The sequence below is a fragment of the Mesorhizobium sp. M0029 genome (assembly GCF_040323735.1).
Taxonomy (GTDB): domain Bacteria; phylum Pseudomonadota; class Alphaproteobacteria; order Rhizobiales; family Rhizobiaceae; genus Mesorhizobium.
In genome coordinates this window covers 332328-386891 of record NZ_JAMYVF010000002.1, presented here as the reverse complement: position 1 = coordinate 386891, position 54564 = coordinate 332328, and the positions used below count along the sequence as shown (strand labels likewise).

62 protein-coding genes, 1 tRNA gene and 2 pseudogenes (2 of these 65 running past the window's edge) are annotated in these 54564 nt (G+C 60.7%); 34 read left to right on the top strand and 31 right to left on the bottom strand.

Annotation, left to right across the window (positions count from 1 at the left end):
• Positions 1-216, top strand: partial view of a heme o synthase gene (locus tag NKJ76_RS05165; RefSeq protein WP_352536913.1) — the 3' portion only. 717 nt of this gene lie to the left of the window's left edge; the window shows 216 of its 933 coding nt (coding positions 718-933); its start codon lies beyond the left edge, outside the window; it ends in the stop codon at positions 214-216.
• Between the two features lie 179 nt (positions 217-395).
• Positions 396-1217, top strand: a complete 822-nt coding sequence (locus NKJ76_RS05160) for a DUF2189 domain-containing protein (protein ID WP_023705989.1) — start codon at positions 396-398, stop codon at positions 1215-1217.
• Between the two features lie 63 nt (positions 1218-1280).
• Here NKJ76_RS05160 and NKJ76_RS05155 read toward each other — a convergent pair whose 3' ends face one another.
• From NKJ76_RS05155 to NKJ76_RS05125, 7 genes are all read right to left on the bottom strand, one after another.
• Positions 1281-1679 carry a cytochrome C oxidase subunit IV family protein gene (locus NKJ76_RS05155; RefSeq protein ID WP_023667665.1) on the bottom strand — a complete coding sequence of 133 codons (399 nt, stop codon included), beginning with the start codon at positions 1677-1679 and terminating at the stop codon, positions 1281-1283.
• 9 nt (positions 1680-1688) lie between these two features.
• Positions 1689-2411: a heme-copper oxidase subunit III family protein gene (locus NKJ76_RS05150; RefSeq protein ID WP_023667664.1), complete on the bottom strand. Its 723-nt coding sequence runs from the start codon at positions 2409-2411 to the stop codon at positions 1689-1691.
• Between the two features lie 13 nt (positions 2412-2424).
• Positions 2425-3129, bottom strand: coding sequence for a cytochrome c oxidase subunit 3 (locus tag NKJ76_RS05145; RefSeq protein WP_023681632.1), 705 nt, complete (start codon positions 3127-3129; stop codon positions 2425-2427).
• Entirely contained in the window at positions 3126-4895 is a 1770-nt protein-coding gene (gene ctaD, locus NKJ76_RS05140; RefSeq protein WP_023681631.1) for a cytochrome c oxidase subunit I, read from the bottom strand. The genes NKJ76_RS05145 and ctaD overlap by 4 nt, the downstream gene beginning before the upstream one ends.
• Before the next feature lie 22 nt (positions 4896-4917).
• Positions 4918-5802, bottom strand: coding sequence for a cytochrome c oxidase subunit II (locus tag NKJ76_RS05135; protein ID WP_352536912.1), 885 nt, complete (start codon positions 5800-5802; stop codon positions 4918-4920).
• A gap of 228 nt (positions 5803-6030) precedes the next feature.
• Entirely contained in the window at positions 6031-6957 is a 927-nt protein-coding gene (locus tag NKJ76_RS05130) for a DMT family transporter (RefSeq protein WP_352536911.1), read from the bottom strand.
• 132 nt (positions 6958-7089) lie between these two features.
• Positions 7090-7731, bottom strand: a complete 642-nt coding sequence (locus NKJ76_RS05125) for a glutathione S-transferase family protein (RefSeq protein ID WP_031203521.1) — start codon at positions 7729-7731, stop codon at positions 7090-7092.
• A gap of 158 nt (positions 7732-7889) precedes the next feature.
• On the opposite strand from NKJ76_RS05125, the gene NKJ76_RS05120 reads away from it, so the two are divergent.
• Positions 7890-8804, top strand: a complete 915-nt coding sequence (locus NKJ76_RS05120) for a LysR family transcriptional regulator (protein WP_352536910.1) — start codon at positions 7890-7892, stop codon at positions 8802-8804.
• Positions 8805-8829: 25 nt separating this feature from the next.
• On the opposite strand, the gene NKJ76_RS05115 is transcribed toward NKJ76_RS05120, so the two are convergent.
• The 4 genes from NKJ76_RS05115 to map all read right to left on the bottom strand — a co-directional run bounded on the left by NKJ76_RS05115 (position 8830) and on the right by map (position 11933).
• Positions 8830-9450, bottom strand: coding sequence for an isochorismatase family protein (locus tag NKJ76_RS05115; RefSeq protein WP_352536909.1), 621 nt, complete (start codon positions 9448-9450; stop codon positions 8830-8832).
• A gap of 172 nt (positions 9451-9622) precedes the next feature.
• On the bottom strand, positions 9623-10021 hold the full coding sequence (locus NKJ76_RS05110; protein ID WP_352536908.1) for a RidA family protein: 399 nt from the start codon (positions 10019-10021) through the stop codon (positions 9623-9625).
• A gap of 197 nt (positions 10022-10218) precedes the next feature.
• Entirely contained in the window at positions 10219-10986 is a 768-nt protein-coding gene (radC, locus tag NKJ76_RS05105; RefSeq protein WP_352536907.1) for a RadC family protein, read from the bottom strand.
• A gap of 113 nt (positions 10987-11099) precedes the next feature.
• Entirely contained in the window at positions 11100-11933 is an 834-nt protein-coding gene (map, locus tag NKJ76_RS05100; protein ID WP_352536906.1) for a type I methionyl aminopeptidase, read from the bottom strand.
• Between the two features lie 279 nt (positions 11934-12212).
• On the opposite strand from map, the gene NKJ76_RS05095 reads away from it, so the two are divergent.
• From NKJ76_RS05095 to NKJ76_RS05025, 15 genes are all read left to right on the top strand, one after another.
• Positions 12213-12509 (top strand): DUF982 domain-containing protein, encoded by a 297-nt coding sequence (locus NKJ76_RS05095; RefSeq protein WP_023688240.1) that lies wholly within the window; start codon positions 12213-12215, stop codon positions 12507-12509.
• A 146-nt stretch (positions 12510-12655) separates the two neighbouring features.
• Positions 12656-12931, top strand: a complete 276-nt coding sequence (locus tag NKJ76_RS05090) for a DUF6074 family protein (RefSeq protein WP_023725693.1) — start codon at positions 12656-12658, stop codon at positions 12929-12931.
• Between the two features lie 258 nt (positions 12932-13189).
• Positions 13190-13858: a DUF2161 domain-containing phosphodiesterase gene (locus NKJ76_RS05085; RefSeq protein ID WP_023667651.1), complete on the top strand. Its 669-nt coding sequence runs from the start codon at positions 13190-13192 to the stop codon at positions 13856-13858.
• Positions 13859-14196: 338 nt separating this feature from the next.
• Positions 14197-15576: a site-specific integrase gene (locus tag NKJ76_RS05080; protein ID WP_352497786.1), complete on the top strand. Its 1380-nt coding sequence runs from the start codon at positions 14197-14199 to the stop codon at positions 15574-15576.
• A 225-nt stretch (positions 15577-15801) separates the two neighbouring features.
• Positions 15802-16068: a hypothetical protein gene (locus tag NKJ76_RS05075; RefSeq protein WP_352497785.1), complete on the top strand. Its 267-nt coding sequence runs from the start codon at positions 15802-15804 to the stop codon at positions 16066-16068.
• Complete coding sequence (locus NKJ76_RS05070) at positions 16069-16269, top strand: hypothetical protein (protein WP_352497784.1); 201 nt, start codon at positions 16069-16071, stop codon at positions 16267-16269.
• Positions 16253-17428 carry a bifunctional DNA primase/polymerase gene (locus tag NKJ76_RS05065; RefSeq protein ID WP_352536905.1) on the top strand — a complete coding sequence of 392 codons (1176 nt, stop codon included), beginning with the start codon at positions 16253-16255 and terminating at the stop codon, positions 17426-17428. The genes NKJ76_RS05070 and NKJ76_RS05065 overlap by 17 nt, the downstream gene beginning before the upstream one ends.
• Positions 17425-17625: a hypothetical protein gene (locus NKJ76_RS05060; protein ID WP_352536904.1), complete on the top strand. Its 201-nt coding sequence runs from the start codon at positions 17425-17427 to the stop codon at positions 17623-17625. Before NKJ76_RS05065 ends, NKJ76_RS05060 begins: the two co-directional genes overlap by 4 nt.
• A 64-nt stretch (positions 17626-17689) precedes the next feature.
• On the top strand, positions 17690-18400 hold the full coding sequence (locus NKJ76_RS05055) for a hypothetical protein (RefSeq protein ID WP_352536903.1): 711 nt from the start codon (positions 17690-17692) through the stop codon (positions 18398-18400).
• The gene (locus tag NKJ76_RS05050; RefSeq protein WP_352536902.1) at positions 18397-18603 is read left to right on the top strand and encodes a hypothetical protein; all 207 of its coding nucleotides are present in this window, start codon (positions 18397-18399) and stop codon (positions 18601-18603) included. Before NKJ76_RS05055 ends, NKJ76_RS05050 begins: the two co-directional genes overlap by 4 nt.
• A gap of 209 nt (positions 18604-18812) precedes the next feature.
• Entirely contained in the window at positions 18813-19133 is a 321-nt protein-coding gene (locus NKJ76_RS05045; protein WP_352536901.1) for a hypothetical protein, read from the top strand.
• Between the two features lie 155 nt (positions 19134-19288).
• Positions 19289-19426, top strand: coding sequence for a YHYH domain-containing protein (locus tag NKJ76_RS05040; RefSeq protein ID WP_198023167.1), 138 nt, complete (start codon positions 19289-19291; stop codon positions 19424-19426).
• Positions 19427-19499: 73 nt separating this feature from the next.
• Positions 19500-19799, top strand: a complete 300-nt coding sequence (locus tag NKJ76_RS05035) for a hypothetical protein (protein WP_348528045.1) — start codon at positions 19500-19502, stop codon at positions 19797-19799.
• 580 nt (positions 19800-20379) lie between these two features.
• Entirely contained in the window at positions 20380-20541 is a 162-nt protein-coding gene (locus tag NKJ76_RS05030; RefSeq protein WP_352536900.1) for a hypothetical protein, read from the top strand.
• A 222-nt stretch (positions 20542-20763) separates the two neighbouring features.
• Complete coding sequence (locus NKJ76_RS05025) at positions 20764-20973, top strand: hypothetical protein (protein WP_352536899.1); 210 nt, start codon at positions 20764-20766, stop codon at positions 20971-20973.
• Here the strand turns inward: NKJ76_RS05025 and NKJ76_RS05020 are convergent.
• From NKJ76_RS05020 to NKJ76_RS05010, 3 genes are all read right to left on the bottom strand, one after another.
• Positions 20970-21131 (bottom strand): hypothetical protein, encoded by a 162-nt coding sequence (locus NKJ76_RS05020; protein WP_352536898.1) that lies wholly within the window; start codon positions 21129-21131, stop codon positions 20970-20972. The two genes, NKJ76_RS05025 and NKJ76_RS05020, sit on opposite strands and share 4 nt — an antisense overlap.
• A 461-nt stretch (positions 21132-21592) precedes the next feature.
• Positions 21593-21784, bottom strand: coding sequence for a hypothetical protein (locus NKJ76_RS05015; RefSeq protein WP_352536897.1), 192 nt, complete (start codon positions 21782-21784; stop codon positions 21593-21595).
• Between the two features lie 405 nt (positions 21785-22189).
• Positions 22190-22945, bottom strand: coding sequence for a hypothetical protein (locus NKJ76_RS05010; protein ID WP_352536896.1), 756 nt, complete (start codon positions 22943-22945; stop codon positions 22190-22192).
• A gap of 755 nt (positions 22946-23700) precedes the next feature.
• On the opposite strand from NKJ76_RS05010, the gene NKJ76_RS05005 reads away from it, so the two are divergent.
• Positions 23701-23925 (top strand): hypothetical protein, encoded by a 225-nt coding sequence (locus NKJ76_RS05005; RefSeq protein WP_352536895.1) that lies wholly within the window; start codon positions 23701-23703, stop codon positions 23923-23925.
• 1691 nt (positions 23926-25616) lie between these two features.
• Positions 25617-25829: a hypothetical protein gene (locus NKJ76_RS05000; protein WP_352536894.1), complete on the top strand. Its 213-nt coding sequence runs from the start codon at positions 25617-25619 to the stop codon at positions 25827-25829.
• Between the two features lie 658 nt (positions 25830-26487).
• Here the strand turns inward: NKJ76_RS05000 and NKJ76_RS04995 are convergent.
• The 3 genes from NKJ76_RS04995 to NKJ76_RS04985 are packed head-to-tail and all read right to left on the bottom strand — an operon-like array spanning position 26488 to position 28260.
• Positions 26488-26931, bottom strand: coding sequence for a hypothetical protein (locus NKJ76_RS04995; protein ID WP_352536893.1), 444 nt, complete (start codon positions 26929-26931; stop codon positions 26488-26490).
• A complete protein-coding gene (locus NKJ76_RS04990) occupies positions 26918-27526 on the bottom strand; it encodes a hypothetical protein (protein ID WP_352536892.1) in 609 nt (202 codons plus the stop codon). The genes NKJ76_RS04995 and NKJ76_RS04990 overlap by 14 nt, the downstream gene beginning before the upstream one ends.
• Positions 27523-28260: a TIGR04255 family protein gene (locus tag NKJ76_RS04985; protein ID WP_352536891.1), complete on the bottom strand. Its 738-nt coding sequence runs from the start codon at positions 28258-28260 to the stop codon at positions 27523-27525. Before NKJ76_RS04985 ends, NKJ76_RS04990 begins: the two co-directional genes overlap by 4 nt.
• Positions 28261-28417: 157 nt before the next feature.
• On the opposite strand from NKJ76_RS04985, the gene NKJ76_RS04980 reads away from it, so the two are divergent.
• Positions 28418-28936 (top strand): hypothetical protein, encoded by a 519-nt coding sequence (locus tag NKJ76_RS04980; RefSeq protein ID WP_352536890.1) that lies wholly within the window; start codon positions 28418-28420, stop codon positions 28934-28936.
• Positions 28937-28949: 13 nt separating this feature from the next.
• On the opposite strand, the gene NKJ76_RS04975 is transcribed toward NKJ76_RS04980, so the two are convergent.
• The 4 genes from NKJ76_RS04975 to phaC all read right to left on the bottom strand — a co-directional run bounded on the left by NKJ76_RS04975 (position 28950) and on the right by phaC (position 33278).
• Positions 28950-29414, bottom strand: coding sequence for a hypothetical protein (locus NKJ76_RS04975; RefSeq protein ID WP_352536889.1), 465 nt, complete (start codon positions 29412-29414; stop codon positions 28950-28952).
• A 140-nt stretch (positions 29415-29554) separates the two neighbouring features.
• A tRNA-Glu gene (locus NKJ76_RS04970) sits at positions 29555-29629 on the bottom strand.
• Between the two features lie 331 nt (positions 29630-29960).
• Positions 29961-31082, bottom strand: coding sequence for a D-Ala-D-Ala carboxypeptidase family metallohydrolase (locus NKJ76_RS04965; protein WP_245259993.1), 1122 nt, complete (start codon positions 31080-31082; stop codon positions 29961-29963).
• Between the two features lie 360 nt (positions 31083-31442).
• A complete protein-coding gene (phaC, locus tag NKJ76_RS04960; RefSeq protein ID WP_352536888.1) occupies positions 31443-33278 on the bottom strand; it encodes a class I poly(R)-hydroxyalkanoic acid synthase in 1836 nt (611 codons plus the stop codon).
• 97 nt (positions 33279-33375) lie between these two features.
• On the opposite strand from phaC, the gene NKJ76_RS04955 reads away from it, so the two are divergent.
• The 4 genes from NKJ76_RS04955 to recJ all read left to right on the top strand — a co-directional run bounded on the left by NKJ76_RS04955 (position 33376) and on the right by recJ (position 38493).
• A complete protein-coding gene (locus NKJ76_RS04955) occupies positions 33376-33786 on the top strand; it encodes a hypothetical protein (RefSeq protein WP_023691128.1) in 411 nt (136 codons plus the stop codon).
• A 90-nt stretch (positions 33787-33876) separates the two neighbouring features.
• Positions 33877-35094 carry an LL-diaminopimelate aminotransferase gene (locus NKJ76_RS04950; RefSeq protein WP_023681615.1) on the top strand — a complete coding sequence of 406 codons (1218 nt, stop codon included), beginning with the start codon at positions 33877-33879 and terminating at the stop codon, positions 35092-35094.
• Between the two features lie 50 nt (positions 35095-35144).
• Positions 35145-36458: a homoserine dehydrogenase gene (locus NKJ76_RS04945; RefSeq protein ID WP_023815393.1), complete on the top strand. Its 1314-nt coding sequence runs from the start codon at positions 35145-35147 to the stop codon at positions 36456-36458.
• A 250-nt stretch (positions 36459-36708) separates the two neighbouring features.
• Positions 36709-38493 carry a single-stranded-DNA-specific exonuclease RecJ gene (gene recJ / locus NKJ76_RS04940; protein WP_023815392.1) on the top strand — a complete coding sequence of 595 codons (1785 nt, stop codon included), beginning with the start codon at positions 36709-36711 and terminating at the stop codon, positions 38491-38493.
• Positions 38494-38508: 15 nt separating this feature from the next.
• On the opposite strand, the gene NKJ76_RS04935 is transcribed toward recJ, so the two are convergent.
• The 3 genes from NKJ76_RS04935 to folE all read right to left on the bottom strand — a co-directional run bounded on the left by NKJ76_RS04935 (position 38509) and on the right by folE (position 40694).
• Positions 38509-39480 (bottom strand): patatin family protein, encoded by a 972-nt coding sequence (locus tag NKJ76_RS04935; RefSeq protein ID WP_023667624.1) that lies wholly within the window; start codon positions 39478-39480, stop codon positions 38509-38511.
• A gap of 84 nt (positions 39481-39564) precedes the next feature.
• Positions 39565-40023 carry a phosphoribosyl-AMP cyclohydrolase gene (hisI, locus tag NKJ76_RS04930; protein ID WP_023729882.1) on the bottom strand — a complete coding sequence of 153 codons (459 nt, stop codon included), beginning with the start codon at positions 40021-40023 and terminating at the stop codon, positions 39565-39567.
• Positions 40024-40058: 35 nt separating this feature from the next.
• Positions 40059-40694: a GTP cyclohydrolase I FolE gene (folE, locus tag NKJ76_RS04925; protein ID WP_023667622.1), complete on the bottom strand. Its 636-nt coding sequence runs from the start codon at positions 40692-40694 to the stop codon at positions 40059-40061.
• Between the two features lie 241 nt (positions 40695-40935).
• On the opposite strand from folE, the gene NKJ76_RS04920 reads away from it, so the two are divergent.
• Together NKJ76_RS04920 and tolA are read left to right on the top strand one after the other, a co-directional pair.
• A complete protein-coding gene (locus NKJ76_RS04920) occupies positions 40936-41382 on the top strand; it encodes an iron-sulfur cluster assembly scaffold protein (RefSeq protein ID WP_023707147.1) in 447 nt (148 codons plus the stop codon).
• 52 nt (positions 41383-41434) lie between these two features.
• Complete coding sequence (gene tolA / locus NKJ76_RS04915) at positions 41435-41815, top strand: cell envelope integrity protein TolA (RefSeq protein WP_023667620.1); 381 nt, start codon at positions 41435-41437, stop codon at positions 41813-41815.
• 27 nt (positions 41816-41842) lie between these two features.
• Here the strand turns inward: tolA and NKJ76_RS04910 are convergent, their stop codons facing one another.
• Positions 41843-42760 (bottom strand): LysR substrate-binding domain-containing protein, encoded by a 918-nt coding sequence (locus NKJ76_RS04910; protein WP_023667619.1) that lies wholly within the window; start codon positions 42758-42760, stop codon positions 41843-41845.
• A 94-nt stretch (positions 42761-42854) separates the two neighbouring features.
• Here NKJ76_RS04910 and NKJ76_RS04905 point away from each other — a divergent pair, with 94 nt between their 5' ends.
• The 3 genes from NKJ76_RS04905 (at position 42855) to blaOXA (ending at position 44479) form a co-directional block, all read left to right on the top strand.
• Positions 42855-43013 (top strand): hypothetical protein, encoded by a 159-nt coding sequence (locus NKJ76_RS04905; protein ID WP_352536887.1) that lies wholly within the window; start codon positions 42855-42857, stop codon positions 43011-43013.
• Positions 43014-43136: 123 nt separating this feature from the next.
• Positions 43137-43505, top strand: coding sequence for a membrane protein insertion efficiency factor YidD (gene yidD / locus NKJ76_RS04900; protein ID WP_023822994.1), 369 nt, complete (start codon positions 43137-43139; stop codon positions 43503-43505).
• A gap of 158 nt (positions 43506-43663) precedes the next feature.
• Positions 43664-44479: a class D beta-lactamase gene (gene blaOXA, locus NKJ76_RS04895; protein ID WP_023695454.1), complete on the top strand. Its 816-nt coding sequence runs from the start codon at positions 43664-43666 to the stop codon at positions 44477-44479.
• Between the two features lie 13 nt (positions 44480-44492).
• Here the strand turns inward: blaOXA and NKJ76_RS04890 are convergent, their stop codons facing one another.
• Positions 44493-45329, bottom strand: coding sequence for an SAM-dependent methyltransferase (locus tag NKJ76_RS04890; RefSeq protein ID WP_352536886.1), 837 nt, complete (start codon positions 45327-45329; stop codon positions 44493-44495).
• A 207-nt stretch (positions 45330-45536) separates the two neighbouring features.
• Between NKJ76_RS04890 and thrS the strand changes: the two genes are divergently transcribed.
• Both thrS and NKJ76_RS04880 read left to right on the top strand, forming a co-directional pair.
• Positions 45537-47510: a threonine--tRNA ligase gene (gene thrS / locus NKJ76_RS04885; protein WP_352536885.1), complete on the top strand. Its 1974-nt coding sequence runs from the start codon at positions 45537-45539 to the stop codon at positions 47508-47510.
• Positions 47511-47595: 85 nt separating this feature from the next.
• A pseudogene (locus tag NKJ76_RS04880) lies at positions 47596-48533 on the top strand (lysophospholipid acyltransferase family protein).
• Positions 48534-48592: 59 nt separating this feature from the next.
• Here NKJ76_RS04880 and NKJ76_RS04875 read toward each other — a convergent pair.
• Complete coding sequence (locus NKJ76_RS04875; protein WP_023695450.1) at positions 48593-49555, bottom strand: RgsD C-terminal domain-containing protein; 963 nt, start codon at positions 49553-49555, stop codon at positions 48593-48595.
• A 165-nt stretch (positions 49556-49720) separates the two neighbouring features.
• On the opposite strand from NKJ76_RS04875, the gene NKJ76_RS04870 reads away from it, so the two are divergent.
• Positions 49721-50305, top strand: a complete 585-nt coding sequence (locus tag NKJ76_RS04870; protein WP_352536884.1) for a nitroreductase family protein — start codon at positions 49721-49723, stop codon at positions 50303-50305.
• Positions 50306-50399: 94 nt separating this feature from the next.
• On the opposite strand, the pseudogene NKJ76_RS04865 reads toward NKJ76_RS04870, so the two are convergent.
• A pseudogene (locus tag NKJ76_RS04865) lies at positions 50400-51050 on the bottom strand (IS256 family transposase); the annotation flags it as partial.
• Between the two features lie 700 nt (positions 51051-51750).
• The gene (locus NKJ76_RS04860; RefSeq protein WP_352536883.1) at positions 51751-52344 is read right to left on the bottom strand and encodes a hypothetical protein; all 594 of its coding nucleotides are present in this window, start codon (positions 52342-52344) and stop codon (positions 51751-51753) included.
• A 57-nt stretch (positions 52345-52401) separates the two neighbouring features.
• On the opposite strand from NKJ76_RS04860, the gene NKJ76_RS04855 reads away from it, so the two are divergent.
• Positions 52402-53223 (top strand): M15 family metallopeptidase, encoded by an 822-nt coding sequence (locus tag NKJ76_RS04855; RefSeq protein WP_352536882.1) that lies wholly within the window; start codon positions 52402-52404, stop codon positions 53221-53223.
• On the opposite strand, the gene NKJ76_RS04850 is transcribed toward NKJ76_RS04855, so the two are convergent.
• A complete protein-coding gene (locus NKJ76_RS04850) occupies positions 53224-53994 on the bottom strand; it encodes an SDR family oxidoreductase (RefSeq protein WP_352511298.1) in 771 nt (256 codons plus the stop codon).
• Between the two features lie 13 nt (positions 53995-54007).
• Positions 54008-54564: the 3' portion of an ABC transporter permease gene (locus NKJ76_RS04845; protein WP_023690226.1), read on the bottom strand. The gene runs 439 nt beyond the window's last position; only the last 557 of its 996 coding nucleotides appear in the window; its start codon lies beyond the right edge, outside the window; its stop codon occupies positions 54008-54010.

Below are 54564 nucleotides of genomic sequence, written 5' to 3'. Positions count from 1 at the left end.
GCGTTCGGATTTACGAGCGGGGTCTATGGGATCGTTTCGGCTGCATTGGGCGCGGGTTTCATCTGGCATGCCTGGAAGGCTCTGGTCATACCCGACAAGGAGATGAAGCCGGCCAAGGCGCTGTTTGCCTATTCGATTTTTTATCTTTTCGCGATCTTTGCCGTGCTGCTTGCCGACACCATCGCGATGCGCGCGTTCATGTCAGCCGGAGGGTGACGGCATGACGCTGTGTTCGGAAACCTCGCCTTCCGGGAGCCTTTTGTAAGAACGGGCGACAAGCTCCAGTCAATGGAGTATATTGATTGCGGTGCAGGTCGCGGTTCGCGTGGCCAGTCATGCAGAACGGCAGCACCGTGAAACCGCGACCTTGCCGGACCTGGTCTGGAGGAACGGGCATGACAAGTTTTCACGTGATTGCAGGCGCCAGCGAAACGCTGGAACACACCAAAATCCGAAAAATCAGTGTTTCCGATCTTTTCGATGCGCTCAAGCGCGGTGTTGACGATTTTATGGTCAAACCGTCGCACATCGTCTTTCTCTGCCTGATCTATCCGCTTGTCGGCGTGGTGCTCGCTGCCTGGACTTCGGGCGCCAATGCGTTGCCGATGTTGTTTCCGCTGGTGTCCGGCTTTGCGCTGATCGGTCCATTCGCGGCGATCGGCCTCTATGAGATCAGCCGCAGACGAGAAGCCGGGCTCGACACCTCCTGGACGCACGCTTTCGAGGTCAGGAATTCTCCGGCCCTGCCAGCCATCGCCGCAGTCGGGATCATGCTGGTTGCAATCTTCATCGCCTGGCTTTTGGCGGCGCAGGTGTTCTACGAATATCTCTTCGGCCCGGCTCCGCCTGTATCGATTTCGGGCTTCATCAATGAAATATTTGCCACCGGACGCGGGTGGTCTCTGATTGTCCTGGGGCACGCCATCGGCTTCGTCTTCGCCGTGGTGGTGTTGTGCACGACGGTCGTCGCCTTCCCATTGCTGCTCGACCGCGACGTCGGCGCCTACGAAGCCATCCACACGTCGGTGCGAGCGGTGCTGGCGAACCCGATCCCCATGGCTGTCTGGGGACTGATTGTCGCCGTCGCCCTGATCATAGGCTCGCTGCCGGTGTTTGCCGGGCTGGCGGTCGTGCTGCCGATCCTGGGTCACGCCACCTGGCATGTCTACCGCAAGGTTGTGGAGCCGCCATCGTCCCCGACGCGGGTAGGCCTCTGACCCTGCAGATCAGCTGATGGGAAGCTTCATCTCCGGTCTTTGACCGGAGATGAAGACTGTGCGTCAGGGCCCCGGTCCGAAGAAGGACAACCGGGTGAGAAGCGTGTAGTCCGCTTCGAAGAGCATCATCGCCACGAACACCAATATCAGAAGTGGCGGCAGGATGATCGCATAGGTCAGCGCCAGCCGCTCCCAGGCCATGTGCATGAACACGGCGACGATCAGCCCGGCCTTGAGGATCATGAAGATCAGGATCAGAGACCATCTGAGATAGCCGTGGATGCCGAGATAATCGACCATGTAGGAGCAGGCGCTGAGGATGAACAGCCATGCCCAGACCACCAGATAGAGCTTGATCGGATGTTCCTGATGAACCTCCGCGACGCCGGTCGATGGCCCTTCATGCGCATGATCAGAGTGCAGCGCGTGTTGCCCGAGGCCGTTTGCGGTTGCTTCAGCCATGTCAGCCTCTCACCAAAGATAGAAGAATGCGAAAATGAACACCCAGACCAGGTCAACGAAATGCCAGTAGAGCCCCATGATTTCGACGTTCTCGTAGCGACCCCTGCGGCTGGTGAAGAAGCCGGGACGACCGACGTCGTAGTCTCCACGCCAGACCTTTCGCGCCACGATGATGAGGAAGATCACCCCGATCGTCACATGCGTGCCGTGGAAGCCGGTGATCATGAAGAAAGTCGAGCCGAATTGTGCCGCGCCCCAGGGATTGCCCCACGGCCGTACCCCTTCGGTGATCAACTTGGTCCATTCGAAGGCTTGCATGCCGACGAAGGTGGCTCCTAGCGCTGCCGTCAGAAGCATGAGGATTGCGGTTTTGCGGCGGTCGCGGCGATAGCCAAAATTGACCGCCATGGCCATCGTTCCGCTGCTCGATATCAGCACGAAGGTCATGATGGCAATCAGGATCAGTGGAATGTCCGAACCGCCGATGCGAAGCGCAAAGACCTCGCTCGGATTGGGCCACGGCACACGTGTGGAGACGCGCGCGGTCATGTAGGAGAGCAGGAAGCAGCCGAAGATGAAGGTGTCGCTGAGCAGGAAGATCCACATCATGGCCTTGCCCCAGGACACGTTCTTGAACGCGCGCTGATCCGAGGACCAATCGGCGGCGATGCCTTGCCAGCCTGCGGGCCGCGTCTCCGTTTGGCCGGTATGCGTCAGTGTCGTTTCTGCCATGCTCCTCGACCTCCTAGGTCAGCAACTGCCGGCAAATATCGATGAACGTCGCGGCCCAGCCGGCTAAAAGAGCGAAGATGGCGAGCCAGACGAAAAGCAGGAAATGCCAGTACATGGCGCATAATTCGACGCTGAGGCGAAGCCGTTCCGGCCGTGCCCCGTTCCAGGCGCCGGCGGTTGTCCTGCCCAGGCCCACCAGCCCTCCCACGATATGCAGGCCGTGCATCCCGGTTATCAGGTAGAAAAAACTGTTGGCCGGATTGGAGGCCAGAAAATAGCCATCGGCGGTCAGGTCCCGCCATGCCATGAGCTGCCCGATGAGGAAGGCGATCGCGGTGAGCCCAGCCGCAGCAAGGCCGAGCCTGACCGTGTCCATCTGGCGCTTGCGCGCCGCGATCGAGGCGCATTGCAGCGCGATGCTGCTCAGCACCAGCATGCCGGTGTTGAGCCAGAGCAGGCGTGGGATGGGTAGCGGCTGCCAGTCCGACAGCGCCATACGCATGAAGTAGGCGCTGGTGAACAGCGCAAACAGGCAGCCGACCACGGCGAGGAAGACACCGAGGCCAATCTTGGCCGTCGGCAGGCTCGATCGGTCGAAGGCGACAAAATCTCCTGCCACACCTTGCTCGAGCCATGGTTTCGCCATCAGCCGCTGATGCGAGAGCCACCAGCCGGCAAAGCCGGCGATCACGAGAAGGAAGACCAGGATGACGCTCATGCCGGCTCCCTGGAGGGGCCGAACGTGCCCGGCATGTTTTGCGGAATGAAGTCCTCCTTGGCGCCCGGCACGCTGTAGTCATAGGCCCAGCGATAGACGATCGGCAGATCCTTGCCGAAATTGCCATGCGCCGGTGGCGTCTGCGGCGTTTGCCATTCGAGTGTCGTGGCCCGCCATGGATTGCCACCGGCCTCGCGCCCATGGCGGATGCTCCAGATAAGATTGAACAGGAAAACGATCTGGGCGAAGCCGACGATAAACGCCATGATGCTGATGAACGAGTTCAGGTGATGCGCCGACTCCGTCATGACCGTCACGTCGGTCAGTTCGGCATAGCGCCGCGGCACGCCCATCAGGCCGATGTAATGCATGGGAAAGAAGATCAGGTAGGCGCCGAGGAATGTGACCCAGAAATGGAACCGGCCGAGCGTCTCGTTCAGCATCCGGCCGGTGACCTTCGGGTACCAGTGGTAGATCGCGCCGAAGATGACGACGATCGGAGCAACACCCATGACCATATGGAAGTGAGCGACGACGAACATCGTGTCCGACAGCGGGACGTCGACGACGACGTTGCCGAGAAACAGCCCGGTCAACCCGCCATTGACGAAGGTGACGATGAAAGCCATGGCAAACAGCATCGGTATGGTGAGATGGATGTCGCCCCGCCACAGCGTCAGCACCCAATTGTAGACCTTGATCGCCGTCGGGATGGCGATGATCAGTGTCGTGGTGGCGAAGAAGAAGCCGAAATAGGGGTGCATGCCGCTGACATACATGTGGTGCGCCCAGACCACGAAGCTCAGCGCGCCGATGCCAACGATGGCCCAGACCATCATCCGGTAGCCAAAAATGTTCTTGCGCGCATGCGTGCTGATCAGATCGGAGACGATGCCGAAGGCCGGCAGCGCCACGATGTAGACTTCCGGGTGGCCGAAGAACCAGAACAGATGCTGGAACAGGATCGGGCTGCCGCCATTGTGCTGTAGCTGTTCCCCCATCTCGACGACCGCGGGCATGAAAAAGGAGGTTCCAAGCGCGCGGTCAAGCAGCATCATCACGCAGGCGACGAACAGCGCCGGAAAGGCGAGCAGCGCCATGACGGTGGCGGTGAAGATGCCCCAGACGGTCAGCGGCAGGCGCATCATCGTCATGCCGCGCGTGCGGGCCTGCAGCACCGTCACGACATAGTTCAGACCGCCCATGGTGAAGCCGATGATGAACAGGATCAGCGAGACGAGCATCAGGATGATGCCCCATTCCTGGCCGCCAGGTGTGCCGGTCATGATGGCTTGCGGCGGATAGAGCGTCCACCCGGCGCCGGTCGGTCCGCCGGGCGCAAAGAAGCTCGACACCAGCACCAGCACGGCAAGGAGGTAGATCCAGTAGCTCAGCATGTTGACATAGGGAAAGACCATATCGCGGGCGCCGACCATCAGCGGGATCAGGTAGTTGCCGAAGCCGCCGAGGAAGAGTGCCGTGAGCAGGTAGATCACCATGATCATGCCGTGCATGGTGATGAACTGGTAGTAGGCCTCGGGGGTGATGAAATCGAACGTGCCGGGGAAGCCGAGCTGCAGCCGCATCAGCCAGGACAGCACCAGCGCGACCAGGCCGATGGCCGTTGCGGTCGCCGAATACTGGATGGCGATGACCTTGGCGTCCTGCGAGAAGACATACTTCGTCCACCAGCTGTGCGGATGGTAAAGCTCCATTTCCGCGACTTCGGCGGGCGGGACGGCATCTGCAGGCGTGATATCGACCATAGGCGGAGCACCTCCGTGCCCTTCAGCGGGACCCGACAGTTTCGAGTTTTGCCGCAACTTCTAGAGCTGACGCCGTCGCGTTGCCCGGCGCCTGTTCCACCGAGCCCGTCTGCTGCGGCGCCGACAACTGCGCGAACGTCTGCTGCTGGTCGAGCCAGGCCACATAGTCCTGCTCGGTATCGACCATGACGATGCCATGCATCATCGGGTGCCCCTGGCCGCACAGTTCGGCGCACAGAACCTGGAAGGTCCCGGTCTTGGTGGGGGTGAACCAGAAATAGGTGACCGAGCCCGGTATCATGTCCATCTTGGCGCGGAATTCCGGAACGTAGAAATCGTGCAACACATCGATCGAGCGCAGCAGCATCTTGACCGGCTTGCCGACCGGCAGATGCAGGTCGGCCGCTTCCACCACGACGTCGTCCTGGCCGTTGGGGTCCTTGGCGATCACGCCCAGCGGATTTTCAGCGGTGACGTCGCGGGTGTCGGATGTGCCGAGTTTGCCGTCCTTGCCGGGCAAGCGGAAGCTCCACTGCCATTGCTGGCCGACGACTTCGACCACGGTTGCGTCGCTTGGAACGTTGACGAACCGGCTCCAGACAAACAGGCCGGGAACCAGCATGGCGGTAACACCCACTCCGGTGACGATCGTCAGCCACCATTCGAGCCGCTTGTTCTCCGGTTCGTAGGCCGCCTGATTGCCTTCGCGGTGACGGAAGCGGAAAACGCAATAGGCCATGAATAGGACGACCGCGGCGAAGACAACGCCGGTAATCCAAAAGGTGATGATGATGGTGTTGTCGATATAGTCCCAATTCGAGGCAATCGGAGTCCACCACCATGGGCTCAGGAAGTGGAACAACACCGAGCCCACGACGATCAAAACGAGTACAACCACTATGGGCATGTCCCGTTCCTCCCGGTATTTCAGGGGGCGCGAAGCCGTCCCGGGAAAATACCAAGTGCATCATGCGTGATTTGCGATCGAAATTCTAGAGCCGGTTGTGGAAGGAGCGAAAAATTGCTTCTGCGGCGCCCGGACCTTGCTTCGTTGGTGATGTCGGAGCGACACCTGACCCCCCAAATCAGGGAGGGCAGGGGCTGGTTTGATTCGGCTTGCCTTGTTCCAGCGGGATCAAAGCGCCTTGATGATGATGCAGCCGGCCAAAAGCAGCACGACGCCGGCGAGCCGCATGCCGGAGACAAGCCGCTGCGGCAGGCGGAACCAGCCGAAGGTGTCGACGAAGATGCCGGCGACCTGCTGGCCGGCCACCGTCAGGCTGACGGCAGCTGCCGCTCCGATGACGGGGATGGCGGTGAACACGGTCGTGACATAGGTGGCGCCGGCAAAACCTCCGAGCCAGCCCCACCAGGGCATCGACGACAGGCCGGCGAGGCGAGGGCGGGGCGTCTTCGTCAGGGCAACCGCGATCAGAAGCACCGCGGCCATGGCCAGCATCGCCACCAGGAACGAGATGGTGCCGACCGCAAATGGCGCGCCGCCAAGGTCGTGCCGAAGCAAGGCGTTTATAGCGCCTTGCACCGGAAGCACGGCGCCTGCCAGCAGCGCCAGTCCGATCCACCCTGGTCTTGAGGATGCGGTATTGTCGGCCGCGCCCTTCTGTCCCAGAACGATGAGGGCAGCACCGGCAAGCACAACCAGCATGCCGAAGGCAGGCCCGGCTCGCAGTCCGGCTTCGGGGATCCCGAGCCAGCCGAACGTGTCGAGGGCGAAGGATGCAAGCATCTGCCCGGCGATGAAGAGCCCGACGGACACGACGGCGCCAAGGCGAGGGAACAGAAGAATGGTCGAAACGACGTAGAAGGCCGAAGCCATGCCGCCGATCGCATGCCACCATTCGGCTTGCCGAACGGCAAGCAGAGCCGGTGTCGTTCCGGTGAGGGCCGTGATCGACAACAGCACGATGGCGCCGCCCGCGAGCTGAAGCGTGGTCGCGGCAAAGGGTGAGCCGACCGCCTTTGAAAGTTGGGCATTGGCGCCGGCTTGCACCGCAAGCAGGCCACCGGCGACAAGCGCCAGAGGGATGAAGAGGATTTCCACGATCGTATTCCTTGAATGCGAGGTGCGGCGGCTAGGGCATGATCCCAAAAAGTGGGTGCCGGTTTTTGGAAAAGATCATGCTACAACAAAGGGTTAGGTCATGATGAGATTTCAACCAAATCTCATCATGATCTAAGCGGCAGCCGATGCTTCGGGCAGGGCGGGAACGGCAATGCCTCTGACAACTGCGGAGCGTCGGCCTATGGCGGCATACCAACGCGCCAGGTCTGGCGCGTCATCGAGGCTGAGGCCGAGCCTGGTGACGGCCGCGTTGATCCATGGCCATGTCATTACATCGGCGATGCCGTAGCTTTTGCCGACAATGTGCTCATGGTGCTTTAGCCGGCTATCGAGAACGCGGAAGACACGTCCGGTTTCGCGCTCAAAACGCTCGATCACGTAAGGGATTTTTTCCGGCGCGAAGACTTTGTAATTCCACAATTGGCCAAGCGTCGGGCCGACATGGGCCGCCTGGAACAAGGTCCAGGTCAGCGTATCGTCCGCTTCCTGCGCGCCCACCGGCTGAAGCTTGCCCGACCGTCGCGCCAGGTAGTGCAGGATGGCGCCGGATTCGAAGACCGTGCGGCGGGCGTCCCGGTCGACGATCACCGGGATCTTGTTGTTGGGATTGAGCGCCAGGAAATCAGGCTTGGTCTGGTCGCCCTTTTCGATGTCGACCAAGCGGACCGAGTAGGGCAGGCCGACCTCTTCCAGCATGATCGAGGCCTTGTGCCCGTTGGGTGTCTGGCAGGTGTAGAGTTCTATCGGCGTCATGGCTCTTCTCCGCGACCGTTCTTTCGTCGTCGGACTCCATATGGCGTGCGCGCATGCGCAGATCGACATGCCGATTCGCCCGCTTGCTCTGCGTTTTTGCACAGTGAAGCGTCATTTGACTCGCAGAGCGCAACGCTTTCTCTTATCTTTCTGCAAGAATGCACAGCTCACGCGATATCGACTGGGAAGATCTGCGCATGGTGCTGGCCGTCGCCGATGGCGCTTCGCTGGCGGCGGCGGCTCGGATCCTGGGCGTGAACCACACGACTGTGCTGCGGCGCGTCAACGCCTTCGAGGCGCGGCTGGGTATCCGCCTTTTCGATCGGTTGCCGACTGGTTATGCCCTCACCCCGGGCGGCGAGGAACTGCTGGGCGCGGCACGCACAATGGCCGAGACGGTCAATGAACTGGCGCGCAAACTGTCGGGGCAGGATCTCAGGTTCGAAGGCAGGTTGCGGGTCACCACCACCGACACGCTGATGGCGTCGGTGCTGCCGCCGATCCTGGCGGCGTTTCATAAGCTCCATCCCGGCATACGGGTCGAGGCGATGACGCAGAATTCCATCGCCAACCTGACGCAAAGGGATGCAGACGTGGCGATCAGGCCGGTGTCGCAACCGCAGGAAATCCTGGTGGGCCGGCGCATTTCGGGCGTCGCCTTCGCCGCCTACGCGACACGTTCCTACGCCGAAATGCTACCCCCGGAGCCGAGACTGGGTGCGCTGCACTGGATCGCGCCCGACGACAGCCTGGCCAACACCGGCGTCGCCCGCTGGATGCGGTCGTCGCTGCCCGATGTCGAGATCGCCATGCGCGCCGATTCCCTGGTGACGATGTCGCATGCGGCGGGCGCCGGTATCGGGGTTGCGGCGCTGCCCTGTTATCTCGGCGACAGCCTGCCCGGGCTTGTAAGGGTCGGAGGGCTGATCGAGGAGATTGGCTCGGCGCTGTGGGTGCTGGTGCACGACGATTTGCGCCGCACGGCGCGCGTCCACGCCTTCACCAAATTCGTCTCCGGCGAATTGCAGCAGCGGCGCGACCTTCTTGAGGGCAGGCTCGTCGCCGTAGCTTGAGACGCACGCCAGCTGACGCGCGGGCTCAGCTCCGCAACAGGTTCCCAAGCTCGGCAACCGTCATCACGCGCCCGAACACCTTGCCTATGATGTCGAGGGTTGCATTGTGCGATGCCTCGTCCAGTCCGCCATTGGCGTCGCTGATGAAAGCCACCTTGTAGTCGCGCATGAAGGCGCTCCGCGCGGTGGATTCGCAGCAGATGCTGGTCACGGTGCCGACGATGATCACCGTGTCGACCCGGCCTGCGCCACGGATGTTGCGCAACACGGTCTCGAGCTGCGTGTTGTGGAAGGCATCGTAGCGGTGCTTCTTGATGACGACATCCCCAGGCAAGGGCGCAAGCGCGGCGACGATTTCGGCGCCGGCGCTGCCTTCCCGCATGCCTTTGGTTTTCAGCTTCGGCTGATAGCTGGTTTCCAGCGGCGAGATATCGAAATGGTCGCTGAGCACATGCTGGGTGTAGATAACCGGGACGCCTTGCGCGCGGCAAAGCTCGACCACCTGCCGCATCGCCGGAATGCGATGGCGGGCCATGGCCACTTCCATGACGGCGCCCTCATCGACGAAGTCGCTTTGCATGTCGATGACCAGGAGGGCTGCGCGTTGCTTGTCGAACGGCCATGGTTCGTCGCCGGGCTGGGGCATTGCGTGTTTCCTGTTTCCGACGTTGATCAGGTGAGCAGCAGGCTCTTCATCGAGACATCGCAATTCCTGCCGATGACGATGTGATCGTGGATGGATGGAGAGATCAAGGTCGTGGCAATCTCGCAGCGAGTTCCGGGATTTGTTTGGGCGACTTGACGCGTCCTCGCTTGGCCTACGGGTCGATGACCGCGATCGCATCGATCTCTATCAGGTAGCCGGGAGACATTACAGCTATCCCGACCACCATGTTTGCTGGCTTGTGATCGCCGAACAGCTCGATCTGGGCCGCTTCGATGATCGGCACGTGTTCGTCGCGTTTGTAATCGACGATGTAGATCGTGATCTTGCAGACTTGCTCAGGCCGAGCGCCGGCGGCAGCAAGCGCTCGGCCGAGATTCCCGAACGCCAGGCGCGCCTGGACTGCGAAATCACCATGGCCAACGAGCTTGCCGTGTATGTCTTCTGGCTGCTGGCTCGAGACGAACACCAGCTTGCTTCCTGTCGCAACGACGACCTGGGAGTACATTTCCGGAATCGGCAGATCATTTGGATTTATGCATTCGAGCGTCATTGAATAGATCTCCTGCAATGGTTGACGGGAACTGGCTGCTTCGTATTCGCGAGTCTACGACATTGTCGCCGAAGCGGGCGCTTCCGTCGCAATATCACTTCTACACCGCAAGCGTGGGCGTTTGAGCCAAGCCGGAATGTTGCTGATTGGCTCGCGAGCGGTGGCGTTTGGGATGACGGCACCGGCGCCCATCAGGCTCAGATCAGCAGCAGGCCCTTCATCGAGGCGTTGCCTTTCTTGCCGATGATGATGTGGTCGTGGACGGCGATGCCGAGCGGCTTGGCGCTGTCGATGATCTGCTTGGTCATTTCGATGTCCGCACGCGATGGTGTCGGATCGCCGGAAGGGTGGTTATGCACCAGGATGACGGCGCTGGCCGATAGTTCCAGCGCGCGCTTGATCACTTCGCGCGGATAGACCGGCGTGTGGTCCACGGTGCCGACCTGCTGTACCTCGTCGGCGATCAGCACGTTCTTCTTGTCGAGGAACAGGATGCGGAAATGTTCGCGGTTCTCGAACGCCATCGCCGAGCGGCAGTACGCAAGAAGCTGCGTCCAGTTGGACAGCACCTCGCGATCGCGAACCTCGGTCCGCGCCATGCGCTGCGCGGCAGCGGCAATCACCTTCAGGTCGACCGCCACGGCGGGGCCGATGCCCTTCACCTCCTGCAGCAGCGCCACCGGTGCGCCAAGCACTTCGCCAAAAGTGCCGAAGCGCGCCAAAAGCGCCTTGGCGATCGGCTTGGTGTCGACGCGCGGGATCAGGCGAAACAGCAGCAGTTCGAGAAGTTCGTAGTCGGGCAGGGCGTCTGCGCCGCCGGCAACGAAGCGCTCGCGCAAACGGTCGCGATGGCCGTGATAGTGTGGCTTCTCCGTCGATTTGTCTGTTGGTGCCTTGTCCTTCGCCGGTGGTTCAAGCCACCGCTCGGAGAAGAACCCCCGTTCGTCGTCACCGCTGTTCCCCATCCATCCCCCACACTCCCCGAAGGCTTCGACGGCAGATTAGAGCGGTAAGCAGCGCGCGGTCGAGTTTTTTCGGCGACGGCGCCTCAAAGCTGCGGCTTGAGGCGATCTTGTTTTCAGCTGACCGGCGGCAGGCCGGGGCGGTCGAGCTTGTTTGGCGACAGGGTGAAAATCTCGCAGCCAGTTTCGGTGACGCCGATCGTGTGTTCGTACTGCGCCGACAGCGAGCGGTCGCGCGTCACCGCCGTCCAGCCGTCCGACAGCACTTTCACATGCGGCCGGCCAAGATTGATCATGGGCTCGATGGTGAAGATCATGCCCGGCCGCATCTCGACGCCTTCCGAGGCGGTGCCATAGTGCAGGATGTTGGGTGCGTCGTGGAACAGCTGGCCAACGCCGTGGCCGCAGAAATCGCGCACCACTGAGCAGCGCTCTGCCTCGGCATAGGTCTGGATGGCGGCGCCGATGGCGCCGGTGCGGGCGCCGGGCCGGACCGCCGCGATTCCGCGCATCAGGCACTCATGAGTGACTTCAAGCAGGCGTTCGGCGGCGCGCTTGATGGTGCCGACGGGATACATGCGCGAGGAATCGCCGTGCCAGCCGTCGAGGATGTAGGTGACATCGATGTTGACGATGTCCCCGTCCTTCAACGGCTTGCTGTCTGGAATGCCGTGGCAAACGACGTGGTTGATCGAGGTGCAGGACGATTTCGTGTAGCCGCGATAATTGAGCGTCGCCGGCAGCGCGCCTTGGTCCATGCCGAATTCGAAGACGAAACGGTCGATGGTCTCGGTGGTGACACCCGGCTGGACCATCGGCACCAGTTCATCAAGGCAGCGCGCGGTGAGATCGCAGGCCTTGCGCATGCCGGCAAATCCTTCTTCGCCGTAGAGGCGGATCTGGCCGGTGTTCCTGAGGGGTGCCGTGGCGGCGTCGAGATAGGTGACCATAGTGTCCGTTTGCCTGTAAGCGGGCGGCGCATACCAGCCCGTTAGAAAATTTCCTCAGATTTGGCACTGCAAGCCGCAAGGTTCAAGGAAGAACTGCCGGCAATGGACTGATACTGGCGATATTCCTGGCTTGCGCGGCCGCTCAGATGACATCCAGGTGCGCGATCTCCTCCGAATGCCGAGATCGCACTGACGACACATTTTCGCGCAAAAGCAGCCAAAGCAACTTTTGACGACGAACGGCGTTGCTGTGGTCGACGCCAGTTCGGGAGATATAGAATGGACAGATTGCAATTCGAGGTGCCGGTGCGCATCGCGCCCGCGCCCGGGCTGCCGGTAGAGGAAATATACAGCGTCGAACAGGCGCTGGATATCCTGCATGACTGGCCAAAGAAGCGACAGGGCAAGGTCTATGAAGCGGCGTTCAATGCCTGCTTCGGGGCCACGGTGGATGTAGTCAGGACAGAGGACGCATGGCGCGCCTTCATGGCGTTTTGCCGGGTCAGTGGCCTGCTGGCCAGGGACATGATGGTTACGGCCAAGCGCGCCGGCGAGGCGAGGGGCCTGAGGGTCTAGAGTTCTGCTTGGCCTGGAGGCCGGCCAACCGACTCGTTCCAATCGGCGCGGACTCCGCGGCGTTAAGGTTCCGTTTCCGACTTCACAGCTAGGCATGAGCCATAGAGCAGCGTCTGATTCGTTGCGTCGGTTTCATGGTGCAGAACATGTCTTCAGCCAATGTGCGTACCTTCCCGCTAGATCGGCAGACCGTGCTGGTGCGCGAGGTCGCCGCAAGGCTGGGCAGACTGCACGGCGACACGGCCACGTCGTTCTGGAAGGCCACGGCGCGCGAACTCCTCGACAAGGCGGTCGCAGCCGGCAGCGATGCAGCTTCGGCGGCCAACGATGTCCGCCGGTTTTTTGCCGCGGTCCAGGACGAGATGCATTTCAAGGCGGACGATGCCGCACCGGGGCAGCGCCGGACGCGCACCCGCCCCTAGCCTCAAACAGAGCACACACGCGCTCATCATTGTGTGGCCAACCGTGGACCGGTCTTGGCGTCGACGAATCTCGGGCCTTGCGCTGTCGATCGTGCCGTCCCAGCCACGGCGAGCGCCTTGTTGAACGCGGACCGTCACGCCGGAGAACCTGCCTGACGGATGGCTTTTGCAGATGGTGGGATCGAGGCGGTTTAGCGCAGGCGTCGGCCTCTCGGCGATCCCTGTGCCGGTCCGGTCCGAATCGGCTATGCCTGCGCGATGCAGGAAACGTCTCTCTATATCCCGGTGAAGCGGTTTCTCGAGAGCCTGGAATTCACGGTCAAGGGCGAAGTCGGCCACTGCGATATCGTGGCGGTGCGCGACGGCGAGCCGCCTGTGCTGGTCATCTGCGAACTGAAATTGCAGTTCAACCTCGAACTGGTGCTGCAAGGTGTCGATCGCGCCGCGGCATGCGACGAAGTGTGGCTGGCGGCGCGCATGTCGGCGCGTGGCAAGGGCCGCGAGCACGACCGCCGTTTTCGCGCGCTGTGCCGGCGGCTCGGCTTCGGGCTTCTGGCTGTCAGCGGCAAGGGGGAGGTCGAAGTGCTGCTCAGCCCGGCGGCTCTGCCGCCGCGTCGCGATCCGAAGCGCCGCTCCCGACTGATGGAGGAACACCGTCGCCGGCGCGGCGATCCGGTGGTCGGCGGTGGCTCGCGCGCCCCGATCATGACCGCCTACCGGCAGGATGCGCTGGCCTGCGCCGCAGCCATGACCGACGGGCCGAAACGCCCGCGCGATCTGAAAGCGATTTCGCCACGCGCGCCCAGCATCCTCTTGGACAATGTCTATGGCTGGTTCGCGAGGGCCGAGCGCGGCGTCTACGCGCTGACCGAAGGCGGCCATGCGGCGTTGCAGCGCTGGCCGCAGGTAGCCCACGACCAAGGGTGAGTGGCCGGAGATTGCCGCGAGCAGGCGCCGAGGGAAACCTCGGCACGGCAGCCGCTGTTCGCCGTCTCAACCGATTCGCCGCGCCACCGTTCCAGCCGCTGCTAGTACGGCGGCGGCCGCGAGGCTTCTTGTTTTCCTGAAAGATCTGGTACGCCCAAGGGGAATCGAACCCCTGTTACCGCCGTGAAAGGGACGATATAATACGCGAAAGTTGTTCGCCCCTGTTCGCTGGTGTCCATAAATATCAATATCTTGCTGGATTTCTGTTCGCGCTTGTTCGTTGGCATTCGCCCATGTATATTTGACGTATATTTGACGGTTTGGCAAGCGGGGGCGACATGTCGAAGACGGTGGCGAGTTCTCTGTTCACTACGAGGGAGGCGAGAAAAATCCTCGAGCTGGGTGTTCACTGGCGCGCCATCGATCCGGACACGCACCTTGGATATCGCAAGGGAAAACGGGCCGGGAAACGGGCAGGTGTGTGGCTTGTCCGGTGGCGAGTCGGCAAAGGATATAAACAGGCGCCCCTTGGAGCGGCTGATGACATCATCACTAAGGGAACACTGGATTATAAGGCGGCCGATAGTGCTGCACGCACACTGGTAGAAAAGGAACGGACCAGAGAAAAGGTCATAGCGGCGGGCCCCGTACTGACCGTTGGGGACATTGTAGAGCAATATGTCTCCGGCCGAGACCAAAGGCTTTTGAACCGGGTCGGTCGACAGATGCGCTCTGATGCCGGCCAACGCCTTCGACGGTATCTTCTCGGCCAAGATGGACGTGGCAAACAAGATGCCATCCCGGCTGCCGCGATATCGAAGATTGAATTCCACGAACTGAGTGAGGACGATCTTTTTGGATGGCGCGACGGCTTGCCGCGCAGTCTGAAAGGAACAACCGTGCGGCGGCTCGTCAATGACCTCAAGGCGGGTTTGAATCGCGGTTACACCTTGAACAAGAAGCGGTTGCCCGCAACAGTCCCGGCAGTCATCAAAGGCGGCCTTGCGACGCCCAACGCCGATGACGACCAAGCCGAACCGGTGGCACGCGAAAATCAGATCCTCAGTGATGCTGAAGTTGATCGTCTGATCATAGCTGCGAAGCAGATAGATGCAGAGGATGGGTGGGATGGGGACCTGTTCAGGCTGATCGTGGTATTGGCTAGAACCGGTGCAAGATTTTCGCAGGTTGTCCGCATAAGGGTAAGGGACTGCCAGGCTCTCCCAAAGCCGCGCATACTGATACCCGCAAGCCGTAAGGGGCGCGGGGGACACGCCGGCGCAACTCTGTTCCCTGTGGACGCCGATATCATCAGCATGCTTCTGCCCGCGACCACCGCACGAGATCCAGACGCCATACTATTGGAGCGCTGGCGGAGCCGGCAGGTTCCCGGTGCGATACGCTGGGAGAAGTCCGAGCGTGGCCCTTGGACGGCCTCAGCCGAATTCGCGCGGCCTTGGAAATTGATTGTGGAAAGGGCAGGGCTGCCGGGAACCATTCCCTACGGCTTGAGGCATAGCAGCATCGTAAAATGCATAAGGGAAAACCTGCCTATTCGTCTTGTCGCCGCCAATCACAACACGAGCATTGTGATGATCGAAAAACACTACAGCGCCTGGATTTCTGACGGCCTTGAAGACATGACCAGAGCGGCGATTGTGCGGCCGCTTCCTCAGGAAGGAGACTCGAATGTGGTGCGGCTTCCCGCCGCGCGGTGACGCCGTCGAAGCCGCCGTCGAGTTGTTCGCTGGTGTACGCGCATCGTTGACAGTAAATCCATCAACCCATATTGGAAACTGACACAGGCGAGCCTTCGGAGTTCGCTGCCGGGTCGAAACAGGAGCACCCGGTGAATCGCCTTCAGGGCATAGCCCGCAACCAAAAACAGTTTGTTTTAGGGGTTGCGGGTATTCGTTTTCCGCCACCTCTTTTGGAGGTTGGTGGTGAAGACGAGAAATCAAATCCCGAATGTCAAGATTGATCTTGAACAGGTCGCTCCCGTTTTTCGGAAGCCGGCCTATTCGGTTCTGGAATTCCTGAAAATCCATCCAATAAAGAGGACCGCGTTTTATCACGAGGTTGCCGCCGGCCGCTTGGTAGTCCGCAAGCAAGGCTCCAGGACAATCGTGACGGACAGCGATTACCAAGCGTTCCTTGACGCGCTTCCGAGGGTCGATCCGAAAGACGTCGATCTAGAGGAGGGCGAGTAAATGCCCCGCGTCGATTTCGAATTGGTCGAGCGCGTCGCCGATCTTGTGGCCAAGAACTTTCATTCCTTCGACCGACCGCTGGTGCCAAGCATCTGTCGCCGGCTTGGCGTCGAGAATGTCGTCGCCATCTACGCCATCCGCCGCGCCGCAGAGATCCGCGCCGAGCAGGCCAAGGGGGCGGGGCATGGCGGCAGCAAATAACCGCCGACCAGGGGCGCAATCCCGGTCGGCGAAGTCATTTCAGGAAAATGCTGGATCGCAGGAATCTTATTCAGAAGGCGATCTCGATGCAATCCCCGCGGAGACTCTGGCCGAAATGGTCCGGCTTTATCGAGCCGGATTTTCCCTTTTGCCGCTCGGCGGTGAAGACGGGAAAGCGGCGACCTTTACCTTCAAGGATCGCGCACGGGCGCCCTTGCTCAGTGTCCAAAACAGAATGCTTGCAAGCAAATCCAAAGCCTTCGGTATTAGGCTTGATGGCATGCTGGTTCTCGATGTCGACACCGAGACTCCCGAGTCAACCGATTATGTGCGCAAGCACTTCGGCCTCTCTCCGGTCCAGACCAAAACCAGGCGGGGCCGGCACTACTTTTTCCAATATACAGGCAAGCCGCTTCCTTCGGTTGAACTCCCCGGTATCAGGATCGATTTCAAAGCGGGTGGAAACGAATATGTCGTCGGTCCGGAATCGATACGCGTCGATGGGGTCAAATACGCCCCGGTCAAACGGCTTATATCTATCGCCGCACTGCCGTCATTTGTGGATCAACGCGGCGCCGAGCGTCACGAGGCCGGGACTGGGACCGGAACCGGTAAAATTCCTGTTGGGAAGCGCAACAAGACGCTGTTCAACAAGGCGCTGGAATACGCTCGCTATATCGCAACCTATGATGATCTGCTGGCCGACCTTCTGGCATTGCGCACAATCATTTTGGAAATGCCCTCCGATTTTCCAGATTCCGAAGTCAAGAAAATCGCGAAGATGGTCTGGAAATACAAGATCACCGGAAACCTCTGGCAGGGGCCAAACTCAGCCGTGATAATCCATCGTGCCATCATCAAGCGACTCCTTCGCCGCAAGCACGGCTGTGACGCCTTTTCCCTCTATTCGGTGCTGGTAAGCAATCACGGTCACCTCCCAGGAAAGCCGTTCGCTATCGTGCCTGACGCGATGGCCAGGGCAGGGCTGATCCCGCTGGGGAGGAACAGTGTGATCCAGGCAAGGGACATCCTGATCGAGGAAGGGTTGCTCGTCAGGGCCGGGAAAAAGGGAATGGCAATTCAGTATCAGCTACCTACAGGGGGAGGGTGTAATAATTATATTGAATCCCAATTCGGGACTATAGGAGACGCGGCATGAAACCCCGTCAACTTGACCTCTTTGCCTGGGCGGAAAATAGGCCGACCGCGAAAATCATTTCCATATTTCCGAAGCTCGCCGCCAAACTTTGGGTCGAGATTAATGCCGGCCATTTCGAAAATCCCATAATTAAATCGCCGGCCGGCGGAAATGTTGAAAGCCTGCGCCGCCATGGCAATGGAGGCGCCAACCGATAAGCCAGACCGAAAAATCAAAAACCCAAAAATCAACAAAACAAAAGGAGCGGAACGGAAATGAAAAATGAGCACGAAAAAGACTGGCAAAAACACGAAATCGGCGGCGCCGGATAAATCCAAGGTCTCCACCGCCAAGACCGCGAAGCAGCGGAAAGAGGAATGGAAAGAGCGGAAGGAAAGAGGCGAGGCCGTATTCCCCCTGACCCTCAAAGTCGGAGAGGCCCGAGATGCATTCCTGACTGCTGGCGTATTGCCTGAATGGGACTGCGAGGATCCGAAGGAAATTGGCGAGATCGCATCTCGCATCGTGAAAGCTGTAATCAGGTTCGTGAGCGGCCATGGTAAATTGCCCTTCGATCTAGACACAGTCAGTGTCAGGACACTTGTGGGGTTGCCATCCGACCCGTTCGCCAGCTGTCACCGCGAGCGGTCGCGGAACGCGTTCCAGGTCACCGATCTATGGTCTGCTATGTTCAAGCCTCATCCTACCGGAGGCTTAATCGTGAACGCATTGACGAGTCATCTCAATCGCCAAGACCTTGATGCCGTGCTCAGACTGGCAAGAGCTTTGACCAAGGCTGAGAACAACGTTGGTTCTGCTCACATCGATGATCCCGAATTCTTGCAAGACGTCGCCGATGTGATCAAAGCAACGGTCGAAAAAGAAACCAAGTCGTTGGCAAACCGCGTTCGTTTGCTCGAACTTGCGACGGGCCCGCAAAACGATGCCAAGCGTGGCGTTGCGAAGGCCCGCGCCACCAAGGTGAAGCTATGACCCCGTCGCAGGCAATTGCATTCGCCACTGAGGCGCTTGGCAAGGTTCGCGATAAAGTTCTTGTCGACTACGAAGCCACCCTCAAGAAGCAGGACATCAACGAACGCGAAATCAGCGTACGTCTCGCCACCCATCGGCGGCAGATGGAGACCTGGTTCCAGCGTTCGATTGAAGGGATCAAGAAGCGTTACCCAGTCCATTGAAACCTGTCCTTAGCCTGGGCGTTTCCCCTTCCTCCCAGGCTCACTGGCCGCCGCGCTGTGACGCCAGCGTGGCGGCGCCTCCATTACCACACGACGTGCGCGGCGGGGGATAGTCGGGTTGTATCATTGATGTGTTCACAACCGCAGATTGCTTCATTCAGGCACTTTTTTTATTGCGAAAGGTGCGATTCCGCGACTTGGAAAGATTAATGACCAAGGCCAATCCCAAAACCCATGAATTTCCGGCACCAAGATGGATGACGCGCACCGAAAAGCTCGAGTCTAAGAGGCTGAATTCGATCCGAAAAGCCGCCGGGAATCCAATTATGGAAACAGATGTCATACCGATCTGCGATCTGGTCAGCGCCCGTAGCCGCGTCACTGCCCTGCGTGGGCTATTCAAGCGGGCGATGGTGGCCTGCCGGGATAGTGATTTCGAGTCGAGCCAACGTCATCTGCTTGCAATAGCCCGCGACATCGACAGGGCGACGGCAGCCGCGCAAAAGATGGCCTCAAAATTGGGGATCTAAGCCTGTTTCCGACCGTTTTGTCTTTGGCAAGCCCTTGCTGGCACGATCGCAATATTGATATCAAAGACGGGCGCACTCAATTGGTATTTGCGAGCTACCAGTTGTGCTGGCTCCGCGATAGTGCTCTTCTGTTCAAATTATTTTGGAGGGGCAATATGAAAACTACGATTCTTGCCGCCGTGGCGGCTTTGACTATGTTGGCTTTTTCGATCGATACCTTCGCGCACGGCGGAGGCACCGATTCCAATGGGTGCCACACCAACCATAAAACTGGTGAGTACCACTGCCATTGATATCAGGGCCAAACTGCGTGATTTGGATGGCGTGCGCGTAGGCATATACGCGGCGCCTAGATAGCAGGCGCTGGTGCTGGTCTTCATGGGGGCGCAGATGAGAATTCGAACGGTGATCCACCTGGGGACATTGATGCTTGCGGCGTCATTGGCCACGCCGTGTTTTGCGCAGGAGACTTTCGGAGGAAATGACTGCACCGAAGATTGTTCCGGCCATAAGGCGGGCTACGACTGGGCAGAGCAAAACCAGATTTCCAACGAAAGCGACTGCAGTTCAAACAGCCAATCATTTAATGAGGGCTGCCAGACCTTCGTCGAAGACCCATCTCGCGGTTCGGACGAAGACGATGAGGGCGAAGAGATTGACGACTGAGATGGCAACGCTGATCCGGACAAGGATCCAGCCGGCGGTTTCCCGTCGTGTATGCGCGGTCGCTTTTGGTGTGGCATCTTTCATCGGCTGCGCTCATGCCGAAGACGCGTGCGACCAAAACTACACAGGGGCCCGGGTTCCAATAGCGAGCGACGTCGATTTCTGTGCCAGATCAGGGCTGGGTAGCGTCTGACGCCAAGAAAACCCGCCGTGCGTGCGCAACAGCGGGTTTTCATAGTCACGGCTACATCCGAAGAATCGACCGCTTAAGGTAGAAATGTGTGGTTGTCGCTGCGGTTCCATACAATTTTAGTTAGCTGTGCCAGATGCCGACGTAAAAAAGCCCGTCGCCTTAATTGGCAACGGGCTTGAGCTATGGGGTTGGTCAGGAGGGCAAAATGTGGACCCGACAACACGATGCGCCACGCCTCATGATCGAGGCCTTACCGAACCGCGACAATTCGAACGATGTTGTCGACCTGTGGTTAACTTTGCTGACCCCGGCTCATCGGCAGGGAGAAGACGTGATTTGACAAGGCCGAACACCCGATCACGATGCGACGGCTTGGGTGGGCGCGACATGCAAGTATGCAAAGACATGATGTGGTGCCGCCGAATCGGCGCACAGTTCGAGACACCGGAATTCGTCGCCGAGATCGGTGCCCTGCTTGATGACGCCTTTCCCAATTATGATTTCACGATCACCACTGTATGCAAGTTTCGGGATGACAGCTTCGTTTGATCCCGCTGCTCGGCAGCGTCGGCGGCGAAAGCTCCGTTTTAGCGGCTTACCCGGATATGACGGCAATGCAGGAGATCGGCCTTGTTCTGTTCAAGCACATTCATCGGCCATCGCCGTCGCGACATTAGTCGCCGCACGTCGGCTCCAATCACCATGAATTGCCTTCGCATCAAAATCCTTGTGTGAAATGGTAAGGCATTGAGCCGCGTTGAGGGGCCGGCGATGCCGTTGGAACGTTACCGTGGGGTATTCGAACCCGAGGATCTGGACTTGCTCCAGCGGGTGCTCGACAAACTGTGCGGCCAGCGCGGGATCGCCCGAGACGACAGTGAACAAAAGGAAGCCCTGGCTTGGGGAGTCATCCTCCTTTTTCAGAATGGCATAACCGACGAGGCGGAACTGCTGCAGCGTGCAGGTTGCGCTGAACGCTAATGCCCACCTTTGAGAAGCCGTGCCTCACGAAGTAGGGAATTCCAGTCGGTGCCGATCAGTTCGATAAGCTGACGTGATTGCTCTACCGAAACACCTGTTTCTTTCGCCAATCGTGCGGCGAGTGCTTCCACCTCAATTCCTTGACGCTGTTTTTCCATAAGCCTGCTCCGCAACCCCAACCGGTTTGCGGCAGCAAGGTTCCCGGACCTCCAGCTCACCGTCTGCCTGGCGGCTAATCCTTTGGCGCTTCCGCGACGCTATTGTCTTCGCGCTGACGTTGACGAAGGCGCTTCAGCAATTCCCGTGAGGCTTGGATCGCCCTGCGCGATTGATCCAAGTTCTGGCGAAACGTGGCGGGTTCCGCCATGGACTTCTGCCACCTCAGCAAGGTGGCCGTCGTAGTCGCAGCGGCCGCGCGAGCGATATCTATGGGCGTTGTAACCATCACATCCTCCCAAAAAAGGCAATGGTAAACACCACATTAATAAGCCGGCCGACGCCCTCGCTGCAATAAAGAATGTTGTACGAGTTTTACTCAATGGCGAGGCACATTGCCATGCGACAGCCTCATCGCCGGCCCCTTCCACACCTCAAACAAAAACCCGCTGATCGAAGTCAGCTAAAGCCGCACAACCTTGTCGAGATGCAGGCGTATCCGCTGGCCTTCCGCGAAGGACAGGGCGAACGATTCCAAGCCAAATGATCGTGTAATTTCCTGGTCAGTTTCAATGATGCGAACGACCCATTCGCCACTGGCTCCGACCACTTCCACGCGAGGCAACGCCTTTCGGATTGGCACCAGGTTGTCCACCGCATCCTCCCTACAAAAAGCAATGGCAAGCCGATTTAAGACCTTGGTAGTTGGGATTTCAATAGCAGATGCTTTCGGATCGGACGAACCATCCTGGATGGGCAGTACGAAGGCTGGCGAATGGCTAACTTGTCATGCCACCTCAGTCAGCCGGACCCTCGGGCGGGAGCCTCCCGTGAGATAGCCTTTGCTTTAGGTCGTTGGCATTCAGGATAGCCGCCAGCTCTTGGGCATACTCCATGTCGGGAAGGTCGACAGATGGGTGGCCCGCTACAATAGGGCGATTGACACAATTTCGATTCCAAAGCGGCCGCCACTCAAGAAGGAAAAGCGCGGACCCGACCAGGTTGCAGCCGCCGGGCGGACCCGACAGCTTCATGGTCGAATGGATCGCTGCCGGAGGCCTTAGGGCGTGGCCGGCGACAGCTTGGCGGCTACTTGATCGATCTTGTCGGCAAGCACGCCGTTGGCCCAATCTGTCACCTCAGGGTCAACGGGCTTGTTGGCCATCTGGGCAAGAGCTGCATCGAGCGATGGGACGTTGGCAGCGGCGTCAGCGGCGGCGGCCTGAGCATCGGCGGCGGCCTGGGTGGCGTCATCGAATGCTGTCTGTGCTGCATCGAGGTCGGCCTGCGTCGGGACATCTTCGGGCGGGGTATTCGGGTCAGCTGCTTTCGCGTTCAGCGCGTCGAGCGCCGCTTTGGCGTCGGTAACCGCCTGATTAGCGGCATCGAGCGCCGATTGAGCGTTCTTGGCTATTGCCGACTGTGTCACAAAAGCCTGCACGCCAGCAAAGTTCTTGCTCTTGGAGTGCATAAAGGCGTTGGCGTTGCGCTGCAGCGAGTTCAACCGGCCCAGCTTGGCATGGATATTCTTTTCCTTGGACACTGAACCGGTAGCGGCCTTGGCGACCTGGCCCTTAGCGGCCTGGCCCTTGGCGGATGCCGACTTGCCGACCGAACCGCCGCCTACGCCATTGCTGCTAGTATTACCCTTTCCTCCGCTATTTCCGTTGCCGTTGCCGTTACCGTTACCATTGCCATGGCCGTTACCACCGCCATGGCCGTTGCCACCAGCAGCCAGGGCCGGCGACACCAGAAGCGCGAACACCGCAAATGCAGCAAAAAGGGTCTTTCGGGATGTCATAATTTCCTCCGACATTGCCACCGCCACTGAGCGGTATAGGGGGCAACATGAGGAATCGCTAACGCAAAGGGTAAACTTAGATATAGCTGTGCTTTCATGACGAGAACGAAGCGGCCGGCCTGCGCAACGTAAACCGGCATAAGTCTTTGAAATCGCTAAAGCCCTATCAACGTCTTTGGGCCAGTTCGCCTTCAAAACTCAAAGGTCTTACACGCCTCAGACCAAGGTCTTAGGCTGAAGTTTACCCGGCACTCAAAGCTTGACGGCGTGGCGGCCTAAGGTAGTCGGCCCGTTCTCGGGAGAAAAACAAAAAGCCCGCCGACCGGAGCCAGCGGGCTTGTGTTGCAGAGCGCTCGTTAGGTCATAATGGGTCAGGCACGACAACAACACTAGGTGACCCTCCCGCCGTCACTGCGCTGAGACGCCCACTCTTGGTCAGCACTGGCTTCTTGTATTCTTTCTTCATTGCAGTCCCTCTCGATATCAATTTCGCCAAAGGCCATGGGCCAAGTTTGTCCCTCAACGCGAAAATGCGGTTAGCCCGCCACGATTGTCAACTAGAGACGCTGAGGTAGCCGCCGAGCGAGGGCCATGGGGCGGCCCGCGCGGTCAGGGCGGAGCGCGCCACCATCGATGCTGCAAATGTAGCCGGTTGCCATTGCCTGCTAACGAGCGCACACTGTTGCGGTCGTCTCGAAAAATCAAAAACAAACAGGCACGAGGCGCTTGGGAGCGATCATCAGGCTTTCGCCCGACCAGGGAGAAGGCCCATGCCGACACCGGCAGAGATCCGGCTCATTTATTTGATGGGCCAACTCGCTCACAACCAGAGCATCGTTTCCAAGCAAGATATAGTCGTTGGTTTGCTGAATCACGAAGGCAGTCCAACGACCGACGCCATTAGCCTTTTGGCGAGCATGCACCACACCCTGCAACGGGCCCGCCAGAGCTTACACGAGGCGGAAGCGGTATATCGAGTCAGATATGCGGAGTAGCGAAAATGCAAAGCTCGCGTACACAGCCGCAGAGTTCGCCGAAAAACACGGTTTGACATTGAAGGCAGCCGAAATCATCTTGTCCGTGAACGGCTCCTCACGTGTGGCTTGCGATGCAGCAGCACGCGCATTCAAAGAAGCGGTAGCGCACCGACAACACAGCAATGACAGAGAACGATGAAAAGCCCGCTGACATCTGGGGACGCCAGGCTTGTGCAGGCATGGCCCGCGCTTGCTTCCGAGCGCGGGCCGACCATGATGAGTGAGGGGCCATCTTGGTCACCGGCAGGGACCGCTGCAGAACGAGCCGGGTGTGACCGAACAGCCTCAGAGCGGGAATGTTCCCGCCGACACAAAAAGCCCGCCAGCATGAGCCGGCGGGCAATCGGTCTGGAGTAGCTGGAGCGAGCCAGCAAAATGTCAACGAGCGGCGGAGGGGTTGGTGGCGTTGAGCACCGCTCTAGGCGCTGGCTTGCCCGGCTCCGTATCTATTTCGCCGCCCGGCAGCGAAAAGGTTGTGAACCCATCGCGGCGCGCACGCTCGCAAACGGTTTGCGGCCCCCATTGGCACAAGCCTCATCGATCTTTATAACAGCCTAGAGCAATAGCTCAGGGGCGTCAGAACCCTTCACGCAGCGGCGCAAGAGCAGCCGTCACCCGCTCTCTCCGACCTGGTCGGGGAGGCCGCGGCGCATGTCCAGGGCGAAAGCCTAAAGGCTGCGGCGCATCTCCTGCGTGAGATGTTCTGAACTCCCCGATCAAGGTCAGGGGAGTGGTATGAAAAATCTCGTTTTCGCGTTCGTTGGCCTCGCGGCCGCAATTTTCGTCGGCGAATTCATCTGGACATCGGCCACAGGCGTCTACCAACGGTCGGTATCGGAAAAGCAGGCTAAGAGGGATGAGTTTGATCACATCGTCCTGGAACGGACGATCCTGCTCTGCAGACAGGCGGGGTACGATCCGGCGGCGTCTTTCTGCCAATCTGCGAGGGCTACATGTGTTAAGGACGGGTCGAGGTTTCCCGATCTCTGCTAGTTGCTCGTTGCTCAGTAAGGGGTGTCCCGTGAGGCTCGCCGACCGTCTCCGGGCGACGGCGCGCTGATCCGAGAACCAGCGGCGTGCCTAGGAGGAGTCAGGCAAGCATAACCCGCCCTTTGCCGGCACTTGCCAGTCCGGTCCTTGACAGCGCGCTCAGCCGAACGCTGTTTATGATTCGAAGGGTAGCGCCCTCCTTCACAGCGTTGGCGAAGCCGATCAGATCGAGCTCGCTGTAATGGCCGGCGTCAATCTCTGCCGATCCTCCTGACTTAAGTATGCCCTGCATCTCAAGGGCTGAAACTCTTAGGGCCATTGTTGTCTGCCTCGCTGAAAGCACAATCGGGGCAGCAAATCACTGAAAGCGATCTTGAGCAAGCCGAGTACAGCGAACTGTCCCGGGGTCGGGTTTCCAATCCCGGTTCCCTTGCTCTACAGACTTGACCGGATCCGATACAGTGTCCGATTTGGTGTCACCGATGGCTGCGCTCTGATCCGAGGCCGCGAATGTCCAGTTTGCAACCATCATCAGTTGGGACAAATACGAACGTTGTTCGTATTCTGCGACCCGAGTCGGGGACGCGACCTCACGGCGCACAGGGAGCTGCAAAATGGCAATGGACGACACCTGAGCCGACGAAGGAGTCGCTTCTGCCTTGGGCATCACAGTTGACGAGCTTGCACAGCTCGACTGCGATATTACTGAGAATTCAAGCGAAGACGGCACGCTTTACAGTTACATCGTCACGATCCAACACGGCGGGCCGCCGCATATCATAGACAGCATAGATGGTTTGGATCCTGCTACGCTCTCCATCCACATCGATGCAAACGTCTTTGATGAGCCAGACGGACCAGCAGAGGACTAAAGCTGCCCCCCCCAAGCCCGACAACTGGCCGCGTCCGGCGAGATCGGCAGAGGGAATGCGACACAGTGTCGGATTCGAAGGTGTATCTCGGAAGTCGGTCGACCGGCTTTTGGACTGGCTAAGTTTGCCAGCGCTGGCAAAGATGGCGCCAAACCGGGCCGGACCTAAAAGCCAGTGAACTGCCTGTTTCGGGCCGACTCTTCATAAACGTCAGGGTGACGGCGGCTTCTTATGAGAGGCCGGCTTTCGGAAACGTGAGAATAGCGCTACGACCTCATTCATATCCATCTCCACATCTGACCAATAGCGATGGTGCCGGTTTACCTTCGGCAGTGGCAGGTGGTTCCGACCATCGTATTCGTCCACCGGCCAAACGGCTCGGGAAGTGGCGCTGCCCTGCCATCTCTCAATGAGATGGTGTGGATTAGTCCGGGTTTTTTCTTGCCTGATCCGGACCGTGACATTGGGATGTTCCCGGTTCGCGGTGCGCAAATTCAGGTAGACGCACCGGATGTATTCTTCGGCGTCGGACAGATCATCAACGATCGAGGCGATTGTTGGGCACGTCCGAATGTCCACAACGTAGTCCCTTGGCACCTCATTCGGCATTTTCCGCTACCTCTCGCCGCGCGGCATCATCATCGCTCGGAAGTCGGGGTCAGGGGATGCTAGCGTTCAGAAACCAATCCGACCAAGCGCCGGTTGCAAGAACTTCAAACAGTTCAAGTTCATCACGAGGATACCGGCGCACAGCCGCATGCGCGTCGTTGTCAGGCTCTGGTTCGTGAACAATTCGAACGCTATGGCCCCGGGTCGAGCACGCGGAACGAATCTCGCTGACCTTGCCCCGCGCAAACCCACTTTTGGGTGAAATCTTCAGCGAGCTTTTGCGAAGCGTGTGGACAGCGGCGATAACCTGTTGCTGGTCAGATCCCGCAAAATGTTCAAGCCAGGTCGCGGATAGATAGGAATCGACGTCGCGCATCACGAAGGCGCCGGGGAGAACTCCGATCACATCGTCCGTGCCATCAGCTTTCCGCAGCTTAGAAAATGGGACACTTCGTATCAAATGGTCTTTATCCGGGATCTTATCTCCCTTCATCAGAGAACCACTGCGCCGGATTGTATGGCTGCAACACGTCAGGAAGACGAAGAATTGTAGTTTGACCGGCTGCAGTCTCACATCCCACATCGGTTTGGGCAGATATCACCCACCGAACGGTGTCATCGGGCTTACAAACGATGGTGAGGCGATTATTTCCCGTTGTCCAAGACGCCACCAAATTTCCGTCACTCGTCGCGCCAAGCCCAGGCCGCCGCGCTTTGAGAAAAATCAGCATGCGAATAAAAGTCAGTGATGATCCGGAAACAACCGGCTTGTCCTCTTCATCCCATTCTTCCGCGTCGAGGAGGCTATCGACCTGTTTGAATAGGCGCGCCCTCCAGTCCGAGGACAACAGGTGCATGGCAACGGTGTTGGTTGTGACTTTGAAAATTGCTTTGGCGTTTTCCAACAGCGTGTTGAGATGGCTGTCAGTGCCGCGAGGCTTGCTATCACCCAAAGGCTTGAATGATCTGGTGAGCGCATTAGACAGTGCATAATTCATCTGAGTTGAATATGCGCCGGCCGCCCCACTCGGTGGCAACGCCGTCAGGATTCGGGGATGAGCCTCTACCGTATGGGTGGTACTTGTCATCGAAATAAATCTCTGGCTCGGTCGGTAATGCAGCGCTCAAAGATAGTGTTCTTCAATGGTCGCGCCTCTTCGAGAATCGCCAGAACATCGGTGCCTTTGGATGGTATGTCGCGCATCCTAAAGACGTCAATGTCCAGCAAAAGGGACATATGGTTCAGCAATGGCGACGGTGCAACTATGGTGGACATAATGTTGCAGTCCCAATGAGGATTCGCTGTCGGCATCGACGCTTGAACAAGAAATGCGGTCATAGGGTTGTCGGAAACCTTTGGGACTTGCGGCAAGAAATTTAGATAGTCATTGAGTTCAATGCGCTCTTCGCCCTTGATTGGTATGTCTATGCGGTTAATAAACCTAGCCCCTAGCCGGATAACGCTCCTTCCCGATTGCCCCTTTGACCAAATACGCCAGTTTTTCCCGATGCGTTCACGTAGAACTTCCCACCCTGGATAGGGTGCGGCACGTGCAACTATTAGGCTGGTGTCCGCGAAGATTACGATATCTGCTTGGTCATCCGAAGTTCTTCGGAAGCGATCCGGTGTTTGATCGGAATGGATCGTGGCAGCACCGCCAAGCGTGTCGATGCGGACTTGAATGCCCTTCTCAATGGATTGGTTCTTGTAGTCGCCCGCCACCTTGTTCGACATCGCCTGCAGGTCATCAAACGATATTGAATTGTTTGTGACGAACTCAACGACGGCTTCGACAATCGGCGGACGTAAATAGGAATTCACCTGATTGCCCTCTTTGGCTCTTTTTCAGGGCATTCTATATCTACACGCTGCCGCCGGGTCGAGCGCTGGTTTTGCACGGCTGGCCCCGATCTAGATATACCTCGCAGAGGGGTACAGGTTCCATTTATGCAAGGCTGATACCAGCGAGGCTTTTCCAATGTGTACTTTCGCTCAATGGGGACCGATCATTTCCGCCCTCACAACGCTTGTTGTCGGCATGATGGTCGCCGCAATCGCCTACCGTCAGTGGCGCGTCGCGCATGAAAAGCTGATCGTTGACCTATTCGACAAGCGGTTCTCTGTTTACAACGATGCTAGGGATGCTGTTCGTGCGTTCTGGTATCCGCCGAATTTTGATGATCCGTTTGAGGTGAAAAAGGCAGCCGGTGACGCCATAAAAATTGGACACGAGAATACTCAAATCGTGAAACTACATGAAGTGGGGCGGCGAGCTCGTTTTCTCTTCGATAGCGACGTGGCGGAAAAAATCAAAGCCGTCAGAGACGCCTTAATCCACTACTCGACTCACGATGCCACGCCATGGGATGAACTCGAACAAGAGAAAAAACGGCACCTTAGCCAGAAATATGTCGAAGCTCAAAAAGCCTCTAACGAATTTCCTGAAGAACTAGCCAGGGCATGCGAAAAATACATGCGAATTACGCGAGCCCTTTAAAGGCAACGTCGCACTATCCTGCGATGCGAAGGGCCGCCCGTTGATCGATGGTTAATTCGCCACGGCGCCGCCGGAAGCCGCTGTAGAGATCATCGACCATGGCCGCCTCCGCTGGGTACAAGATGTGCCCGTAGGATAAGCCCTGCATCATCGCAGTAAGCTCGCGCTCATGTTGCGGGTTGTCGGCAAGGCATTGCTCGACATGAGCATCCAGGATCGTTTTCCAGTCCGCCACGTTGGCTAAGACTGCATCACTGGTCTCACGGCGGAGGCGGGCGAAGATAGTCCGGATATCGAGCTCGCGCATGGTCTGGCTGTAGTCCAGGCCGCGCCGGTTTGCGTCGGAAACGAACCTCTCAAAATCGGCTTGGCCCGGTGTGCCTTCAATCAGGTCCAGGAGATCGGGCAGCTTCGAAAGGATCATGCCGACGCCGCCAAGGATCACGGGCGAGAAAAACAGGAGATCGCTCAGAACCATGGCACGGTCCTTTCCATTTTCATTGTTTGGTGGGTGAGGGGAGCCGGATTCGGCCGAATCTGTTCGCCGCTGTTCGCAGGCGTATATTCGACGGATATTTGATGTATCCGAACAAAATCACAGTAAGTGATTGATTTTGCTGGTACGCCCAAGGGGAATCGAACCCCTGTTACCGCCGTGAAAGGGCGGTGTCCTAACCGCTAGACGATGGGCGCGCTCAGACGAAGCGGCTTATAATTGCGTTGTTGCCAACCGGCAACCCATCAGCCGCCAGATGCGGAAACTTTTTTCAAGAGGGGCGAAAAGGGCCAGTTTGTGAGCCAGCCCAGGTTTTCTGCCCTCGCGTCATTGCACATCTTTGGAGATTAGCCTGAACGCCCCGCGCAGTCGTCATCCTATGGTCTGCGCTGCGTCGCTGCGCGCCTTGCTTCGCCATAGGATGACGAAGTCGCGGGTGCCTCGGCTAATCTCGAACGTCGCTGATAGCTAATCGGGAAAAACGGCAGGCTGCTAACGGCCCCTCGGCCCGTTTGCCGAATGGGGATGCTAACCCCGCCGGCGGCAGCGCCAATTCCAGTCGCGCTCGGGGCCGACGTCGACGTGAACGGATTCGGTATGGCAGTAGGTGCCGACGCCGCCGCGGCCGGGCATGGTTCGGATGTAGCTCGCCAGTTCCCATTTGGAGACGCCGGGAACCTGGATGTCGGCGGCGGCGCAATACATGTGCAGCGAATTCTTGGCGCCGTTGGCGCGCCGGTTGCGGGCCGGGTCGCGGTAGCCTGATGTGACCATCATCTTGCGGCCGTAATGGCCTTCGATGGTCTTCAGCACACGCACCAGCGACGGCTTCAGGCAGGCGACGTCGACGCTCTCGTTTTGCTTCAACAGGCCATTGGGCGCCAGCCGGGCGAGGCCGGCGGCGGAGGCCACCTGATAGGCGCCGCCCGAACCCTCGTCCTCGTTCAGGTCGACGTCGCTTTCGTCGTCGAGGCCGGATTTGCGCTTGATCTCGAACAGCGCCGTCTGGCGCACCCCGGGCAAGGCATCGCTGCCGGTGATGTGGTTGCTCTCGTTGCCAAGCGAGGCAAGCTGCAAGGGCTTGTCGGCGGAATTGGCTGACGCTAGCGTGATGATCGGCTTTGCCGGGACGGCCTTCTGGGAAGCAACCGCAGGCTGTTCGCCCGAGCGCGAGTTGACCAGCGGAGCAGGTGCCGCCGAGGTTGGCGTGGTGCTGAACAGTGAGGCCAGGAAGCCCTTCTTCGGCGTGTCGATCTGCTGGGGCGCGGCGGTCACGTAGACCTCGTTGGTCGCGGGTGCCGCTGCCGTCGCTTTCGGTGCGGTCACGCCGGCATCGGCGGCGGCGATCTTCTGCGCCACGGCGTCCGTTGCGGCCGCGGTCTGTGCTGACTGCTGCAGCGACTGCGGCGTCTGGCCGACAATGGTTTCGGAGCCGGCGGGAACATTGACCGGGAAGCCGGTGCCGGGCTTGGCCACCGGCACATAGGCGACCTGCTCGGGCAGTGTCGCATCGCCCGCTGCCGTCATCATCATCTGCGGCCCGGTGGATGTGACCTGCACGGTCGAATCGCCCGGCGCCGCAGGGCTGGCGCCGGAAGCCGCGGCGATGTCAGAAGCGGTCGCGTTGTAGCCAGGCATGCCGACGGACATTGTGGGGTCGCCGGCGGAGGTGCAGGACGCCAGAAGCACGGAGAAAAGCGCTGCCGCTATAGTGCGACCTTCTCTCCCCGCGAGACGCGATCCTGCTGATTTCAAAACTAAATTCCCCCTCGGTGTCCGGTCGGCCTGCTATTGGTGCGGCGTCGAAACGTTCACATCCAATAACCTTGTGTTCCCAAACCGGAAACGAGACTTGTGTCAATTCTGCAAGCCTCTGAATTATTTGCTCGTTGGAGGCCAATTGAGGCTTCTTGAAGGTTGACGACACCATTTCGCCCCGTTTTGCCGGCTCGTCAACTCACCAGACATTACATTCCGTTACACACAGGCACCTGCAAAAGGTGCCGGCCGTTACACGCGTACCTTCACATAGGTGCCGGGGGCATCACCCAGGGTTTTCATATGCTTGCCCGGTTTGCGGGCCGGAACGAGGGTGTCGTCCTGGGTTTCGATCCAGTGCTGCCAGTGCGTCCACCAGGAGCCGGGATGCTCCACCGCGGAGGCGAGCCACTGGCCAAAATCGCCTGTCGGTTTGCCGCCGGTCCAGTACTGGTATTTCTTGGCTGCCGGCGGGTTGACCACACCGGCAATGTGGCCGGAACCAGCCATCACAAACTCGACGTCGCCGCCGAAATATTGCGAGCCGAGAAACACCGAAAGGGCCGGCGCGATGTGATCTTCCTTCGACGCCAGGTTGTAAACCGGGATGGTGACGTCGGCCAGCGACACAGTGCGGCCGGCGAGTTCCATCACGCCACGAGTCAGATTGTTCTCGAGATAACAGTTGCGCAGGTAGAAGGAGTGGTTGGCGGCCGCCATGCGGGTGGAATCGGCGTTCCAGTAGAGCAGGTCGAAGGGAAGGGGATCCTTGCCGCGCATGTAATTGTTGATGACATAAGGCCAGATCAGGTCGCCCGAGCGCAGCATGTTGAAGGCGGTCGCCATCTTGGTGCCGTCGAGGTAGCCCTTTTCGTTCATCGATTTCTCGACCGCTGCCACCTGGTCCTCGTCGACGAAGACTTTCAGGTCGCCGGCATGGGTGAAGTCGACCTGCGTGGTGAAGAAGGTCGCCGATTTGATGCGGTTGTCGCCTTCCTGTGCCAGCAGTGCGAGTGCGGCCGCCAGCAGCGTGCCGCCGACGCAATAGCCGATGGCGTTGACCTCTTTCTCGCCGGTCGCCTTCTCGATCGTGTCGAGGCCGTATTGCAGGCCTTCCCGTATGTAAGCTTCCCAGCCCTTGGCGCCGTGCCGCTCGTCGGGATTGATCCAGGAGATGACGAACACGGTATGGCCTTGCTCGATCGCCCAGCGGATGAAGGACTTTTGCGGGTTGAGATCGAGGATGTAGAACTTGTTGATCCAGGGCGGGCAGATCAGCAGCGGGCGCTTGAGCACCGTCTCCGTCGTCGGATCGTACTGGATGATTTCGGCGACATCGCTGCGCCCGACCACCTTGCCGGGAGATGTCGCGACGTTCTTGCCGATCTCGAAGGGCGAATAGTCAGCTTGTCTCAGCTTCAGGTCGCCCTTGCCGGCGGCGATGTCTTCGGCCAGCATCTTCATGCCGCGCACCAGGTTTTCGCCATTCGAGGCAACGGTTTCTCGAAACAGCTCCGGATTGGTCAGGATGAAGTTCGACGGCGAGATGGCATTGGACACCTGCTTGACGTAGAAGCTGGCCTTGTGGCGGGTGTGGTCGTCGAGGCCTTCGGCGTGCTCGACCAGGTCGGCCGCCCAGCGCGAGGTGACGAGATAGGCCTGTTTGAGGAAATCGAAGAAAGCGTTGCGACCCCATTCGGGGTCTTGAAAACGCTTGTCGCCGCGCTCGGGCTTGACCGCATCGTCCGGCGCTTCGGCATTCGGGCTAACCTTCTGGATGGCGTTGCCCCAGACCGTCATGTAGCCGGCGAACAGTCGCGTCTGCGCTTCCAGCGCGCGTTGCGGGTCGGCCAGCCAATATTCGCTGAGCTTGGAAAAGGTTTTGACCATGTCGACCACGGGTTCGGCGACATGATCGCGCACCTCGCCTTTTTCGCGCGGCTCGGCCCAGGCGGAGGCGGCTTTGCCGGCCTGTTCGACCATGCGCGCCATGTTCAACGCGAAGCGTTCCGGGTCTTTCACCAGATATTGCTCGACGGTCGAAGATTGATCATCTTCCGCTTTGCTCGAATCAGGTGTTTTGGACATGGCTCGCGGGGTTCCTCCCGAGGCGTTTTCTTGACATATTATCATGGGACATCTGACCGGGTCCAATGCGCTGTACCCCGGCTGCCAGGAAAACAATATGACGATTAACACCGGCAAGACCATTTTTTCGGGGGCAGGCCGCTTTTGCCGCGTCGCGGTTGCAATCGCCTGTCTGGCGCCAGGGCTGCTGGCGGCAAGTGGCTGCACGAGCGCCAATACCGGCAACGGGATGAATGTCGGCCTGACGCAGGGCGCGCAGGACACCGGCTCTTATCCCAATCTCAACATCCCGCCGCAGGTGGCGGCAAGGCAACTCACCCCTGAGGAGACGCAGGCCAAGCTTGCCCAGTTGAAGGGCGAACAGCAGGGGCAAGTGGCCAAGGGCGGCGGCGGTGCCCCGTCCACCAGCCCGGCGGCGCTGAACTCGCTGGCGAAGAACCATGGCAAGGACACGCTGAAGCAGATCGAAGCCAAATGCGATCCCGCCCTCGACCCTACCTGCAAATAAGGCTATATCGCGCGCCGAAAGCGGTCTTTGCCAAAGGCGCCTAGCCAAGCCAACTGTGCTAAAGCCAATCTTAAATCGTCTGGAACTGACATGGAAGAATTTCACAAGGTCCGCCGGCTTCCGCCCTACGTGTTCGAGCAGGTCAACCGGCTGAAGGCCAGCGCCCGTTCGCGCGGCGCCGACATTATCGACCTTGGCATGGGCAATCCGGACCTGCCGACGCCGAAGGCGATCGTCGACAAATTGTGCGAAGTGGTGCGCGATCCGCGCACGCATCGCTATTCCTCCTCCCGCGGCATCCCAGGTCTGCGCCGCGCCCAGGCCGCCTATTATCAGCGCCGCTTCGGCGTGAAGCTCAATCCCGACACGCAGGTGGTGGCGACGCTCGGTTCGAAGGAAGGCTTCGCCAATATGGCGCAGGCGATCACCGCGCCGGGCGACGTGATCCTGTGCCCCAACCCGACCTATCCGATCCATGCTTTCGGCTTCATCATGTCGGGCGGCGTCATCCGTTCGCTGCAGGTCGAGCCGGATGACGGCTTCATCCCGGCGCTCGAGCGCGGTGTCCGTCATTCGATCCCGAAGCCGCTGGCATTGATCCTCAACTATCCGTCGAACCCGACGGCGCTGGTCGCCTCGCTCGATTTCTACAAGGACGTGGTCGCCTTCGCCAAGAAGAACGACATCATCATCCTGTCGGACCTTGCCTATTCGGAGATCTATTTCGACGGCAATCCGCCGCCTTCGGTGCTGCAGGTGCCGGGCGCCATCGATGTCTGCGTCGAGTTCACCTCGATGTCGAAGACCTTCTCCATGCCTGGCTGGCGCATGGGCTTCGCCGTCGGCAATGAGCGGCTGATCTCGGCGTTGACGCGGGTGAAGTCCTATCTCGATTACGGCGCCTTCACGCCGATCCAGGTGGCGGCGGCGCATGCGCTGAATGGCGACGGCGCCGACATCGCCGAAGTTCGCGAGGTCTATTTGAAGCGCCGCGACGTCATGGTCGATGCCTTCAGCCGCGCCGGCTGGACCATTCCGGCACCGGCTGCCTCGATGTTCGCCTGGGCGCCGATCCCGGAGCCGTTCAAGCATCTCGGCTCGCTTGAGTTTTCCAAGCTCCTGATCGAGCACGCCGACGTGGCGGTGGCGCCGGGCATCGGCTTTGGCGAGCATGGCGACGATCATGTCCGCATCGCGCTGGTCGAGAACGAGCACCGGATCCGGCAGGCGGCGCGCAACATCAAGCGCTTCCTGGCGTCCAGCGCCAAGCAGCCGAACAATGTGGTGCCGCTCGCCGCGCATCGCTAAAGTCGCCGCACATCTTATTCGAGCAGATTTTTTGAGGGGCGTCGCCGGGCATGGCTGAAGCGTTGCGTGTTGGAATTGCGGGTCTGGGTACGGTTGGCGCCTCGGTGGCGCGCGTGCTGCGCGACAAGGCAGCGGAACTGACGCGCCAGTGCGGACGCGATGTCATCGTCACCGCTGTTTCGGCTCGCAATGCCAAGCGCGACCGTGGCGTCGACCTCAGCGCCGCCAAATGGTTCGATGATCCGGTGAAGATGGCGCAGACCGCCGACATCGACGTCTTTGTCGAGTTGATCGGCGGCGATGAAGGCCCGGCGCGTTCGTCGGTCAAGGCAGCACTTGAGGCTGGGCGCCACGTCGTCACCGCCAACAAGGCGCTGTTGGCCAAGCACGGCGTGGCGCTTGCCGAAATCGCCGAGAAGAAGGGCGTGCTGCTCAACTACGAGGCGGCAGTTGCCGGCGGCATCCCGGTCATCAAGACGATGCGCGAGGCGATGGCCGGCAATTCGGTCACCCGCGTCTTCGGCATCCTGAACGGCACCTGCAACTACATCCTGACCCGCATGGAGGCCGAGGGCATCTCCTTCGACGAGTGCCTGAAGGACGCGCAACGGCTGGGCTACGCCGAAGCCGATCCGACTTTCGATATCGAGGGCCATGACACGGCGCATAAATTGTCGATCCTGACCAGCCTGGCCTTCGGCACCAAGATCGCCGCCAACGACATCTACATGGAAGGCATTTCCAATATCAGCCAGGCCGATATCCGCGCTGCCGCCGATCTCGGCTACCGGATAAAACTGCTCGGTGTCGCGCAGCGCACCGACAGCGGCATCGAGCAGCGCGTGCACCCGACCATGGTGCCGACCGCGTCGGTGATCGCACAGGTGCATGGCGTGACCAATGCAGTGGCCATCGAAACCGACATTCTGGGCGAACTGCTGCTCTCCGGCCCGGGCGCCGGCGGCAACGCCACCGCGTCCGCCGTGGTCGGCGATATCGCCGACATCGCAAAGAGCCGGCCGGGCTTCCAGCACGGTCCGGTGTTCGGCCTGCCGGCCAAGGAACTGCGCCCCTACAAGAAGGCGCAGATGCGCAGCCATGCCGGCGGCTATTTCATCCGGCTGACCGTGCACGACCGCATCGGTGTCTTTGCCGCGATCGCCAAGCGCATGGCCGACAATGATATTTCGCTGGAATCGATCGTCCAGCATGCCGTCAGCGGCGAGACGGACGCGCAAAAGACGGTGATCCTGGTCACCCACGAGACCACGGAAGCAGCCGTGCGCAAGGCTGTCGACGGCATCACCAAGGACGGCCACCTCACAGACAAGCCGCAGGTTATCCGCATCGAGCGTGCGGGCTAAGCCAAGTCATTTTTCTCCTTTAACCGATTGATGCTGCTGCTGAAAAGTGGTTCAGACGCCATAATGCTCTATCTTTTTGATTTGGAGCCGGATTGAGATTTCAGGTCGAACCCACCAATCATCATCGGGCTCGGGCGGAGGCGTGAGCCGCGAGATCAAGGCGCGTCACCAGGATGTGGAAAAGTTTTGAGACTTTCCTGTTTAGCCGTCGCATATTGCCGGAAATGACAATCTATAGATTACGCCTCCTATGACGGGCGACAAACGCTTCTTCCTCGATGTCAGGCAGTCGGCGACCGGTGTTTCCTGGGAACACCGGTTGAGCGAGCGGCAGGACATGACTGCGCTCGCCATAGCGCAGGGCCACGGCGTGCCCGACATTGTGGCGCGCGTGCTCGCCGGGCGGGGCGTCACCGCGGACCAGGCCGAGCGCTTCCTCGATCCGACGATCCGCAATCTGTTGCCGGATCCGGCTTCGCTGACCGACATGGGCAAGGCTGCGACCCGCATCGCCGAAGCGGTCATGGCCAAGGAGAAGGTGGCAATCTTCGGCGACTACGATGTCGACGGCGCCGCCTCTTCGGCGTTGCTCAAGCGCTTCCTGACGCATTTCTCGGTGCCTTCGGAGATCTACATTCCCGACCGCATCTTCGAGGGCTACGGCCCCAATCCGGAGGCTATGCGCGAACTGGTCTCGCGCGGCGCGACGCTGATCGTCACCGTCGATTGCGGCACCAACAGCGCTGTCTCCATCGATGCCGCCAAGGCCGCAGGCGCCGATGTGGTGGTGCTCGACCACCATCAGGTCGGCGGCCCGCTGCCGGAGGCGACCGCGGTCGTCAATCCCAATCGCGAGGACGACCTTTCCGGGCAAGGCCATCTGTGCGCCGCCGGTGTCGTCTTCCTCACTCTGGTGCAGACGGCGAGGGTCCTGCGCAGCCGATTGCCCGACGCAGCGCCACCGGACCTGTTGTCGTTGCTCGACTTGGCGGCGCTGGCCACGGTTTGCGATGTGGTGCCGCTCATCGGCGTGAACCGCGCTTTCGTCGTCAAGGGACTACAGATGGCGCGGCAGCAGAAGAATGAGGGGCTCGCCGCACTGGCGCGGGTGTCCCGCATCGGTGAGCCGATAAGCACCTTTCATCTCGCCTATCTGATTGGGCCGCGCATCAATGCCGGCGGCCGCATCGGCGATGCAGCACTTGGCAGCCGGCTGCTCGCCACCGACGATCCGGTTGAGGCCAGGACCATTGCCGAGACACTCGACCGGCTCAACCAGGAACGCCAGCAGATGGAACTGGAGATGCTGGCAGCGGCGCGCGCCGAGGCTGACGCCGAACTTGCCGGCGGCAACGGGCCGGCCATCATCGTCACCGCCAGCACCAATTGGCATCCCGGCATTGTCGGCTTGATCGCCTCGCGGCTGAAGGACCATGCGCGGCGGCCGGCCTTCGCCATCGCCTTCAACGCCAATGGCATCGGCACCGGCTCTGGCCGTTCGGTGTCGGGCTTCGATCTCGGACGGCTGGTGCGCGCAGCCGCCGATGCCGGGCTGATCGTCAAGGGCGGCGGCCACGGCATGGCCGCCGGCATCACGGTGGAACGCGCCAAGCTCGGCGAACTCCGTGCTTTCTTCGAGGAGCGCGCGGCGGCCGAAGTGTTCCGGCTGCAGGACGAAGAAAGTCTGGCCGTCGACGGCGCGCTCGCCGCCGAGGGCGCGACGATTGCTTTGCTCGATGCACTGGAAAAGGCCGGGCCTTTCGGCGCCGGCCATGTCGCGCCGGTGTTCGCGCTGCCGCGCCATCGGCTGGCCGACGCGCGGGCCGTCGGCACCAACCACATCCGGGCTGATCTGCAGTCGGAAAGCGGCGGCCGCATCCAGGGCATCGCCTTTCGATCCGTCGATACCGCGCTGGGCGAATTCCTGTTCAAGAACAGGGGCAACACGATCCATGTAGCCGGCTCGCTGTCGGGGAATTATTGGAACGGCAACCGCACGGTGCAGTTCCGCATCACCGATGCGGCCAAAGCCTGACATTGCCGAACTGGTTTAAGCGAGGACCGTCTGCAGCCGCTTCAACTCGCTGATCTGCGCCATCGTCGCCTGGTAACCGACGCTGATCGCCTCATCCGCGCGGTGGAATTCGGTCAAGCCGATATGGCTGAGTTTCGGTTGCAGCGACATGTCGGGCGGATCGCCCGCCAGCCTCGCGCGTGAAATCCGGTCCTGGATGATGTTGAAGGCTTCGACCATGACGCCGGTGATGCCGAGACGGCTCTGGTGCGGCTGGTGGTCGGGGCTGGCCTGGCCTGGCCGGGGCGCGTCCTTCTCGATGAGCAGTTCGCCGGCGCTGTGCTTGATGACGGCGGCGCGGCCGAACAGATCGTAGTGAAGGTTGACCGCGACGACCAGCGGCTGCTCGTAGGCGCGGCAGACCGAAACCGGAACCGGGTTGACCAGCGCGCCGTCGACCAGAATGCGGCCGTTGCAATTCACCGGTTCGAACACGCCGGGCAGCGCATAGGAAGCCCGCATCGCGGTGATCAGCGAACCGCTGGACAGCCAGATCTCATGGCCGGTGCGAATTTCGGCGCCAACGGCGACGAAGGGTTTCGTCAGATCCTCGAAGCGGATGCCTGCCATGTGCTCGCGCAGCCTGACGTCCAGTTTCATGCCGCCGAACAGGCCGCTGCCGCGCAGATTGAGATCGAGCAGGCCGAAGATGCGCCGCTTGGTCAGGCTGCGGGCGAACTCCTCGAGTTCGTCCAGCTTGCCGGCGAGATAGCAGCCGCCAACCAGCGCGCCGATCGAGGTGCCGGCGATCATCGAGACTTCGATGCCGGCTTCGTCGAGCGCGCGCAGCACGCCAATGTGCGCCCAGCCGCGTGCGCAGCCGCCGCCCAGCGCGAGCGAAATGCCTGTCTTGCCCGCGGGTTGCGGGTCAGGCACGCCGCCGGACGATGAGGGGCCATTGGCCTCCCGCACGTCTGGTCTGCTACGCAATGACGCCCACTCGAGCATCATGATCTCCCTTGTCCCGCGTCCGTTCTACAGGAAGGACGTTTGAGAATAGTGAATATGAGTGGTTTGCGACTGTTGAATGGTTCACGCGGGCTTCCGATACGTTTTTTCCGCATCGAACAGCGGCGTGCTGCCATCGCCGGCAAGCGTTGCCTTGCCGCCGATTAGCCCCACCGTCCGATAAAAACATGAACGCCGGCCGGTGTGACAAGTTGCGTCGTGGCCCAACACTTTGACGCGCAACCATATGGCGTCCTGGTCACAATCCGTGAGCATCTCGACGACCGTCTGAAAATTGCCTGATGTTTCGCCCTTCTTCCACAGCGTGCTGCGCGAGCGCGACCAGTAGTGCGCGATGCCGGTTTCGAGCGTCAGCGCCAGCGCCTCGGCATTCATATGCGCGACCATCAGCAGCATACCGTCAGCGGCGTCGGTGACGACGACGGTGACCAGCCCGGCAGCATCGAAGCGCGGGGAAAACACCGCGCCTTCTTCGAGAGCCTTCTTGTCTGATGGAGCCGTGGGAAATGTTAGTGCCGACATCGCCGGTCCTTGATCTAGCGATGCCGGCGAGGGGCTTACGCCCCGAGGCCGCGCACCATGGTGACGAAACGGACCTGTTCCTCGGGCGTGTCCTTGAACACGCCGGTGAAGGTCGAGGTCAGCGTGGTGGAGCCCTGCTTGCGGATGCCGCGCATGGCCATGCACATATGCTCGGCCTCGATCATGACGGCGACACCGCGCGGATTGAGCACGTCCTGGATGACGCCGGCGATCTGTGCGGTCATGGCCTCCTGAGTCTGCAGGCGATGGGCGAAGATATCGACGACGCGCGCGATCTTGGACAGGCCGACGACCTTGCCGTCCGGGAGGTAGCCGACATGCGCCTTGCCGATGATCGGCACCATGTGGTGCTCGCAATGCGAGTGGAACTGGATGTCCCTGACGATGACGAGATCGTCATAGCCGGCGACTTCCTCGAAGGTGCGGCCGAGTTCTTCGGCCGGGCACATGTCATAGCCGTTGAACATTTCGAGAAAGGCCTTGGTGACGCGCTTGGGCGTGTCGATCAGGCCCTCGCGGTCCGGATTGTCGCCGGTCCAGCGCAACAGCGTGCGCACGGCGGCCTCGACCTCGGCTTCGCTCGGCCTGTCGGTGACCGGCTTGTCCAGATAGTCGGAAGGGGGCATGATTTTCTTGATGACGGCATCCATAAAGGCGTCTCCCGTAGTTCCTCTCTCAGGAGGAACGAGTTGAACGGACCACGACCTTTCGGGTGCTGAAAACTCGCCCGGTTTCCAGCCCGCAAGCGGCGTGAACGAAATGGGCAAGGACGATGGCTTTGCGTTGCCTTGTCGATACCCGACTGCCAGCATTATATATGGTCGTGCGCAGCGAATGAAAGACGCCACAGCGGCAATCGCTGTTCGCTTGGCGGCGACGGATTGGAAAAATATGATTGACGACGTCTACAATGCGAAAATTCTGGGTTTTGCCGGAAACATCGCCCGCATAGGCCGGCTCGATCATCCGGATGCGAGTGCCAAGGCTCATTCCAAATTGTGCGGCTCGACGGTAACCGTCGACCTCAAGATGGACAATGGCGTCGTCACCGATTTCGCTCATGACGTGAAGGCCTGCGCCCTCGGCCAAGCCTCGTCCTCGATCATGGCTCAACATGTCATCGGCGCCAGCGCCGACGAATTGCGGGCGGTGCGCGACACCATGCTGAAGATGCTCAAGGAAAATGGCGCGCCGCCGCAAGGCCGCTTTGCCGATCTGAGATATCTGGAGCCGGTGCGCGACTACAAGGCGCGCCATGCCTCGACCATGCTGACCTTCGATGCGGTCGTCGATGCCATCGGTCAGATCGAGAAGAAACGCGCAGAAGAAGCAGCGTGACATAGCGCGGGCTTCGCGCAGGACATGACGGAGGAAGTGTTTGCATTGGTTGATGGTGGCTTCGGGCCTTGTGGTTTCGCTGGTCACGAGTGGCTATGCTGCCGGCGCAGAAAACGCCTCGCAGCAGAAGGCTGCCGCCTACCTCGCTGACAAGCTGGCTGGCTGCTGGATTATCCCCGTCGGCGACGAACTTGTGGCCACACGCGTCAAAATCAGCTTTAACCGGGATGGTTCGCTGGCGGCGCCGCCGAAGGTACTCAATCTTGCAACAGAACCACAGGGCAAGAAGTTCGATGACAGCGCAGTTCGGGCGATTACCCGTTGTGCGCCCTTCATTGGCCTTGCGATTTATGCCGATAGCTACCAGGCTTGGCGCGAGACGACGGTCAATTTCGACGGCCGAGTGATGTCATCCGGCGCGCAGCAGAAATAGAACCGAGGGCTTAAGAAGCACGACGGCTTAGGTCTGCTGTTCCTGCGCCCGTCTGCTTTCGGCAAATTCGCTTCTCACCCAGTCGGCAAAGGCCTTAGCCGGCTCCGGCAGGTCCTTCAAACTCCTGGCCACCAGCCAGTAGGCGCCGGATGCGACGTCGATGTCGAACGGCTTGATCAGCGCGCCGGACGCAATCTCCTCGCCGATCTGCAAGAGGTCGCCCAGCGCCACGCCGTGGCCGAGCAGGGCGGCCTGCTTCGACAGCGACACATCCGCCAGCATAGGGCCGCGCGCCGGAATGGCGTCGGCGGCGACGCCAGCCGCTTCGAACCAGCGCGCCCAGCCCTGACGATTTTCCTCGTGCAACAGCGTGTAGCGGGCAAGGTCGAGCGGCTTTTCGAGGGCAGGGCCCGATCCCAGCAAGGCCGGCGACAGGACCGGTGAATCGACGGTCGAGGCTAGCCATTCGGCCTCGCTGCGCGGCCATGAGGTGGCGCGCGCGCTGAAGCGCAAGGCGAGTTCGGGCTGATCGCTGCGGAACTCGATCGGCCTTGGGTCAACTTCGAGGGAAACGTCGATATCGGGCCGCAACTGGCTGAAGCGGTTGAGCCGCGGCAACAGCCATACCGAGGCCAGCGACGGCTCGACACTGACGCGGACCACCGACTGCGCCGGAACAGCCACCAGGTCCGAAAGCAGCCTGTCGATGTCATCGAAACTCCTGACCAGCTGATCGAGCAGGCGCTGGCCGGCCTCGGTCAACTCGACGCGGCGGTGATGACGGTGGAACAAGGGCTGGTGCAGGAACTGCTCGAGTTCGCGGATCTGCCGACTGATGGCGGCCTGCGAGACGAACAGCTCCTCGGCGGCCCGGCTAAAGCTCAATTGCCGGCCGGCTGCCTCGAAACTTCGCAACGCCGTCAGGGGCAACCGTCCGCGCTTCATTTCGCATAACCCGAAGTTATCCGAACCAGAAATTATACTCGTTTGAAGGCGAAGGCCAGCGGGCGTCTAATCCGCTCTTAGAGGAGACACGGACATGATCCAGTTTCTGGAAATCTTTGGCGATGTGATGCGGATCGCGACGTTTCAATGGCGTGGCGACAGGCAGCATCATGTGCAGTGCACCGAGCAAAGGCCGGCCACCCGCTGGGCGGCTCCAGCGGAGCGGCATCCCTTTCGCCGCTCGCGACCCTGAAGCCGACAAAGAGGCGAGTGAGTGAAGAGGATTGCGTTTGCCGGCCGAAGCTCACATCTATCGGTTTGGAAACGCAAGCTGACCCGGAAGCCGGTTTCGGGTCGCGTTCGGAAAGAGACTGCGGTGGGCGACCAGCATCGGCATGTGCATGCCGCCGGACGGACCCGGCGCGGGCGCAACTGGCCCGGTCCCTGGCGCAAAACACCCGGCCGCATTTTCGGCACGTCGCTGGTGCGCTTGTACCAGCTGACGCTGTCCGGCTTTGTCGGCAATTCCTGCCGGCATCTGCCGACCTGTTCCGAATACGCGCATGAGGCAATCGCCCGCCATGGCCTGTGGGCCGGCGGCTGGATGGGGCTTTTTCGCGTGCTGCGCTGCGGGCCGTTCGGAACGCATGGTGTCGACCGCGTGCCGGAGGTGCTCGCTCCGAGCTACGTCTGGTTCACGCCATGGCGTTATTGGCAGATCGGCAGGAAGCGCGGCGAGGCCTGACGGCGGACGCGCTGGGTCCCTGATATAGATCGCCAGGGCGGCATTTCTTTACGATCCGGTAGGGTTAACAACGGCCTGCACAAAGACTGCGCATTTGAGTCAAAATCGAGCCAAGACACTTCGCTAAGCGCCTCCTGTTCATTCCCAGGAGAGCCCACATGCGTCGGATCGAAACCCATCCCTTCATCATTGCCGCGGTCCTCTTCCTGCTGGCCTGGTTTCTGGGATTTCCGATGCGGGCGCAATCGGCGCCGCTTGGCGATTTCGCCTGCACGCTTATCCAGGACGCGGCGAGCGGCGAGACGCTCTATCAAAGCGGCGTCTGCGACCAACGCGTCAGCCCGGCGTCGACCTTCAAGGTGCCGCTGGCGCTGATCGGCTACGACAGCGGTGTCCTCAGCGACGCGCATACACCGAGCTGGGACTACAAGCCTGAGTTCAACGCCGTGAAGCGCGACCACAAGGCCGTCGACCCGACGATCTGGGAGCGCGACTCGATCGTATGGTATTCGCGCGAGATCGTGCGCCGGCTCGGCGCAAAAAGCTTTGCCCTCTACGTCTCGAAATTCGGCTACGGCAACATGGATGTCTCGGGCGATGCCGACAAGGACAACGGGCTCACGCAATCCTGGATAAATTCCTCGCTTGAGATATCGCCGGTCGAACAGACAGCCTTCCTGCGCCAGCTGCTCGCCGGCAAGATGCCGGTTTCTGCCAAGGCGCATGAGATGACCCGAGCCATCCTGCCGACTTTCCAGGCCGGCGGCTGGACGGTGCGGGGCAAAACCGGCAGCACCAGGCTGGGAAACAGCAAGGACAAGCGCGCGCTGGGCTGGTTCGTCGGCTGGGCCGAAAAGGGCGGCCGCCGGATCGTCTTCGCCCGGCTGGTCGTCGACACCAAGCCGATCGACATGCCGAAAGGCCCGGCGACACGCGCGGCGTTACTGAGGGAGTTGCCGCAACTGGTGAAGTGAACTTGCTTTAGCTTCAAGTGCTCCGGCGGGCACGAAGGATGTGGCCGCCGGAATTCCTTGTCTCCGCCTTTGGCGTCCTGGAGAAGCGGGCGGCGATGTCGCTGCTTTCCAGATCTTCGATCTCATCGAAGCCGAGCTCGCGCAGCGATTGCGCCAGTGCCGCGGGCACGAAGAAGCTGATCCAGGGCTCTCCGGCAGCGGCGACGCGCGCCGCATGGAAAGAGAGGGCAGCCTGTCCAGCCGCATCGCGGTTCTCGGCCGGCTCGCTGTAGTCGAAGACGACCTCCGAACCGGGCATGCCGGCAATCCAGGACAGGGTGCTGAAGATTGCGTCCTGGCTCAGATACGGAACGACACCCAGCCAGATGAAGAAACTGGGCTCGGTCTGCCGCAAACCGGCCGATGCCAGGCCATCCGCGGGGCGCTGGCGCTCGAAGTTGACCGGCACGAACATGGTGGCCCGCGGTTCGGCAAGACCAGCATCGGCGATGCATTTCCGTTTCCAGGCCTGTGTCGCCGGGTGATCGACTTCGAACACCGCGACATCAGGGTACGGATTGCGCAGCGAGAAAGTGTCGAGGCCGGCGCCGAGCACCACCACTTGCTGGACGCCCCGGCGCACCGCCGCAGCCAGCCAGTCCTCGGCGAGGCGGGCGCGCGCTGCCACGAACAGGCGCATGCGCCGGCTGCGCTCACCTTCCTGCTCGAGCTCCTGCACCGTCGGTGCGGCATCGCCCAGTATCGCACTCGCATATGGGTCGCGAAACAGCGCCGCCTGCTGCGAGAACAGGTGGAGGGCCCGCATGCGCGCGACGCCCAAGGCGGTTCGGCTGGATTTTGCGTCTTCCATGCCGGGGATTCCAACCTCGTGTCGGGGAAATTCGCAAGCCTGTGCGACTGGCCTGCGACATCTGTCGCGCCATTTCCTGACAGCTGCGCCAACGACGGCTCTTTACCTGATGCCGCGTGGCCTCTAAAACCCGCCCGCTGCCGGATGCCTCCGGCTTCACACCACGACCACCCGCGCTCGTTTGCGGGACTGGATAGGAGATACCCGATGCTGAATTCCGTTTCCCTGACATTTCCCGATGGCTCCGTCCGCGACTATGACGCGGCGATGACCGGTGCGGGCCTCGCCGAATCGATCTCGAAGTCGCTGGCCAAGAAGGCTGTCGCCTATGCCATCGACGGCACCGTTCGCGATCTTTCCGACCCGCTTGGCAAGTCCGGCAAGGTCGAGATCATCACCCGCAGCGATCCGCGCGCGCTGGAACTCATCCGTCATGATGCAGCACACGTGCTGGCGGAGGCCGTGCAGGAACTGTGGCCGGGAACGCAAGTGACCATCGGGCCGGTGATCGAGAACGGATTCTATTACGACTTCGCCCGCAACGAGCCGTTCACGCCTGACGATTTCCCGGTGATCGAAAAGAAGATGCGCGAGATCATTGCGCGTAACAAGCCGTTCACCAAGGAAGTCTGGTCGCGCGACAAGGCGAAAAAGGTCTTTGCCGAGAAGGGCGAGCGCTACAAGCTCGAGCTGATCGACGCCATTCCCGAAGACCAGGATCTCAAGATCTATTCCCAGGGTGACTGGTTCGACCTCTGCCGCGGCCCACACATGGCCTCCACCGGGCAGATCGGCAACGCCTTCAAGCTGATGAAGGTGGCCGGCGCCTATTGGCGTGGCGATTCGAACAACCCGATGCTGACCCGCATCTACGGCACGGCCTGGGCCGAGCAAGCTGAACTCGATGCCTACCAGACGATGCTGGAAGAGGCAGAGAAGCGCGACCACCGCAAACTCGGCCGCGAGATGGACCTGTTCCATTTCCAGGAAGAGGGGCCGGGCGTCGTCTTCTGGCACGCCAAGGGCTGGAAGATGTTCCAGAATCTGGTCAACTACATGCGCCGCCGCCTCGACGAGCAAGGCTACCAGGAGGTCAACGCACCGCAGGTTCTCGACAAGAGCCTGTGGGAGACGTCGGGCCACTGGGGCTGGTATCGCGATGCCATGTTCAAGGTGACGGTGGCCGGCGACGACACCGACGACGACCGCGTGTTCGCGCTGAAGCCGATGAATTGTCCGGGCCACGTGCAGATATTCAAGCATGGGTTGAAATCCTATCGCGATCTGCCCGTAAAGCTTGCGGAATTCGGCAATGTGCATCGCTACGAACCGTCCGGCGCCTTGCACGGGCTGATGCGCGTGCGCGGCTTCACGCAGGACGATGCGCATATCTTCTGCACCGAGGAGCAACTGGCCGCGGAATGCCTGCGCATCAACGATCTGATCCTGTCGACCTACGCCGATTTCGGCTTCGACGATGTCAGCGTGAAGCTGTCGACGCGGCCGGATAAGCGCGTCGGCACCGACGAGGCCTGGGATCATGCCGAGGCGATCATGGGCAACGTGCTGGATACGATCAGGACGCGATCGGGAAACTGCATCAAGACCTCGATCAATCCGGGCGAGGGCGCTTTCTACGGGCCGAAATTCGAATATGTGCTGAAGGACGCCATCGGCCGCGAATGGCAGTGCGGCACCACGCAGGTCGACTTCAATCTGCCGGAACGCTTTGGCGCCTTCTACATCGGTTCGGATTCGGAAAAGAAGCAGCCGGTGATGGTGCATCGCGCCATCTGCGGTTCGATGGAACGCTTTCTCGGCATCCTGATCGAGCATTATTCCGGTCATTTCCCGCTGTGGTTCGCGCCGCTGCAGGTGGTTGTGGCGACGATCACCTCGGATGCTGACCACTATGCGCGAAAGGTCGTCGCACAGTTGAAGGCGGCAGGACTTTTGGCCGAACCGGATCTGCGCAACGAGAAGATCAACTACAAGGTGCGTGAGCATTCGCTGGCCAAGGTTCCTGTGATCCTCGTATGCGGCAAGCGCGAGGCGGAAGAGGAGACGGTCAACATCCGCCGGCTCGGCTCGCGCGATCAGGAATCGCTCAAGCTGGCCGACGCGCTGAAGCTGCTTTCCGACGAGGCTGTTTCGCCCGACCGAAGGCGCAGCGCGGCCTGAGCAATCAATATTTCGGAGAAATGGCGGTGGAGCGATCCACCGCCATTTTCACATGCCTGTCACGCCAACCTTGTAACGAGCCCCCATGCTCAAGCTGAAGATACGGGAAAGGCCGTTTCCCGAACTCTCCTACGCAATGCGAGCCAGCCGGCGCTGACGCGCTGGTTCATCCATTCCATTGAAGGTCTGTCGGGGCGCGACCGGTATGCCGCGCTCTATGATTTCTGGCGCCGCCAGGTGGCGCCGACCGGCGAGCGGGTGTTCAGCCGCATGCTGCAGCTGATCGACGTCAAGGTCCGCAGCACCGATCAGTGGCCGCCGGCGGGGCTGCCCGACACGCCGCTGGTGATCGTCGCCAACCACCCGTTCGGCATTGGCGACGGCATTGCCGTGCCGTCGCTCGTCGAGCAGCTCGGGCGTCCGTTCCGCGTCATGATCCACAAGGATCTGCTGAAGATCCGCGAGATGGAACCGTACTCGCTGCCGATCGACTTTTCCGAGACCAAGGACGCGGTGAAGAACAACATGGCGGCGCGCCACGAGGCAGTGCGGCTGTTGAAAGAGGGCGTCACCATCGTCGTATTTCCGGCCGGCGGCGTCGCCACCGCGCCGAAAGGCTTTGGCCGGGCGCGCGACCTGCCGTGGAAGATGTTTCCGGCGCGCCTCGTGCAGGACGCCAAGGCGTCGGTGGTGCCGATGCATTTTTCAGGTCAGAACGGCCGGCTGTTCCATCTGGTCAGCGGCCCGATGAACATGGCCGAGCGCGAAGGAAGGCTGGCGAAATTCGTCGGCAAGGCGTCGCTGACGTTGCGCCTTTCAATGCTCATCCGCGAATTTGCGCGGCTGTCCGGCAAGGCGATCGACGTGCGCGTCGGCGATGTGCTGAGCTGGGATGAGTTGGAGCCATTGCGCGACCGCAAGACGCTGCTCGACCGTCTTCATCGCGGTGTCTTCGACCTAGCGCCCGACGCGCCGCGCGGCCGGGTCCACTTCCTGCAGCGCCGCCTGTGCAAGGCCGCCTGACGTAGCCCTGAACTACCACTTCAACTGAGCAGCCAAACCGAGGCCAATGGGCGCGCCGGTCAGTCGGCGCCTTCCTCGGGATCGATGGCCGAGGCTTCGGTGGCCAGGACCTCGATCTCCTGGTTCTGTCCGGCAACGACGGTGAAATCCTTCTGGTAGATGCGGTCGCGGTTCTTGGCGATGATGGTGTATTGGCCTTCGGCCAGCACCATCGAGGCGAAGGCGCCGACGGCCTCCTTGATCGGATCGCCGGATTCGTTGAGCAGCGACCAGGATGTATCGGCGATGGCCTCGCCGCCGGTCTCGCGCACCAGCTTCATGGTCTCCTCCGCCGCGCGATGCTCGACGGTGGCTTCGGTCAGCTTGCCGGCTTCGACGCGGATGTCGGAGCGAATGACGGCATTGACCGCGCCATAGGTGGAGACGACATGATAAACGCCGGCGTTGAGCCGCACGACGCTGTTCGGCTCGACATCGGGAATGATCAAAGCGCGGTCGCCATTGGCCTCGGCGGTGCCCTCATAAATGGAGAAGCGCAGTTTTTTCGGCGGAATACGCACGCCGCCCGACAGCACCGCGTCGAGCTTGAGGCCCCCGGCATCGAGCACCAGGCTTTCGCGCCTGGCGTCCTTGCCGACGGTGATGCGCTTGGTGGCGCCGGCGCGTCCGTATGAGGCGTGGACCAGATAGCTGCCGGGTTCGAGCTGGAACACGGCGCTGCCGCCATGCGCGGAAGCCACCATCGGCAGCTTGCCGTCGCCGGCGGCCTCGGGCTTGAAGACGCGCCAGACGATGCCGCGCGTGATGTCGGCGCCCTTGTCGGTCAACTGCGCCGACAGCGTTATGGCACCGCCGCCACCGAGTGCCAGCGGCGTCTCGCCCTTGGGCGGTGCATAGCTCGAAATATCGGGGAGTTTCAGATTGCCGATGCCGTCGGCATTCTGCGCCATGGCCATCGAGGCCGGCGCAAACAGCGCTACGGCGAGCCAAATCAGGAAAAGGCGCGATGTCCCCTCAAACATGCCTTGCGTTGAAGCCCAAGGCGGTGGCAATTTCAAGGCTTAAGAGTCCGACCGCCTTGGCAACAGGTTCTTTCGTCCGGCGCGCCCGCGCCAATGCCCGAGCCGCCCCGATCCGCAATGGCGCGCTTCAGCTCAAAATCGAGTGCTTTAGGAGACCTGGCCCCCATGGCGTCGCCGATCATCGACTTCCTGCTGACCCGAAACTCCGCACCTATTCCTGAATTGAAGGAACCGGCGCCCAGCGATGCCGATATCGCGACCATGATCGCGGCTGCAAGCCGTGTGCCCGATCACGGCCGACTGGAGCCGTGGCGCTTCATCCTTTATCGCGGCGAGGCGCGATTCGAGATCGGCAGGAAGCTGGCGGCGCTCGCCGAACAGCGCGAAGGGCCGCTGCCGGAAAACCGCCGCAACCAGGAGCTTGCGCGGTTTTCCCGCGCGCCGCTGGTGATCGGCGTGGTCTCGAGCCCGAAGGACAATCCAAAAATCCCGCAATGGGAAATGTTCCTGTCCGGCGGCATGGCGGCGATGAACCTGATGATCGCAGCCAATGCGCTGGGCTACGGCACCAACATGATCAGCAACTGGTATTCCGACGTGGCGGAGGGCAGAGCGCTGCTGGGAGTGGCGCCACAGGAACGTGTTGTCGGCTTCGTCCATGTCGGCTCCTACCAGGGCCCGGCGCCGGAACGGCCGCGGCCCGATCCGGCAAAGCTCTATGCCGATTATACTGGGCCGTGGAACGGCTGACACCCGAAAGCGATTCCCCTTTATTTAAACACAGGCTAAGACAGTGGCTTCGGCGATGCGTTGGGGGTTGGCGCATCGACCATGGGGATTTTTTTTTGAGGCCGACGAGGAAGTCCCTCCAGGCCGAGCGGCTCTCGCGATTGGGCATCTCCACGGCCAGGATCTGCCGGCGCCCGTCCCAGTCGATACCGACCGCGATCAGCACCGCCTGGCTCATGACAACACCGGCTTCACGCACCTTCTCGTAGCGCGCATCGAGGATGAGGTAAGGAAACGGCTCTTGAAGGGGGCGCCTGGCAAAGGCAGCGAGGCTCTCGTCCAGCCGCTTGTTGATGGCCGAGATCGACGAGGCCGAGAAGGCATGGCCGCACAGTTCTTCCGTGATCGCCTTCACCTTGCGGGTCGACACGCCCTGGACATACATCTCCGCCAGTGTCGCCACCAAGGCCCGCTCGGAACGCTGGTAGCGCTCGAACAACTCGGTGGAGAAGCGCCCGGCCCGGTCCTGCGGAACCCGCAGCTCGAGCTTGCCGACCCCCGTCACAAGGGTACGGCCGTAATAGCCCGAGCGATAGCCAAGCCGTTCGGGCGTGCGCTCGCTCTTCGAGGCACCCAGCGCCTCGTCCATCTCGGCTTCGAGCACTTCCTGCATCACCGCACGGAGCACTTCGTGCAATCCATCCGGGTTCGAAAGCAAAATGTCTTTGACGGCAGCGCTGGCGGTCTTAACTTCAGTCTTGGTCATGGTGGCGTTCCTTCGCGGGAATCAGGTGACGTGAACAATCACCAGCCTGCCATGACCGCCCTCTCTCAGCGAATTTGCAGAACTCTCAGCACACTACCCCCTTCGCGTCGCACGGTGGACTAAGTACAAGAGGCCATTACGGCGCGTCGCCAAAGCGGAATATACACAAATGTCTTCCGTCTGGATGGCAGCTGCAGAGCAAGTTCGGCCCACGCCCGCAAAGCCAGGCGAACAATGCCTTTACCGGATTAACTTGGCGTATCCGGAAAGCAGGTTCATCCGGAAGGGCAGGGTGTTCTGGAAGGGTGGGTTCACCTGCACGGGTAGGTTCATCAGGAAGCTTAATATCTTGAGCGTCTATGCAATGTCGCTCTCTCAAAACCGGGGAACCGCTTTTGAGCGACACGCATTGGGTGAGCACAGAAAGACGATCGGCTCCGTCACTTCTTCCTGTTTCGGCTCGCAGATGCGGGCAAGCGTGTACTTGTCGACGTTGTTCGCATACGGCTTCGATATCGGCGTAGGTGCCGTGTCACCGTGCCGCGATAAGGGTTCACAGCGGTCGAGTTGACGATAGCGTTCTCAGCGAAGATGTCGGCGGTTCGAGCCCGTCATCGCCCACCATATCCGGCCCGCATATCCCGAATGCCGGGCGCGGCCGCAATGAGCCGCACCCGCCGTTCTTTCCTGGCGCGCTAGTCTATCGCTTGACGTAGCAGTTCTTCTTCACGCGGCGGATGGGATCCTCGCCAAAGGCGTCGACGCTGCATGTGACGCCGTTCCTGAATACGCCCTGGACGTACTGGCCACGCGCCCCGTATCTCACCACTTTGCGGCCACGGAACTCGCAGAACCGCCCCTCCGAGGCGCAGGCCACCCATCTGCCGCGGCCCTGGCCGTAATCATTATCGCCGTAATTGTCATCATTGCCGTAATTGTCGTCGTCGTTGTCACCATAATCATTACCGCTATCGCGCCTCGCAATATAGCAGGCCTTGTCGCGGCCGGGCGCCGGGTCGCCGAAGACGCGATTCGAGCAAGGCACGGAACGACGATCGAAGAAGCGGGAGGTGGTCTGGCCGCGCGCGCCGTAGACCACTTCCGAGGGGTAGGGCAGGCGGCAGATTTCGCCTTCGTCGGCGCATCGCTGCATCCGCTGGGCGGATGCGGTGGCTGGAAAAAGAATAGAGACGGACGAGGCCAGGCCGACCAGGCAGATGAATGTAAACGTCATCCGGATCAAAGCATTGAAGGTTTTTGACACGATTTGTCTCCCGTTCGATTCGACCAGCATGGTACAGCAGCCTTGTTAAATACACGATGAACGAAAGCCCTCCGGGAAGGCAGGACAATGATGGATCATCCAGGGCGCCTGATGCTGCGGTTGCTGTTCGCATTGGCAATCTCTGGTATTGGGCGCTTCGCCTATGCGGGGAATGAGGGCGACGGCGTCGACCAGCCCGCCGCCAAGGCAGCCTTGCTCAAGGCCTATCCCGGCCTTTTCACCATTTCGGGCAATGTCCTGACTTGGACCGACGGCACCACCATGGTGTGGAACGACGGCAAGGCGCGCGACGCCGACGCGTTGCTTGAGAGCCCCGACATCGAAGACATGTTTCGCTACGTCTATCCCAGAGCAGCCGAGGGCGCGCTGGTCCCGGCGGAGGATTTCGATCCCGGCCGTATCCGCAATGAACCTTTCTTCGAGAAGCTCTACGGGGCAAGTGCCGCCGAGGTGGGCAAGCACATCGCCAACGTCAAATGGTTGCCGAAGCTCGGCAAGAAGACCGTGCAGGTCACCAGGATTTTCGGCATCAACGACCAGCTGGGCAAGGTCTCCGCTGCGCTTGAGGCGATGCCCGCGGAGCTGAGCCGTTACGGGCTCAAGCCCGGCGGCGGCTTTGTCTGGCGGCCGATCGCCGGCACCGACCGGTTGAGCGTTCACTCGTTCGGAGCGGCCTTCGATATCAATGTCGGCTTCTCCGACTATTGGTACAACAACAGGAACAAAACCAACCCGAAGGCCCACATTTCCTTCAAGAACCGGATTCCGCTGGAAATCGTGGAATTGTTCGAGAAAAACGGCTTCATCTGGGGCGGGCGCTGGTATCACTACGACACCATGCACTTCGAGTACCGGCCTGAGTTGCTGCTGTACAAGAAATCCGGCTGATCACGGCGGCAGCAGCCGGAAATCCTTGCCTTCGGGCAGCAACTGGCCGCCATCGACGATAATCGTCGTGCCGGTGATATAGCTGGCATCGTCGGAGGCGAGGAACAGGAAGGCGTTTGCGACGTCGCGCGGGCTGCCGAGGCGTCCCAACGGGATGGAGTCCTCCATGTTCTTGATGTACGCGGCGCCGCGATGCAGCTCGATCGCTTCGGTCAGGATGTTGCCGGGCTCGACGCCGTTGACGGTGATGCCGTAGCCCGAAAATTCCAGCGCCGCCGAGCGGATGAAGCCGTTGATGCCGGCCTTGCTGGCGGCATAGTGGCCGTGGCCGGGGCTGGTGACGTGCGGACCGGTGATCGACGAGGTGTAGAGCATGCGCCCGTAACCTTGCACCTTCATCGGCGCCAGCGCCGCCAGCGTGGTGTTGAACGTGCCGCGCAGATTGACCGCCATCACCCGGTCCCAGTCGTCCGGGCTGGTGTTTTCGATCAGCTGCCAGGGATAGATGCCGGCATTCTGCACGACGATGTCGAGGCGGCCATGGCGGCTCAGCGCCAGCGCCACCGCAGCTTCTGCATCGGCCATTTGCGAGATGTCGGTGCGAATGAAATCCGCGCCGAGCTCGTCCGCGGTCGCCTGGCCGGCTTCGGCCTCGCTGTCGGCCAGGACCAGCCTTGCGCCTTCCTCGGCAAAGCGCAGCGCAATGCCCTTGCCGATGCCGCGCGCGCTGCCGACGATAAGCGCGACCTTGTCTTGCAGCCGTCCGGTCATGTGAGCTGTCCTGTCATGCGAGTCTTTGGCGAATGGTTTGCTTGAAGGCGTCGAGCAGCACGGCGGCGAGCACCAGCAGGCCATGGATCACCTGGGTGAAATTGGCCGGCAGGCCCATCAGGTTGATTGCCGTGTTGATGGAGGAGAGCAGCAGCACGCCGGCATAGACGCCGGGCAAGGTGCCGACACCGCCTTTCAGGCTGACGCCGCCGATGACGACCGCGGCAAAGGCGTTGAACAACAGCCCGGTGCCGAGATTGGCGGTGGCGCCCGAGGTGCGGATGGCGAGCAGCCAGCCGGCGAGGCCGGCAATGGCGCCGGCAAGTACGAAGGCGATGATCAGATTGCGGTTGACGCGGATGCCGGCGCGGAAGGTCGCGGTCTCGTTGCCGCCGATCATCACGAGGTGGCGGCCGAACGGCGTTTTGGCCATGATCAGCGAGAACAGGACGAAACAGGCGACCGCGATCCAGGCGGTCAGCGGCAGGCCGGCCATTCGCTGGATGCCGAACCAGCGGATGGCCGGCGCCAGATCCTGTGCCGAGCGGCCGCCGGAAATCACCAGCACCA

Bases quoted from the DNA above. Each gene is read 5' to 3' on its own strand.
- NKJ76_RS05090 (WP_023725693.1), top strand. From the start codon at position 12,656: ATGTCTTCAGCCAATGTGCGTACCTTCCCGCTAGATCGGCAGACCGTG.
- NKJ76_RS05135 (WP_352536912.1), bottom strand. From the start codon at position 5,802: ATGCCCATAGTGGTTGTACTCGTTTTGATCGTCGTGGGCTCGGTGTTG.
- NKJ76_RS04905 (WP_352536887.1), top strand. From the start codon at position 42,855: ATGATCCAGTTTCTGGAAATCTTTGGCGATGTGATGCGGATCGCGACG.
- NKJ76_RS05085 (WP_023667651.1), top strand. From the start codon at position 13,190: ATGCAGGAAACGTCTCTCTATATCCCGGTGAAGCGGTTTCTCGAGAGC.
- NKJ76_RS05160 (WP_023705989.1), top strand. From the start codon at position 396: ATGACAAGTTTTCACGTGATTGCAGGCGCCAGCGAAACGCTGGAACAC.
- NKJ76_RS05095 (WP_023688240.1), top strand. From the start codon at position 12,213: ATGGACAGATTGCAATTCGAGGTGCCGGTGCGCATCGCGCCCGCGCCC.
- NKJ76_RS05005 (WP_352536895.1), top strand. From the start codon at position 23,701: ATGCCGACACCGGCAGAGATCCGGCTCATTTATTTGATGGGCCAACTC.
- NKJ76_RS04920 (WP_023707147.1), top strand. From the start codon at position 40,936: ATGATTGACGACGTCTACAATGCGAAAATTCTGGGTTTTGCCGGAAAC.
- NKJ76_RS05145 (WP_023681632.1), bottom strand. From the start codon at position 3,129: ATGAGCGTCATCCTGGTCTTCCTTCTCGTGATCGCCGGCTTTGCCGGC.
- NKJ76_RS05080 (WP_352497786.1), top strand. From the start codon at position 14,197: ATGTCGAAGACGGTGGCGAGTTCTCTGTTCACTACGAGGGAGGCGAGA.
- NKJ76_RS04875 (WP_023695450.1), bottom strand. From the start codon at position 49,555: ATGTTTGAGGGGACATCGCGCCTTTTCCTGATTTGGCTCGCCGTAGCG.
- NKJ76_RS05020 (WP_352536898.1), bottom strand. From the start codon at position 21,131: ATGGAAAAACAGCGTCAAGGAATTGAGGTGGAAGCACTCGCCGCACGA.
- NKJ76_RS05050 (WP_352536902.1), top strand. From the start codon at position 18,397: ATGACCCCGTCGCAGGCAATTGCATTCGCCACTGAGGCGCTTGGCAAG.
- folE (WP_023667622.1), bottom strand. From the start codon at position 40,694: ATGGATGCCGTCATCAAGAAAATCATGCCCCCTTCCGACTATCTGGAC.
- NKJ76_RS05045 (WP_352536901.1), top strand. From the start codon at position 18,813: ATGACCAAGGCCAATCCCAAAACCCATGAATTTCCGGCACCAAGATGG.
- NKJ76_RS04890 (WP_352536886.1), bottom strand. From the start codon at position 45,329: ATGGAAGACGCAAAATCCAGCCGAACCGCCTTGGGCGTCGCGCGCATG.
- blaOXA (WP_023695454.1), top strand. From the start codon at position 43,664: ATGCGTCGGATCGAAACCCATCCCTTCATCATTGCCGCGGTCCTCTTC.
- NKJ76_RS05040 (WP_198023167.1), top strand. From the start codon at position 19,289: ATGAAAACTACGATTCTTGCCGCCGTGGCGGCTTTGACTATGTTGGCT.
- NKJ76_RS05065 (WP_352536905.1), top strand. From the start codon at position 16,253: ATGGCGGCAGCAAATAACCGCCGACCAGGGGCGCAATCCCGGTCGGCG.
- NKJ76_RS04975 (WP_352536889.1), bottom strand. From the start codon at position 29,414: ATGGTTCTGAGCGATCTCCTGTTTTTCTCGCCCGTGATCCTTGGCGGC.
- map (WP_352536906.1), bottom strand. From the start codon at position 11,933: ATGGTCACCTATCTCGACGCCGCCACGGCACCCCTCAGGAACACCGGC.
- NKJ76_RS04945 (WP_023815393.1), top strand. From the start codon at position 35,145: ATGGCTGAAGCGTTGCGTGTTGGAATTGCGGGTCTGGGTACGGTTGGC.
- NKJ76_RS05155 (WP_023667665.1), bottom strand. From the start codon at position 1,679: ATGGCTGAAGCAACCGCAAACGGCCTCGGGCAACACGCGCTGCACTCT.
- NKJ76_RS05110 (WP_352536908.1), bottom strand. From the start codon at position 10,021: ATGACGCTCGAATGCATAAATCCAAATGATCTGCCGATTCCGGAAATG.
- tolA (WP_023667620.1), top strand. From the start codon at position 41,435: ATGGTGGCTTCGGGCCTTGTGGTTTCGCTGGTCACGAGTGGCTATGCT.
- NKJ76_RS05010 (WP_352536896.1), bottom strand. From the start codon at position 22,945: ATGTCGGAGGAAATTATGACATCCCGAAAGACCCTTTTTGCTGCATTT.
- NKJ76_RS05030 (WP_352536900.1), top strand. From the start codon at position 20,380: ATGCAAGTATGCAAAGACATGATGTGGTGCCGCCGAATCGGCGCACAG.
- radC (WP_352536907.1), bottom strand. From the start codon at position 10,986: ATGGGGAACAGCGGTGACGACGAACGGGGGTTCTTCTCCGAGCGGTGG.
- NKJ76_RS04870 (WP_352536884.1), top strand. From the start codon at position 49,721: ATGGCGTCGCCGATCATCGACTTCCTGCTGACCCGAAACTCCGCACCT.
- NKJ76_RS04955 (WP_023691128.1), top strand. From the start codon at position 33,376: ATGACGATTAACACCGGCAAGACCATTTTTTCGGGGGCAGGCCGCTTT.
- NKJ76_RS05055 (WP_352536903.1), top strand. From the start codon at position 17,690: ATGAGCACGAAAAAGACTGGCAAAAACACGAAATCGGCGGCGCCGGAT.
- NKJ76_RS04850 (WP_352511298.1), bottom strand. From the start codon at position 53,994: ATGACCGGACGGCTGCAAGACAAGGTCGCGCTTATCGTCGGCAGCGCG.
- NKJ76_RS04935 (WP_023667624.1), bottom strand. From the start codon at position 39,480: ATGCTCGAGTGGGCGTCATTGCGTAGCAGACCAGACGTGCGGGAGGCC.
- NKJ76_RS05150 (WP_023667664.1), bottom strand. From the start codon at position 2,411: ATGGCAGAAACGACACTGACGCATACCGGCCAAACGGAGACGCGGCCC.
- NKJ76_RS04995 (WP_352536893.1), bottom strand. From the start codon at position 26,931: ATGAAGGGAGATAAGATCCCGGATAAAGACCATTTGATACGAAGTGTC.
- NKJ76_RS04860 (WP_352536883.1), bottom strand. From the start codon at position 52,344: ATGCTGGTCGAATCGAACGGGAGACAAATCGTGTCAAAAACCTTCAAT.
- thrS (WP_352536885.1), top strand. From the start codon at position 45,537: ATGCTGAATTCCGTTTCCCTGACATTTCCCGATGGCTCCGTCCGCGAC.
- NKJ76_RS05125 (WP_031203521.1), bottom strand. From the start codon at position 7,731: ATGACGCCGATAGAACTCTACACCTGCCAGACACCCAACGGGCACAAG.
- NKJ76_RS05115 (WP_352536909.1), bottom strand. From the start codon at position 9,450: ATGCCCCAGCCCGGCGACGAACCATGGCCGTTCGACAAGCAACGCGCA.
- NKJ76_RS05120 (WP_352536910.1), top strand. From the start codon at position 7,890: ATGCACAGCTCACGCGATATCGACTGGGAAGATCTGCGCATGGTGCTG.
- NKJ76_RS04910 (WP_023667619.1), bottom strand. From the start codon at position 42,760: ATGAAGCGCGGACGGTTGCCCCTGACGGCGTTGCGAAGTTTCGAGGCA.
- NKJ76_RS05025 (WP_352536899.1), top strand. From the start codon at position 20,764: ATGCCGTTGGAACGTTACCGTGGGGTATTCGAACCCGAGGATCTGGAC.
- hisI (WP_023729882.1), bottom strand. From the start codon at position 40,023: ATGTCGGCACTAACATTTCCCACGGCTCCATCAGACAAGAAGGCTCTC.
- NKJ76_RS05070 (WP_352497784.1), top strand. From the start codon at position 16,069: ATGCCCCGCGTCGATTTCGAATTGGTCGAGCGCGTCGCCGATCTTGTG.
- NKJ76_RS05060 (WP_352536904.1), top strand. From the start codon at position 17,425: ATGAAACCCCGTCAACTTGACCTCTTTGCCTGGGCGGAAAATAGGCCG.
- phaC (WP_352536888.1), bottom strand. From the start codon at position 33,278: ATGTCCAAAACACCTGATTCGAGCAAAGCGGAAGATGATCAATCTTCG.
- NKJ76_RS04965 (WP_245259993.1), bottom strand. From the start codon at position 31,082: ATGTCCGTCGGCATGCCTGGCTACAACGCGACCGCTTCTGACATCGCC.
- ctaD (WP_023681631.1), bottom strand. From the start codon at position 4,895: ATGGTCGATATCACGCCTGCAGATGCCGTCCCGCCCGCCGAAGTCGCG.
- NKJ76_RS04980 (WP_352536890.1), top strand. From the start codon at position 28,418: ATGTGTACTTTCGCTCAATGGGGACCGATCATTTCCGCCCTCACAACG.
- NKJ76_RS04855 (WP_352536882.1), top strand. From the start codon at position 52,402: ATGATGGATCATCCAGGGCGCCTGATGCTGCGGTTGCTGTTCGCATTG.
- NKJ76_RS04950 (WP_023681615.1), top strand. From the start codon at position 33,877: ATGGAAGAATTTCACAAGGTCCGCCGGCTTCCGCCCTACGTGTTCGAG.
- recJ (WP_023815392.1), top strand. From the start codon at position 36,709: ATGACGGGCGACAAACGCTTCTTCCTCGATGTCAGGCAGTCGGCGACC.
- NKJ76_RS04990 (WP_352536892.1), bottom strand. From the start codon at position 27,526: ATGACAAGTACCACCCATACGGTAGAGGCTCATCCCCGAATCCTGACG.